Consider the following 57,671-nt stretch of genomic DNA (forward strand, 5'->3'; position numbering starts at 1 on the left):
AGCATGCCCATGACCCGCGCTTTCCGGTGGATGACAACTGGCTGAATCTGGTCGATGAGCTGATCCATCATTTGCGTGAGCAGGCGGGGCCTGTGTGGGGCGTGGGACATTCGCTGGGCGGGGTGTTGCATTTGCACGCGGCGCTGCGCTGTCCGCAACTCTATCGCGGCGTGGTGATGCTGGACTCGCCGGTGCTGGGGCTGGCCGACCAGTTGTTCATTCGTGCCGCCAAGCGACTGGGTTTCATCGATCGCATCACGCCTGCCGGCCGCACCTTGGGGCGTCGCGAAGCCTTCGCCGATCTGGAATCGGCCCGCGCCTATTTCGCCAGTAAAACCCTGTTTCGTCGTTTCGACCCCGAGTGCCTGGATGCCTATCTGCAGCACGGCCTGCAGGCGGACGGCGAACAGTTGCGCCTGCGCTTCGATCCGGCGACCGAGATCAGTATCTATCGCAGCATTCCGCACACCAGCCCTCTGCCGTCGCGTCGGCTCAAAGTGCCTCTGGCGATGGTGCGCGGCAGGCACAGCCGTGTGATCATGCCGCATCATGGCTATCTGGCCAGACGCATGCGCGAAGGCGAATACCTGTCGATGCCGGGAGGGCACATGTTTCCACTGGAGCGGCCGGATGAGACGGCACAGTTGCTCAGATCGCTATTCGTTCGCTGGGAGGCGCGCAGCGCGCAACGTAACGTGTCGAAAACGATTGTATGAAGTGCCCTGTCGAAGAGGTGCGCCTGAGCCTTGGTCATATCGAACTGGCTGCCCATCTGTTCGGCCCCGAGGACGGCATACCGGTCATCGCGCTGCATGGCTGGCTCGACAATGCCAACAGTTTTGCCCGTCTTGCGCCGCAGCTTGAAGGCTTGCGCATCGTGGCTCTGGACATGGCAGGGCACGGGCATTCCGATCATCGTCCGCCCGGTGCGGCCTACACCCTGGCCGATTATGCATTCGACGTGCTGCAGGTGGCCGAACAACTGGGCTGGGCGCGTTTCGCTCTGCTCGGGCATTCATTGGGTGCCATCGTATCGGTCATGCTGGCGGGCGCGCTTCCCGAGCGAGTCACGCACCTGGCGTTGATCGACGGACTGATTCCGCTGACCGGCGAAGCCGACGCTGCCGCCGAGCGAATGGGCTCGGCCTTGCAGGCGCAGTTGTCGTTGCCCGGCAAGAAAAAACCTGTGTACCGCGATCAGGATCGTGCCATTGAGGCCCGCATGAAAGGCGTTGTGGCCGTTAGTCGCGAGGCGGCGGAGTTACTGGCGCAACGTGGCTTGATGCCGGTGCCGGGGGGTTATACCTGGCGCAGCGACAGTCGACTGACCTTGCCGTCGGCAACGCGTCTGACCCACCTGCAGGCGATGGCATTCGTCGACAACGTACGCTGCCCGACCCAACTGATCGTTGCCCGCGACGGCATGCTGGCGAAAAAACGGGACCTGTTTTCCAGCCTGCCGTTCGGCATCGAAAGCCTGCCGGGCGGACACCATCTGCATCTGGATGACGAGGAGGGCGCGCGCTCTGTTGCACGCTGTTTCAATCGCTTCTTCGCTGCTTCTTGACTTGCAGTCGGCAACTGCCGAGGCTGAGCGGGTTGAAACAGGAGTCAACCGTTATGGATCAACCTGCTACCGCTCATGATTGCCTGCGTGGCAATCCCGTTCATTTTCCATTCCCGTCTGTCTGCCGATGAGAACACTCATGCGCGTAACAAGTGTTCCTGTGGTTGCACTGTGTGTGTCGCTCTTCAGCACGATGGTCGCCGCCGCCGATGTGTCGGGCAGTCAGGACCTGCAGATTCTGCCACGCCTGGCCAACACGGAAATCGTCGATTACCGCCCCCGCGCCGAACTCGAGCGCATTTACCCGATGGGTTCGATCCGCAAGATCAGTGGCCAACTGCGCTTCGATGGTCAGGTCAGTGCGCGAGGCAACCTGACGTCCGTCACTTATCAGTTGCCGCCCGAACATACATCGGATGACGCCTTCACTGCCGCACGCGAAGCGCTGCAGAAAAAGAGCGCCGAATTGCTGTTCTGGTGCCAGGCTCGGGATTGTGGCGAAAGCAGCCTGTGGGCCAACGAGGTGTTCGGTAATGCCAAGCTCTATGGTGCCGATGACCGGCAGGCTTACCTGTTGTTGCGGCTGGCCGAGCCCGACAGCGAAACACTTGTCGCGCTCTACAGCATCCCCCGTGGCAACCGCCGTGCCTACCTGCATGTCGAGCAATTCGAAGCCGTTGCGCCGCTGGGCGATCTGCTGCCGACCTCGGCCACTTTGCTGAAACAACTCAAGAGCACCGGCAAGCTGGATCTGCCAAGGCTCGGCGGCGATCCGCAGGATGCCTGGGTGATGCTGATTTCCCGTGGCCTTAACCTCGACAGCACGCTGCGTGCGACGCTCTCGGGTGCCAACGCGGCGGCCTGGCGTGATGCGTTGGTCGGCAAAGGCGTACGTGCTGCGCGGCTCGAGACCGGCAGTGACGATAACAAGGGATTGTCCATCGAGGTCATTCGCTAGACGCTTTTTCGGGATGACGACGAATACGGCTGACGCCAGTCGTGTTCGTCTTTATGCTCGCCACTTCAGATTCCTTTTCATAGGCACCGCATGTTCAACAATGATCGTTTGCTGGTTCAGATCCTGCTGCTGGCGCTGTTCGGTGCCTGTCTGTGGGTGATGGCACCGTTCTGGTCGGCCTTGGTCTGGGGCGCGGTGCTGGCGTTCGCCAGCTGGCCGTTGATGCGTTTGCTGACGCGCTGGTTCAATGGCCGGGAGTCACTGGCCGCGCTGGTCATGAGTCTGGGCTGGCTGGTGCTGGTGGCAGCGCCTCTGGTGTGGTTTGGGTTCAATCTGGCAGATCATGTGCGCGATGCGACGGCCTTCGTCAAAGACGTGCAGGTCGATGGCCTGCCCGATCCTCCGGCATGGCTGGCGGGTATCCCGATCGTAGGAGAGCGTCTGGTCGGGTTCTGGACCACTATCGATCAGCAGGGCGCGGCGTTCATGACCACCGTCAAGCCGTATCTGGGCGAGGTAGGCAACTGGTTGCTGGCGCGCAGTGCGCAGATCGGCGGCGGGATTCTCGAACTCACCCTGAGCATCGTTTTCGCGTTTTTCTTCTATCGTGATGGTCCGCGTCTGGCGGCGTTCGTGCTCAGCCTGCTGGAGCGCCTGATCGGTGAACGCGCCCAGTATTATCTGGATCTGGTCGCGGGCACGGTGCAGCGGGTGGTCAACGGTGTGATCGGCACCGCAGCGGCGCAGGCGGTTCTGGCATTGATCGGCTTTCTAATCGCAGGCATTCCCGGCGCGCTGGTGCTGGGTATCCTGACGTTCCTGTTCAGCCTGATCCCCATGGGCCCGCCACTGGTCTGGCTGCCGGCCACCGCCTGGCTGGTGTGGCAGGGCGAGTACGGCATGGCGGTCTTTCTGGGCATTTGGGGCATGTTCATCATCAGCGGTGTGGACAACGTGCTCAAGCCGTATCTGATCAGCCGGGGTGGTAATTTGCCGCTGGTGATCGTCTTGCTCGGGGTGTTTGGCGGACTGCTGGCGTTCGGGTTCATCGGCCTGTTCATCGGTCCGACATTGCTGGCGGTGGCGTACAGCCTGTTGACGGACTGGGTGGGTAGCGAACGGGCGCGTACGCCACGCTGAAGCCGCGGGCAGAAACCGTCGCCGGGCAAGAACCGGCGAGGGTCGGGTTTTCAAGCGGCGGTGTCGAGGTCTCGGCCGACCGGCTTGCTGCCTTGGGTGTGGTAGCGCTCGGTCAGCGCGGCAATCATCTTTGTCGAGCGAGTGTGGGGCCTGGAACGATGGCGATACGCGCTGATTCAATGCCGCGGCAGATCGAGCACCGCCGTCAGGCCGCCGCCGGGCGTTTCTTCGAGGGTAAGTTCGCCGCCGATTCGCCGCGCAGCCTCACGGGCGATGGTCATGCCCATGCCGACGCCGCCGGAATTGCGGTTGCGCGAACTCTCCAGCCGGTAAAAGGGCTCGAACACGCTCTCGCGAAGTTCAGGCTCGATTCCGGGGCCATGGTCTATCACCGAGACCCTGACCCGATCAACATCGTCCTCGATAAGGATCCGCGCATTGCCAGCGTAGCGCAGCGCATTGTCGACCAGATTCTGCAGGCACGAACGCAACGCCATGGGCTGGGTCTTGAGCGGTCTGCACTGACCCTGGGACTCAACGTCGTCGCCGTTGTCCTGGGCATTTTCGGCCTGAGATTCGATCAAGGCCTGCAGGTCGAGCTGCTGCAGCACTTCGCTGCGGCGGTGTTCGTTGAGGTAGGCCAGGGTCGCGTCGAGCATGTTGATCATGTCGTTCAGGTCCTGGGTCATCTGCCCGTGCAACCGGGGCTCTTCAATCTGTTCGACGCGCAGCTTGAGGCGGGAAAGAGGCGTGCGCAGGTCATGTGACACGGCGGCGAGCATTCGGCCACGCTGCTGCATCTGGTCACGCAGCTTGTGCTGCATCAGGTTGAAGGTCTGTGCGGCCTGGCGTGCTTCACGCGGACCGGAGATTTCCAGCGGTGGGCTGTCGAGGTTTTCACTCAGACGCTCTGCCGCTTCGCTCAGGCGCTGTACCGGCCGGCTCAGTGCCTTGGCACCGTACCAGGCAGCGATGATCAGCGTGATGAATTGAAAGAACAGTGGAACCACCGGACCGCCCAGCAATGGCGGTCGCGGCGGGCGGCGCATGGCTTGTGCGTCGCTCTGATCGAGCTGGCCCGTGGATTCCTGCATCGGTGGCGGCGGTGGCATCGGGTGCATGCCGTAATGCATGAACCACATGAACGCCAGCAGATGCGCAAGCAGGATTGCCACCAGCGCACCGCCGAACAGCCGGGCAAAGAGCGTATCGAACTTGCGGATCACAGGAGGTTCCTCAACCCGGCTCCCTGGCGTCGAACAGATAGCCTTCGCCGCGAACGGTCTTGATCAACTGCGGGTTCTTGGGGTCGTCACCCAGTTTCTGGCGCAGACGCGATACCAGCAGATCGATGCTGCGATCAAAGGCTTCGATCGAACGCCCGCGCGCCGCATCAAGCAGTTGTTCACGGCTCAGCACGCGATGCGGGCGCTCGAGAAAGACCCGCAGCAAACGAAACTCGGCGTTGGACAGTGGTACGACAAGCCCGTCGGGCGCGATCAACTGGCGCAGAACGCTGTTCAACCGCCAGGTATTGAAGCGGATCGTGCTGCGCTGATCGCTGCGTTCATCACGCACCCGGCGTAAAACGGTCTGGATGCGCGCCACCAGTTCGCGAGGTTCGAACGGTTTGGCCATATAGTCATCGGCACCCAGCTCCAGACCAATGATGCGGTCGGTCGGCTCGCAACGCGCCGTGAGCATCAGGATCGGGATGTCCGAGGTGCTGCGCAGCCAGCGGCACAGCGCCAGACCATCTTCACCCGGCAGCATCAGGTCCAGCACCACCACGTCGAAGGTCTGCTCACTCAAGGCTTGACGCATCCGTGCTCCATCGGTCACGCCCTGAGCCTGGATGTTGAAACGCGTCAGGTAATCGCACAGCAGCTCGCGAATCGCCACGTCGTCGTCGACGATCAAGGCCCGCACGGCCCAGCGTTGTTCGGCCGAGTTGCTTTCGGAGGGAGTGTCGGGAAATGCCTGCATAGTGCTTCTGCTGCCTGGTGACGCTGCCATCACTGGCCGCGGTTGAAAATCAAGGCTCCGGGCATGCTACTTCGCCAGGAGGCGCGGCGAAAGGGTGGCGTGGCCAGATGTCTGCGGCATGTCGTGAATGTATCCGGGTCGATACACGGCGCTGAACACCCCCCCGCGTCCCCGCGATGTGAGTTGCCTAGCAGTTTTGACAGTACCGATGACATCGGCAAGAACGTTAAATGGAGTTTGCATGCAAACGCTGCTCCTGTGGTGGCTGTCTGTCAGTGATCGTCTGACCGTTCGAGTGTCGACCCAGGTCCGGCATGCTATCGCCCATTCGCGGATGATCCATTGTCAAGGAGACGAATCGATGACTAAGTCTGATCCAATCGCAGCCGAGCAGACTCGGCAGAATGTCCTGAAAAAGCGCAGTAACCGTTTAAGGAATGCCGCCAGACTGGGCCTGCCTCCACCCGAACTCAATGGGGTGTTGGGTGCCATCCCGGGCGATGAGAGGTACCTGTGGCCCAAAAGCCTGTCGGGCTCCGATATGACTGTCAAAGTCCCCAATAGTGTGAATTTGTCTGCGAGTGAAATATTGACCTTCTATTTGAACAACGAACTTCTGGAAGAGCGTACCTTGGTCGACCCAACGAATGATCCCAATGAGAGGAGTTATTTGATCGAGGCCGATAAATTCTCTGTAGAGGGGAAGTACGATGTCTACTACCGCCACCAAACAATTTTTGGGAATCCGCAAGACTCAGAGGTCCAGGCGTTCCATGTCGATCACACCAACCCCAACGGTAACCAAGGAGGCACGGCCCCGGTTTTTCCGACGGACATCATTGAAAACGGCTTGACGGCCGCTTATTTCGATACTGAACCACCTGTTTCATATGTTGAGATCACTATTCCTCGGTCCAGCGACATCACGGCGGGTGACACGATTCTGCTTTATTGGGGGACAGGTCCGAAGCAGGCGGAGGAAGACATCGTTCCTATATTTGTGCATGACGTCACGGAGCAAGAGGCGGCTGACGCCCAGCAGCATCAAAAGGATCCTGTCGTGCAACTTGGGCGCGACATCATCGACACGCTGGATGCAGGAAAAATTGGCGTACTTTACCGCTATCTTGATCGCAGCGGTAATCTCGGCCAGCCCTCGATGTGGCAGGAGATATACGTTGATCTGCGACCTCTGCCGACAAACCTGCCAGCTCCCGTTGTGGATCTGGCAGCTGACGGATTGATTGACAGAGCCGATGCCCGCCTGGGTGTGTGCGTGGAAATTCCTTCGGCTTATGGCAATTCAGAAACGGATGACCTAATTCAGGTCAGATGGCATGAGACTGATGTTTCCCCGGTGCCGCTATCCGGTTTTCCCATGTTGATTCCCATTGACTGGCCGACGCTCTCGGCAGGAGGGCAAACCATTGAGGATGAGGTCGATGTCGGCTATAGCGTGATCCGCGGATTGGCCGGAACGCAGTCACCAAAAATCAAAGTGCAGGTAAATTTCACGGTGGCGGGTGAGGAGCCTGACCCGGATCCGAATCCTGGAGGACCCGATCCGATCAATGACAAATTGCCGAATGTGGTGGTGACAGGTGAGAGCGGCGGGCCTGACAATGAATTGGTCGATGCCGACAAAGGAAAGCCCGCTACGGTCTCCCTGACGCCTATTCCCGTAAAGACGGGAGAGAACTTGAGTTTTTACTGGGGCACCTTGAAACCGGCTGTTTGTGTAATGACAGTAGACGATACTACGGCGGATCCAGTTAAAGTTACCGTGCCGTGGGACACGATTCAGGAAGGTGGTTATAACGAAAAGCTCCCGGTCTATTACACCACGTCTAACGGTATCAATGAGCAGGAATCTGCCCGCACTGAGGTGAAAGTGCAAGTGGTCGATTTAATAGGGCTTAAGCCTGTAGCGTTTCCAGATCAGTGGCCCGAAAGTACGGTCGGGCCTGTCATCAATTGCTGTTCATTGCCCTGGAATGGCATAAGAATAAAAGTGTTCGATACGGACAACTTCGAAGCGGGTGACAGTATTGGCGTCAGTTGGGAGGCATACAGTGATATCGACGGCAATCAGTTGATTACGGGGACTGAAAAGAGTTTTGGGCCTGAAGAGCTGACGGATGACATGGTCCGGGATGGATTTAATATGACGATACCCTACGACCCCTGTGTAGAGCCTATTCATACTAATGGTAGCGGGTTCGTGACGTATACACTGACCAAAAAAAGTGGGCAAACCGGTTCTCAGGTTACGCGGGTCTTAGTCTCGCGAAATTTGGGCAGTGGCGATTTGTGCTCCCCGGAAAATCCGGGCAATTGTGGACCGGCACGCGGCGCGGAAATGCCAATACCAAACGATAAGTGAGGAAATGGCACAGGCTGACGCTCAGGCTACCTTACAAGGTAGAACCCTATCTCTATCGGGAAAAACCTTGGTTCTCATTAAAGCGAAGCGGGTACGAACGATGGGATCAATGGTAGCGGTTGCCCGCGGCTTATTATCTATAGAAGCAGGGCGGTTGCTAAACAGGAGGTTCTAGCGCAATTCGATCTGTAGAGCTGCAGGAACGGCTATACACTTAATGCCAGCCGGCCTTATGTGGGAATAGTCCTACAAGAATATCGGATCAGTCTTGCATGAGTTTGAGGTGCAATTCTGTAGTCTGCGCGGCCGCTTATCAATCAGGGGCATGGCCGGAGGAATAACACGAACTTCCGGTCTGCTCCTCGGCCCCAGGATATTTGTCTATGTCGACTGCCGGTTGTTCTTTTCTTCGTCCTTTATCTGCCGCCCTCAGATGGACGCCTTTGCTTCCTGTGATTTTTCTGGGTGACGCAGCTCTTGGAGTGCCCGGCCGACCTGTACCGGTAGACGGCGTGGTCAGAGAACTCGATCAGTTCAGTGCCGCGAACAACTATAGGTTGACCAATCAGGGCACATTGAACGTTAACGGCGGCGCCCAGCACGGATCCGTAAATTCCATACATTCAACGCTCACGATGGCAGCCGGGACGGCCATTGAGTCCGCCGACCTGACGCTCGGTTCCTCCATCTCGATGACGGGCTCGACGATTACGAATGGTTTGACGGTCAACGAGAGTCAGGGAACGGTGACCGACAGCACGCTGCTCAGCACCAATGGCAATGGCCTGTCGGTCGTGCGCCAGCAATCCGATACCGCAGGTTCGACGGTTCTTTTGACCGGCAGCAGTAGCACCGGTGGCCGTGCTGGCGCGCTGGTGACGCATTTCAGTACGCTCAACCTGGTGGACTCGCAATTGGCCGGGACCGGTCAGAACGGTGTCGGCCTGCAGCTCAATGCGGGCGTAGTCGAGGCCAGTGACGCCAGCAGCCTGTCAGGCACTGTGAACGGCGTCATCATCAGCGCCGAGACGCTGTATAAGGACGCCTCTCTGACACTGGATGGCAGTCAGGTGACCGGTGGAACCGGCGCTGCCATACGGCTTGCTCCGCTCGCTGCCTCGCTCCCTGCGCCAGATGCCATCATCAACGTCAATAACGGCTCTACATTGACCGGTGGCAACGGCAATATCATCGAGTCCGCTGGCGGGTCGATCGCGACGGTCAATGTCAATGCCAGCGACTTGAACGGTAATGTGCAGGTCGATGCCAACAGCACCGTCAGTTTCAACCTGAACCAGGGCCGTCTTGTCGGAGATGTCGTTGCCGAGTCTGGCGGCACAGCCGATGTGCAGCTGGACAACGGCGCCCTGCTGACCGGTCGTCTCGAGAACACCCGACGTGTGTCCATCGACAACGGCTCGCAATGGACGATGGTCGACAACAGCAGTGTCGAGAACCTTTCAATGAATAATGGCTCCGTCCAGCTTGGCGAGGCGGCGGCGTTTTACACCTTGTCGGTGGCCAATCTGTCGGGCAATGGCACCTTCAGGATGGATGTGGACTTTGGCGGCGCGCAGACCGATTTCATCGACATTACCGGCAGCGCCACGGGCAACCATCAGTTGCTGGTCAGCAGTACCGGCAGCGATCCGACTACCGACACCAGTCTGCATGTGGTGCATGCGCAAAGCGGCGATGCCGGTTTTTCGCTGGTGGGCGGGCGAGTGGATCTGGGCACCTGGTCCTATGACCTGATCAAGCAGGGTGACAACGACTGGTATCTGGATGCCACGACCCGTACGATCGGCCCTGCGCCGCAGACGGTGCTGGCCCTGTTCAATGCCGCGCCGACCGTCTGGTATGGCGAATTAAGCAACCTGCGTTCGCGCATGGGGGAGCTGCGCTTCAATGGTGGCCGTTCTGGCGTCTGGATGCGTGGTTACGGCAATAAATTTAACGTAGCCAACGCCTCGGGTTTTGGCTACAAACAAGCCCAGCAGGGGATCTCTGTCGGTGTGGATGGCAATATCCCCACTGACAACGGGCAGTGGGTGGCTGGCGTGTTGGCAGGTCAGAGCACCTCTGATCTGAGCCTTGATCTCGGTGCCACCGGCAAGGTCGACAGTTATTACGTGGGTGCCTACACCTCCTGGCTGGACAAACAGAGCGGCTATTACCTGGATGGCGTGATAAAGGTCAACCGCTTTCAGAACGAGGCCCGGGTCAACCTCAGTGATGGTACGCGTACCAAAGGTGATTACAACAATTCGGGCATCGGTGCCTCGCTGGAGTTCGGACGCCACATCAAGCTCGATGACGGCTACTACATGGAGCCTTACGCACAATTGATTGGCGCGGCCATCGGGGGCAAGGATTACTCGCTGGACAACGGCATGCGTGCCGAGGGTGAACTGACCCGTTCGTTGTTGAGCAAGGTCGGTGTCACCGCAGGGCGCAACTTCAACCTCGGTCAGGACCGGGTTGTGCAACCCTACGTTCGAGCCGCGCTGGCACATGAGTTCGTCAAGCGTAACCAGGTGCAGATCAACGACAACCGGTTCGACAACGATCTGTCCGGTTCGCGCGGCGAATTGGGTGCCGGTGTCGCAATTGCCTTTTCCGGCCAACTGGAGGCCCACGTAGATGTCGAGTACAGCAACGGTAGCCGGATCGAGCAGCCGTGGGGTGCCAACGTAGGGCTCAGGTATAACTGGTAGAAATATCGAAAACCTCAGTCACCGCCAAAGGGAAGGCCATTCGGTCTTCCCTTTTTCATGGGTACCGCCAACAGTCTTGGGCCTAGCAGACTTGCCAGTTTTCATTGGCAGCGTTCAGGCATTCAATCAAGGTCTCCAATGGACTGGTTCTGGTTTGCGTCGCTGAACCGGACGAGGAGGGTGCAGATGACTCTTTTCACATCAAGCAAAGGCCTTCCGCCACCTGTCGTTGACGGTCTGCTTGACGACGATCCCCGGTGGGATGAGACCGGTTTGTTAAAGGTAACTGACCCCCCCTCGGACTTGAACTTCACCGTGCCTGCCTGGGATTACCAGCCACTTCCCAGCCTGAAGACAGTATTGGAAATAGACTGGGATGGTGAGACTAATTATCGTAAGGAGTGGGATGACAGCGTAACCTCATTACCTGAAGACGACCTGTCATTTGTCGTGCCATCAAGTCGACTCGAGCACGGCCCACACACGCTGTGTTACACCGTGACTACGGCATTGGGCAACAGGCAGCACTCGGCGACGCAGACGATCACGGTGGATCAGGTTGCGCCCACATTTGGTGCCGATCATGGGCGTCTGGATTTCGACACCTCAGTGATTACCGCGGCGTATCTGGGAACACACAACGATCAGGTCGAAGGCAGGATTGTGTCCTATAACGGCGGCAAGCCCGGGGATGTCGTGACGTGGTACTGGAGTAGTGATCCTTTTTCTTTTGGTGATGCCCAGCGGGTGTCAACCAGAACCCTCGAACGTGGTGATTTTCAGAGCCCGTCCAGGTCTGTCATGCCCCGTTCTTTGTGGAGCCTGGCTCGCAGGTTTTTGAGAAACGTGATTCATAGGCTTCAAGGAAGGAAGGTCAGCGAGTGCGTTGATTTCATGGCGCTGCCAAAGCCCATCACGTTGATCTTTCCGGGAACGGTGATCCGTGACAGTAAGGATGGCAAGCGCTATGCGTTTTGCAACATCTGCGACCGCGCCGGCAATCCCGGGCCATATTCGCAGCCCGTGGAGTTCGAGGTGACAGTCGAACCTGCCCCTCGTGATCTGCCGCCGCCCGAGCTTATGGAAACATCCGGGTCGAATTCCAGCACACTCGACCCCATGAGAGCCACCGGCGGCGTTCGGGTGCAAATCCCCGAAGATGCCGTCATAAACCCCGGTGAAACTGTCTGGGTTCAGTGGGGCGATCCTGGCAGTGTGGGTTGCTGGCGAACGGATGAGACAGAGTCCGGCCTGTTCAGGATTCCGTCCACGCGGATTGCCCAGCATTTTGGCAAACAGATTCCCGTTTATTACGAAGTGTTCGAGCCGGGCGTCGACCTGCCTCATGTGTCACAAAACCACTGGTTGACGGTCTCGGAAATCAGTGGTTTTCCGACGGTGCAATGCGACAAGGCCGCCAATGGCTCGCCGCTCAGGCTGGGCTCCATCGAGGAGGGCGGAAGGGCTTCGTTCACGCTCGAACGCTGGACGTTCATGCACACCGATCAACTCATCGACATCAGGGTAGAAGGCGTAGACGCCTACGATGCTGGCGCACTGGTGGTAGTGACGGTTCTGGAAAACTATCAGGTGCCTGTGGTCGCCCAGAAGATCGATGCCGGGTATATCACCAAGACGGATTTGCGACGTTTCAAGGTCGATCAGACGTTGAGCGTCAAGGTCAAGGTCAGTTTTGATGAGGGATTCACCTGGCAGCCTTTTCCGATGCTGAGACCGTTGCTGTCCCAATGATGGGACAGCACTGCATCCCGGAAGCTATTTGTAGGTCATCGTGAAACTCAGTGCGCCTTTGGCAAGACCGGGTCGAATCGCACTACTGGCATCGGTCTGATAAAAGCGGGCGTGAAAGTTCAACACTGTGTTGCCCGGGCTGATCGCGATCAAAGGCACCTCGGTCTGCAACTCCATTGGCGTGATCCCGTCTGCCTTGAGTACCTGAATACCCACGCCCTGCGCGTCGGAATCGCTGGTCAGACTGAACACGCCGCTGTTGACCGGCCCTACGGGTGCCGAGCCTTTGACGCCATCGAGCTGGATGTGAGCCGTAGCGACGAAGCTCGAGCCCGGGTTCGGATCCGTTTCGCAGTCGCTCAAGGTGATGCTGAAAGGCACCGCAGCTGTAGTGAAACCAGGGCCGGTAAAATCTGCGCTGTCCCATTCACCGAGTGGCACGGGGTCTGCACTCACCGCATTTGCGCCTACGCTGCACTGGGCTTGAGTGACGGTGCCGACCAGTTTGAAACTCATGATTTTGCCCAGCGTGGTGACCCTGCCAGTCCACAGGTCACTGCTGAGCACCTGAGGACCAGGTGGAATAGGCCCGGTTTTCACCAGTGTGACTTGGGTCGTCAACGATTTGATCTGGATGGAAGTGAGCATCGATAGATGATCGTTGACGGCAAGGTAAGGCACGGCAGCAGAGCCGTCCACGGGATGAAAGCATGTGGCGCATGGACGTGAGCCTGGGGAGGAGAAAGGGAATTCCAGTTTGATTCGCGCGCCTACGCCTGGAATATTGGTCTGCAATATTTTGCCGGTCACGTCCTCGCCGTTGATCGGGTCCACTACACCGGGGAAAATCGGGGCGGTCGCAGTGGCTTCAAATTCGAGCAGAGCGGTACCGTCATTCTTGCATGCGGCTTCCAGCCCCGCCGGATCGTAGACTGTCGCACTCACGTCAACGGCACCGATCACCGAACCTATTCGTGAGTCTCTGGGAATGAACAGCGCGCCAATTTCACGCTGGAAGTATTTCACCCCGGGGTTGGTCACCCAATAGCAATCGTTTTTCGGTGTCTCCCGCGGGGGAGCAGCCAGGGCAATGGTGGCGTGGCTTGCAGACAGGACAATCAGGCTGCAAGCCAGATAATACAGCGCGGTGTTCATGAGGGTTTTCCTGATAGGGCGGCGGTGTGCACGAGGGATGGGCGCAGTCATGGCGTGCACGTTACTTCCTGTAATCGGTAGCCTTTTGCCAGAGGCATGCTGGACGGATCGATGCGTAGACGGCATTGCGGTTCGGGTCGATTGCCCCAGCGCACATCAAGCGTTTGTGGCTGCATGCCTGTGGACAGCAGGATCTGCCCGCCCTGACCGGCAACGCCCATGAGGTTTCCCTGTACATCGCTGATCTGTGCGCCGAATGGCAATGGCTGACCATCGGCGGCGCGGGCTGTGATGACCAGTCGGGTGACGCTACGTGCTGCAAAGGTGGTTTTGACCACCGCGCCTCGGGTCGGCACCACTTGAGCGCTGCCGTTGTCGATTTCCACTTCCGGGCCTAGCTGGTCGGTCTGAAGTACGATCTGGTTGTAGCGATAGGGACGCAAGTACGGCACCAGTGCATAGCCGTGGCTATCGGTCTTGACGCCGGTCGCATTGTGGATTCCGACGCCGGGTGTATCCGGGACTTCGACCAGCGCAATGGTGTCGCCCAGACTGGGTCCCAGTTCGATGCCGTCGGCGTGGAGCAGGACGGCACCGCTGGCGTTCATCGAGGTGCTGCGGTAGTGATTGCCTTGGGTCACACCTGCGCCAATGCTGCCGAATGGGGCCTGATAGCCCAGCCCGATCCCTGCGCTTTGCTGGCGGCCGTCATCATTGCTCAGGCTGGCGAGGTAGCTGAGACGGTTTTCGTCGAGACTGCCGCTGAGGCTGGCACGCTGGCTTTGGCGGTCACCGCTTTTCTGCACATCGAACGTCGCGTTGCTCAGGTGTCCCAGGTCCAGCGGCATCGACAGGCTGAGTCCCATTTGCATGTCGTTGCCACGACTTCGTGCATTGCTCAGTGACTGCGACGCGTAAAAATTGTAAGTGACGCCGGCGTATTGGGTGTTGGCGTTGAACTGGAATTGGCGCTGCTCATGGTCAATGCCCCAGTAGTCCTGCCGGGACAGCGTGAGGCTGACGCTGCTGCGGTTACCGACTCTCTGATGAAGGGATACTTCCAGACGGCTGCGACGGCTGCCTTTGAACAGGCTGTTGTCGTTGCGCTGATGCAGGGTTTCGTCGAAATCCCGATAGCCCTGAGTGGAGTAGCGATAACCGGCAAAGCGCAGGTGCGTACGGGTCGCGAATGCCTTGCCATACTTGAAGGCATAACTGATGCCTTGCACACTGGGTTGGCCAGGTTTGTCGATGTTGGCATTCGAATGCGTTACATCGAATGCCAGCGCACCCAGGCCACCCATGTCCCTGGATATCCCCAGCGCAGTGGCACGGTAGACAGCGCTGGTCAGCAGACCTCCGTAGAGGGTTGAATTCCAGCCTGTACCGACGGCCAGTGTGCCTTGCCATAACCAGGGGTGTTCGATCGCGTCGAAACCATTGTAGCGACCCATCGCTGCGCTGTATTTCCAGTTGCCTTCACGCAACAGATTGCCAATCGTGGCGTAGGGCTGGGTAAAGCGCCTTGTCTGTCCATCGGCCTCCGTCAGCACCACCTCCAGTTCGCCGCTGCCTGCGGTGATCAGGTCGTCGATTTCATAAGGACCGGCGCTGACGTAGGTTGAGTAGACAGGAAAGCCGTTCTGCAGCACCTCCAGCTTTGCCCTGGTTTGCGCCACGCCACGAATGACCGGCGCATAGCCCTGCAGCCCATCGGGGAGCATCTCCTGATCGGTCTTGATCAGGGCACCCTTGATCGGCAGGCTCAGGAACACGTCCCCACCGGTGTAGGTCTCGCCGACCGTCAGGTTGGCGCGGGTGCCGGGCAGGTCACGCTGGGCGTAGGCATAGGCCCTTGTCCATTCACGGTTTCCCTCTTCGTCGTGACGCATGCTGTGATTGCTGCGCAGCCGCCATGCGCCCAGGTTGACGCCGCTGTTGAGGTACAGGTCGGCGCTGTTGCGCCTGCCGGTTTCAGCACCGGTACTCTGTTGGGCTGATGCCTGATAGCTGAAAAACGCCGCACTGATGCCGTGGTCCCAAAGTGTCGGGTCGACCTGACCGAGTGTGTCACGGCGCATGGCGATTTGCGGGATGGATACCGACAGTTGCAGCTTGCCACCGTCGAGACTGATCTGTGCTCCAGGGACCAGTTGAAACAGGTCGACACACGAGGTCTCCAGAAGCGCCGGGTTGGCGAGACTGTCAAGCCGCAGGCCCATTTGTTCCAGCAGTTCCCTGGAGAGGCAAGGCAGCAGACGTTCACCTTGCGGGTCGGTGTCGAAGCGCAATTCCCGCTGGCCGAAATAGCGACTGTTGACCTGAATCTCTACCCAATGCTTGCCAGGGGCAAGGTCCTGCATGGTCACCAGCGTATCGAGCGCCCGGCTAGCGGCGTCGCCATAGCCCGGCCCCTGACGCAGGAAGCCGGACTGGAAGGACAGATCTGCCAGTGCGGGACTGGCGTCGAGAAGGAGGGCGCTGCTGCCGTACACCAACAGCGAGCGCATGAAACGCAGGCGCACCGGTATGAGCCCGGATCCGGATAATAGGGTCATGAAGAATGTCCTGGGATGAATCGACGCGGTGTTACGGGACCAGGCTGACCGGGAGGGTCACGGGTGTGCTGTAGCCGCCGTAGTCGTTAATCGCGGAAAACACCACCTGAAGGCCTGGTGATGCTTGTAGCTCGTGAAGCTCAAAGGTCTGAGATGTCATCGGAGCCAGCATCGCGGCCTGTTTGATCTTTTCCGTCTTGTCGCCGGCGTTGACTTCCAGGCGGATGAACGAGATATGAAAGGGGGTCGGGTTGGTCGCTGTCAGTTGCGTCTTGCCTGCCAATCGTCTGGCCGACCACTGCACATCCTTGAGACGTGTCATGGGGTTATCGGTCAGCAGAGCGGGGCGATAGAACAGCTTGATACGGGTACGCAGAGCGATATTCAGTACATTGCCCTGAGTGTCGTCCTTCTGAGGAATCTCTTGCACGTTGAAATAGAACAGTGATTCGCGATCAGCAGGCAGGTTATTGGGCAAGCCGTTGATCTGTACCTGCTGTTCCTTGCCGGGGTTCAGGCGAAACAGCGGTGGTGAGGACGCGAACGGCACTACCGTGGTCGTGTCGTCTGCCGTTGTATTGACCCAGGTCTGCACCGCGAAGGGGCGGTTGCTGGGGTTGGAGACGATTACCGATGTGCTGCGTTTGTCGCTGACAAACACCACGCGAGTCGCGTTGACGGTCAAGGCAGCCTGAGCCGCAGGCAGGCAGCCGGCCAGCATGAGCACAGTCATGCAGATACCGCGTGCAGGCCTGACAAGGGCCTGCTGGCAGATGATGCCGATCATGAGAATTTTACCTTGTGCATCCAGCCCCCCGTAGGGACTGGATGCATTGACGATGCTTGCGGTGAACGGCGCGCGGGCCGTCACGTCAAGCGGAAGGGTGGGGATCAGTTGAAGGAGACGAGAAAGCTCACATCTGCCGAAGCGGTACCGGGTTGGACGGTCGCTGCAGTGGACACGTAGTAGGCATAGAACCTCATGTCGGTGACTCCGTCGATCAACGGGTAATCTGCAGATTCGTCGCCGGGCGCGATCGCGTTATTGGATTTGTCCTTGATCATGATCGCAACGCCTGCAGCGTCATCGGCAGCCGTTCCCACAGCGAAATAGTCAGGGTTGGTAGCGTCGGCTGTGCCATCGAACCTCACTTTCGCAATCGGATCGGGAGTGCTGATGCATTTGCCGCCTGTGTTGTCGACACGCAACGCGAAGTCCTTGCCTCGCAGGGCCTGACCGACGGCAGTAAAGCGGCTGGCCTCAACCGAGCCCATTTTCACCAGGTTACCGATGGCGCCGTCGCCCGGATTGACCACTTCAATGGGGCAAGTGCTGCTGGTAATCTTGCCTTCGAAGTTGATGGTGCCGGTGTTTGCAGACACCGAGGTGTTGACCAGCGCAGCAGCCAGGGCGAGGCCCAGTGCAGGGAAAGTTGTTTTCATGATGGATACCTGAAGATATTAAGTTACGAAGTCTGTAAGTAACTATTTATGTCGTTCAATTGCTTGATTTGGATTAGCTGTCATGACGGGGCGAGAGTCTAGTAGGGAAGCGTGGGCGATCACAGTAGGGGTGCCCACTTGCGTAATGACTAAGCTTGTAGGAAAAGTCCTATATTCCTAGTTATGTATTCATACGGTTATCGTGCCTGTTAATGAAGGCTTTTTTGGATGCTCAGAACTGATCTGAAAAATGCCTTGGTGGAACGTGCACCTACGTCTTCTGGACAGCCAGGCGAGGATGTGCAGACATCTTCGCCTGGCTAAAGAGAGAGGTCATGTTCTTATGCTTGAGATGACGTTGTTGGCCAAGCCAGATCTTTCAGCGAAATGTTCTGTCCTGACAATTCTGATAGCCTCGGACACATTAGCGCCTACGCCCCGAAGCTGGTTAATTCGAAGCAGCTCGGCGGAGTTTTGAGTTGTTGTAATGGCAACGGGCTTGAGCGCTCCGCGAGCTGGCTCGAAGAGACTCAGATCTATACTGCCCAAGCTACTTCGACTTCGGATAGTTCCACCGCTCAGCGTACTCATGGCTGACGCCGAAGCCGATGAAGCCGATGAAGCCGACGAGGCAGGAGATGCAGATGAAGCCGATGAAACGCTGCTGACGGATCCACTCCGGGATGTCTGTGTTCCTATCGCGGAACGAGAGCCACCCGAAACGCCATCCACAGTCGTATCCACGGCCTTGGAAGCAAGCTTCGCGGGCTGGAATAACCTTGAGGCGCTCCTTATAAGTCCCGTTCCCATACTTGCAAAACCTGCTGCATAGGCGATGTAACTGGCAGTCTGGTCTCCACTAACGGCGGCTACAGCCCCGGCTGCGGCCGCCGTTGCGGTAAGTGCCGTGGTTGCAACCAGCGCAACGGTTGCCGCTGTCCCTTCTGCTACGCCCAAACCGATCATCGGTACCGAAATCGGTGCCGAAAGGCCGGCAGTCATTATCAGTGACATGACCCCCGTTACCGCAAAAAACGCGCTGACTGCCACGCCGATCCAGGACATCCACCCGGCACCACCCGACCCGGATGACCGCTTCTCTTCATAAGGGCGCGGCAACGGACCGCCCTGAGTACTGGCATCGTGTCCGGTAGGATCGCGCAGCGCAATCGGGTTGCCCAGGCAATACATATAAGGGTTGACGCCGCCCGACGCGAAAGGGCTCAGCGAGTCGGGGCTTTGAAAGCGCATCAGGGTCGGGTTGTAGGCCCGATAGCCCTTGCCTAGCAAATACCAGCCGCTGGATGTATCGCGTACCTCACCGTTAAAGCCCAACGTGGTGAGCAACAGCTCGTCGCTGTGACGGCCACCGTAGGCGTTGTACACCGCCGCTCTGAGCGTGTCTTGCTGGCATTCTCCCAGCACGCTGTTGTTCTGATCGGTAAGCAGCAGCAGGGTCTCTTCATCCTTGCCTGCGCTCTGCTGCCCCAATGGTTGCTCATCCAGATGCAGGTAGTGAGTGCGCCGGTCGTCCTGAACGCTACTGCTTAACTGCTGGTCCTGATAAAAGCGCAATATCTGACTTTCGTGACCGTGGCGAACGCTGATCAGATCATCGTGGCTGTCATAGCGGTACTGGCTGATGGGTTGACCATCAGGGCTGTGGACAGCCACCAGGCGACCCTGCGAGTCGTAGCTCAGCGTTTGACCGTGCTCGTCGTTGAGCTGGTTGCCGTTTTCGTCATAACGCAGGTTTGCCGTAGTCCCGGAGAGTGAATACGTCACGCTCGACAGCTGGCAGGGATCGTCGATGGCGTAGTTGAAAATTGCCAGCTCCGATTTTGGTTCTGTCTCCTCTGCTGCGTCCTCATAGAAGGTAGTCTGGAGGTACTTGATGTTGTCCAGTGCATCGAATGAGAAGACCTGACTGACAATTTTCCGTCCCTGTGCATCTCTGGGCAGACTGCTGCCCGAACAGTCATACACAGTAAGGCGTCCGCGAACATCGTACTTGAACTGTTCGCAAAGCAGGCTGCTATCACCCTCCTTCAAGTGCCTGCTTTTCAGCAATCCGTCGGAGTTCCAGACCTGCTCGAGTGTGCGCTCGGTCTGTTGGTTCAGCCTCTGCCGTCGGAGAACTTCCCGTCCCTGGTGGTCGTATTCGAGCCGGGTAGTGAGGGCCGTGCCTGCGCTCAGGTCATGGGTCACCAGGCAACCGGGGCGACTGAGGGGGTCGTACTCTACGCAAACCTTCAGGTTACCCTGCACGATACTTTCGACTCTGCCGAGATCATCGTAACCGAAGACCGTATCGAGGCCTGGGTCATCGCCTTGCTGGAGTTCGGTGCGCTTGATCGGAAGCCCCTGGAAGGACGTCTCGTACTGCGTTTTCCAGGTTCGCTTCTGCTCGTCGAGCCAACTCTCTTCTTTAAGACGGTTGAGTACGTCGTAAGCGTAAGTGCGTTTGCCCTGAACATTCTCGGCGCCGGTCAATCGGCCGCTCTTGGGATTGTAGGTAAATGTCGATTGCTCATCCTTTGCGCTGCTGGTAAGCGGCTGGCTGGTGAGCGCCGGGTTGTAAGTGAAGCTGATCTCGTCGCCTTTGGCTGTGGTCCGGGTCTTGACCTGTTTCTGGTCGTCCTCGTAGGCGTAGCATTCGATCCGTGGTCCTGTCCTGGTTTGCGTCAGACGCTGCAACCCGTCGAAACCCTGCGTACCTGCGAGTGTTTTCGTCGTGCTGTCCTCATGAATGACCTCGAGCGCGATCGGTAACTCAGCGCTGCTGTGCGCCGCGTAATCACGTGTGATCACGCTGTTGTCTGGCAGCAAGGTGGTGGCCATGCGGGACCAGGCGTCATAACCGAATTGGGTGTTGACCCCGAGTTCGTCGGTTTGGGAGGTGCAACGGCCCAGGCCGTCGTACAGGAAATGCTGGGTACCCACGACCTCCTTTAGTGCCCCCAGCGTTTTGAGCCTGATCGGTTTGCCAAACAGGTTCAGCCAGGCCTCACTGTGATTGCTGATGTCTGGCGTCGAGCCGCTGCTCTGTATCCAGTTTTCCTGGATCGCGCCGTCATACTCATCATTGCCGATGGGGTTGAAATGCTGGTGGGACTGGACACCGTCATCGCCGGTGATGGTGCATTGCTGGTTCCAGTCGTCGTAGGCGAAGTAGCGGGTCAGGGGCTTCTGCTGACCGTTGCGGTAGTCATAAGCCGTCTCCTGCTGCACATTGTTCCAGGGGCTGTACAGAGCTGCGTAGGTCTGGCACATGACCTTCGGATCAACGGTATCGATGTTGTCCTGTTCTTCATAGATAGCTCGACCGATCCCGTCCATGCAGGAGCGGGTTTTTACCCCGTGCGCGTTGGTCAGCACCTGCTCTGCATGTTCCCCGACGGTTGCACAGAGGATGTATTGATAGTCGCGAGTGGCCTCGAAATCCGTGTCCTTGGCCGTGGTTTCCCGAGTCAGCCGGTTGAGTGCGTCGTACTCATAGCGGTTTTCCACGCCTTCGGCCAGCGTCAGCCATTCATGCCCGGTCAGGGGTGAAAGCTGCCGCACACTGGTGCTGCTGACGTTGTCAAAATCGGTGCTGAGGGTTTTGGTGATCTGTTGCACCGGTACGTGCAACTGAGCGCTGTCGATCAGGCTGTATACGTAGTCGGTATGAGTCGATTTGCCATTCAGGCTCAGGGTCTGGCGCTGGAGGCGCCCATGTAGAAACGGCTGGTCCGGCAGGTTTGAATAGGTGTTGACCGTCTGCTGCAGTTCAACGTCCTTGCCTGGGCCGTCGGCATCGAGGTGTACCAGTGTTTCGGTCTGGGGCACAATCCATTCGGGCAGTTCGCTGCCACTGGTTGTCGGGAAGGCAGCGTACCTAAAGCGAGTCGTCAGGGTGGGTGCGCCGTCCTGATCCGATAGGGCGGGGGTAACCGTTCTTTCTTTCAACTGGCAGACAAACCCTTCGGCATTGGGAGGGCATTCACCTTCGACCCCTTCAGCGGGATACCACGTCTGGGTCTCGACGATACCGTCGGCACGGGTTTTCATCAGCAGATTTCCGTGGCTGTCATAGGTGTTGCTGATGGTTTCACTGCGGCTGCGCTCAGGTTGGTTCAGTACGGTCCAGGTCGTTTTTACATCCTTGGGCATCTGACAGTAAGCGGGCTGCTCGGAGTAGCGTTTGCCTTCCTCGATGTAGTAAGTGGTCTCTACGGTCTGCCGATGCTGGTTCTGGGTCGTGACTTCCCTGGCCACGAGATGAAAGCGGTTGAATGTTCGTTCGATACTGCGTACGGCCACGTCGTCGACCCATAGGCTTTCGGTGCAGGCATAGTCATAGGTGCCCAGGTATTTGAAGAGGTTGTCCAGGCCGTTGTCTTCCCAAGCGACGTTCAGGCCTGCCCCTAGAAAATTGTGTGATTGCTTGTAGGTGTAACGCACATCGATCTGCGGCTGTTCAAAGCCAGGATCGACGACATGCCGGGTCACTCTCGGCAGTGGCGGACGGTGGGCGCTGACTGGAAATTCATGACCGCGGTCCTGGTAATGGACGAACTCCTGACTGCCCGTCGGCGTTTCCACGTGCTTGATACATACCTGACCATCGTTCTCGATCCCGTATTCGAACCGCCACGAGGCCTGATTCTCGGTCGGCAGCGTGATACGCGAGACGTACCGGCTGCTGCTCGTCAGGTACATGATGAACTGCGCAAGTGCCTCTCCTTTTGGCCCTGCTTCTGGATACAGCGAGATCTTGACGCTCGAGTCTCCTTCGCGCTGGATATTCAGTAGCGTGCGATCCAGATCGTCCCGGATCGATTCAAGCAGTTGGGTATTACCGAAGGGCTTGTGCGTCAGCCAGACCCTGTGACCGGAGGCTGCGATGATCTGCTCCGGCCAGGCCATGCGTTTGTTGCCGCTGCTGTGCACTTTGAGAATTTCGATCAAGCCGGATTTGTGAGCCACCCGGAAGTGGTAATCGTCCACTTTATAAAAATGAAAAGTGTCGAGTTTCTTTTCCGACATGGTCAGTTTGCCGATACGGGTATGCACGACGCGGCGTGTGCGTTTGCTGACGCGAGTCTGCTTGCTGTAGGTCTTGCGTTTGGCGCTGTCAGTCTTGCTGGCGGCTGCAGCGGGTCTGGTGGACCGGGTCCTCTTTGTGTAGCGGGTGCGCAGGGTACGCTTGATGAATCTGCTGTTGCTGGTTCCATCAACGCAGAACGTCTCGCCCGTACCCAGTGACAGGATGTGAGAATCGGGATCGTAGTGGGACAGTTGCAGGCTCCAGCCCAGGCCATAGCCGATGTCCTGCGTCAGGAGCGGGCTGTAGGACAGCGTGGGGGTGATTCCCGGCCCGCGCAGATCATTGGCCTGCAGTTCGGGCAGATTGATCGACACGTTGTACAGCCCGGTACGCGAATCGACACCGCTTTTCAGACAGCTCATGAAGTTGAGCGCATTGGAGTGCACGGAGGTGGACGCGGTCATGAGAATAGGCCTCGCTGAATGTTGGCTGGACGAGCGCACTGGTTGACCGTTGTGCAATCCATGCGCATGAGTCATTGGCGACCCTTCAGCCAGTTCTGTCTGAGAGATCCGCGTGACTGAAGGTCTTTTTCAACCCTACCAGTACTGAGCGGGTCAGGAACCTAGCAGTTGTACGAGTAGGCAGCCCGCTCGCCTGGGCGTAAAAAAACTCTACTCGCAGCTTTATGGCTGAACGCACGAGCTCTCACTGCCGAGCGTATACACGAAAGGAGCTTTACTTCATGGCCGCCGATCTTCCCGCCCCCAAGGTTCCCGACCTGCAGCAGCCAGGTAACTACATTGATCTGGTGCAGTTGGGTACTGCGGATTTGCTGACCTATGTCGACTATCCCGGCATTGCCGACGGCCAGTACTTCTTCATCAACTGGCGCGGATGCGGGGCCCATGGCGAAGTGGTGGATCAGTTTGAAGATATATTCAAGGTCGAGAATCCGGGCACGGAAGGCATGCCGGTAACGCTCGAAAATAAAGTGCTTAAAAACCTGGATCAAGGGTGGGTTTTCTACTCCTATAAACCGTTCGATTCCAGTCAGCCGGATTTGGAAATCGAATCACTCCGACTGTTTTTCTATGTCGGAGAGCGTCCCGTTAGCATCGCGCCATTGGCCGTGCCGCAATGCAAGCAATCCCATGACCTCAAGCTGGATCCGGCGCTACTCGGCTCCGGGGCGGTTCGTGAGGTTTTGATGGTGACCCCGCCGTACCGGGCGATGCGAGCGGGTGACAAGGTGGTGCTTACGTTGAGGCTCTATCATCCGGACAACGGTTTTCTGATTGACCTGGTCCAGTCTCACACGGTGGTCGATCATGAAGTGGGGCAGCCGCTGGTGTGGAAAGTTGCTTCAAACGAGCTGCTCATGATCGAAAACGGTTACGCCCTCATGAGTTACAAAATCAGTTATGTAGACTCCGGTTTGAGCACCATGAGCCCTGTTCAAACGCTGGATATCGTTGCTCCGGTCGAGGCGCGGTTGCCCGCACTGGAAATCGTCGGGTTCAACGGTGGCTCACTGGATCCCGGGGCCTATCCCTATGGCATCACGCTGAAAGTCACGCCCTACTCAGGCATGCGGGTTGACGACGAGGTGGTTGTCTATGTCAGTAGCGACAGCCAGTGGGTGAAGACCCTGCGCACCGATGTCTCGACCCTCGACAGCCAGGTGCTCGAGTTCAGCCTGGCGCAGCAATGGCTGCTCGACAATAACGGCAAGGACGCGGAGTTCATGTACCAATACGCACGGGAGGGTGTCGCGGGCAGCTCGGTACTGCGCACCGTTACGCTGCGCCGCCCGCTCGACCTGCCGCCGCCGGAGATCGAGCTCGCGATTGTCGACGGCGACATTGGATGGGGTGTCGAAGGGCATATCTTTGCGGTGAGGCTGACCGATGGGGTGACGATCCGTATTCCCGAAGCAGCAGTCATTGGAGACGACGATACGGTGCAGATGCACTGGAACGGCTATGGCAGCACCGGGAGTTTCATTGCCGACCCGTCGGCAGAGGATCCTCGACTGTTTTTCATTCCTGCAGCGGCGGTGCCTGCCAATATGGGCAAGCGTCTGGACGTTTACTACAAGGTGAAGCCTGCGGGAGAGCCGGCCGGTACATCGAAGGTCTTCAATCTTGAGATCAGGGGCATCGACGAGGGCTGGCCGGCCATTCAGTACATTGAGCCACCCCTTGTCGATGGCTCGCTCTGGCTTGGCGAGGTGAGCGCCGAAGGCGCGGGTGTCGAGTTGGGTTCCTGGATCTACATGGCCGAGGGACAGCGTGTTCGCGCCAGGCTTGAAGGGCTCTCTCTGATTGGCGATACGTCGCTGACCTTCGATCTAAGGACCGGCGCCGATGAACCACTCACAGCTGATGAACATGAGGCTCAAAAAGTTTCGATGCGCATACCGAAGCGCTATCTGGAAATGCTGGCACGTGACAAGCCAACCACCAGGGTAAGAGTTGACGTCAGCTTCGACGACGGCGCCAGCTATGTGTTGTTCTCCAACGGCGCGTTCATCCTGAGAGACAATGTGCACACCCGTCGCTCAAATATCCCGTCAGGAAATTCGGTTCTGACGGATCATTCGCTGAACAGTCTGATCGCCTGGATGCAGGCCCCTGAAAACACGGTGATGCATGGATGGGGTGCCATCGCGATTCTCGCACGCAGCAAGGCCAATGAACTGTTGGCTCAGCGCTACATTGCCAGTTTCGAGACCGGCGCCTGGTTGCCGCCGGTCAATGGTGTCGTCGAGACGATCCCGGGCAAACGGCTGGATTCCCTTCGCGACTTCAAGCTGGATGCGCCAGGATTCTCCTTCGAAAACCCCGGCCTGGCCCGCGATCATGCGACGCTGAGTTGCCCGGTGACGTCCGGCATCTGGTTGTCGATGAGCCTCAGGGACAAGCAGTGGCAGGTTCAAAGGATCGTGGAAACAGGTCCACTGCTCGGGCCTCGCGTGCTGCTTGATCTGGCCCTGACCCAGACTGCCGGTCGCGTGGATGAAGACAATCGCATCCTGCTTGATCTGAACAACGGTAATGATTTCAGACTGACGGGGGCTGGCACTGATGACGAACAACGCATGCTCGGGACTGTCTTCCGCGATCTGATCAGTCAGTTGCCGGACAATGAGCGCGTATTCGAGCTGGGCCGGATCGAGGCCGGAGAAGAGACCGTCGAGCGGATGAGACCGCAGAGGTTCAGATTGCAGGCGCAGGCAGATCCTGAGGCGGCGCAGCGGGCAGATACTGCAACGCAGGGCGAGGGCGCCATTCTGGTGTGCATTGCAATGGTTGGCGAGGAAGAGGGCGCTACGCTACCGGTCGACTATCCGTATTTCATTCCCAATGACGCCGACGCGAATTATTCAGCCGGCCTGCTAATGGACGGTCGGGCCGCGCCGCTGGCATTGCTGGCGAAGATCGCCAATGCGTTCGACGGTGCCGAGCTCGTATTTGGCAAGGGCCCGGACGGTACGTTGTCGCAGGCTCAGTTGGTATCCGGAAACATGTCCCTGCCAGAGACGGACATTCCTCAGGAAGACCCGAGTTCCCCTGTTGTGCTGCATGAAATGGCGTTTCAGGTCACGACCGATAAGCCATTCACGATTCATTTCGATTCACGCACGATTCAGGTCGAGTGGTCGTCAAGAGCGATGACGGGCATCACGTTCGGCGGCGATTCTCCAGATACGTTGGCGTTCGTGGTCGATCTTTCACTTCAGGCCACTTACCAATTGGTGGACATGCAGTGGCAGAAAACCACCTACGTACTGGATAAGCAAATCACCTACGTGCCTTCCGACAACAGTGGCAGAGACTTCTGGGACATCATCGAGGGCATTTTCGGCGCGATCATAGCCGTTGCTCACGCAGTCATACACGTCCTGTTGAGCGACCGAATCGATCCCTTGTTCGAGCAGGCGCTGGCGGTCGAATCGAGTGTTGAAGACTTTCTCGATGAACATATCAGACTCGGCTTCGGTCAGCTCCTGCAAGGGGAGGTCCTGCGCATACCTGCGGATATCGCGGTCTTCGGCCAGGTCAACCCGACCCTGACCTCGTTTGTCGTCAACCCGTCACAGCCGTTGCTCGCGGCTGGAGGCCGCCAACAGTTCACCACCGACCCAGGCGTTCAAGGTGTCGTATGGTCATTGCCACCCGGTCCCGGTCAGGGCAGCATCACCACGGACGGCATGTTCACGGCCCCGCCGGTCAGCGAGTCCGGTGATGTTGTGCGTGTTCGGGTGATCGCTACAGACACGGTAACCGGTTATTCCAATGCTGCGTGCGTTACCGTGCTGGATCGCGGGCTGACCGTCAGCCCATTGCTCCAGGTCTGCAATGCCGGTGAAACTGTGGAACTGACTGCCTTGGGCCTCAGCGACGGGCCGTTGCAGTGGTCGATAGATCACCCCGTAGCGGGCGAGAGCGGCATGATCAGGCCCAGCACGCTGCCCGATGGCGATCACACGTATGTTGCAGCGCCCAAGGTGAGCGAAAAGACCTACGTACTGGATGAAATCACAGTCACCAGTGATTGCGGAGTCTGTTCGGCATGGATCCTGGTGCTGCAAACACAGCCTGCTCTGACCCTCACGCCATCGAGCCCCACTGTGTCCGCAGGCCAGGTGAGTCTGCGGGCGCGCTGGGGCAGTCATGATGTCGAGCCAGAATGGACGCTACCTGTAGCTCAAACCGGTTCGATCGACCGTGACGGTAATTATCAGGCCCCGGAAAGCAAGAGCCCGCGATTTGCACTGATCTTCGCCAGATTCCATGACGATTTTCTCGGCGACATGTATGGGCATCTCGTCCTGCCGCTTCCGCTGTCAGACTTCGAGGATGAGTTGATGCTGATGGGCGAGTACGCGGAGTCCGTGACTCGATTGTCTGTGGGCAAACCCAAGGCCAGGACCAGGCTGGCAACGGTTGTCGACGACAGCTCGGTGGACGGCATCGCCGAGTGGATGGCCAACCCTGCCAACAATGTGATGCTGGGCTGGGATGCAATTGCCGCCCTGCACCGCAGCAAGATCAATAGGCTGTTGCTGCAGGAGTACATTCAGCGCTTTTCCTTCGATACCTATCTGCCACCGATCAGTGGTGAAGTGCCCACGGTCGTCAATGAATGGGTGGAACGAATTCACGATTTTATACTGGATGCGCCACGTCTCGCGTTCGCGAACGATGACCTGGGGCACTCCCACGCCACGCTGGCCTGCGCCATTCTTGGCGGAACGCAGCTGACTCTGCGCAAGAACGTCGATAACTGGACGGTGACCCGACTGGCGAGAATCGACCCGCTGCAGGGGCCGCGACTGACCCTGGATTTGCGTCTTGACCAGGTTCCCGGTGAGGTTGAAAACGATGGCCGCATCCGCCTGGATTTAAAACACAGTGACAATTTCAGTCTGACATTTGCCGAGTCGGCGTATGAACGAAAGCTGGGCGGGGATTTTTTCAAGGATCTGTTCAATCAGTTGCCGGACGAGAAACGCATCTGGACGATGGGCCTCATCCAGGCCGGTTCCGATGCACTCATGCGCGCGCATTCATTCAAGTTGCGGACACAGACGCGTCCTCAGGCAGAAAGCGATGGTGATGGTGATGGTGATGGTGCGATTCTGACCTTCATTTGCATGGAAGACGGCTCGCCGGGTGGAGATATTCCCGTCGAATACCCTTACCTGATCCCGGATCGCGGCCTCTCCACGGATTGCTCTGCCACAGTCTTGTTCAGCGATGAGCGCATAACCAGAGCGGCGAATGTCGTCGAGCTGGTGGCGCAGGCCGTGGCCACCGCGATTGACGGCGTTGAGTTCGATTACGTCCAAGACACTGATGGTCGGGTGATCAAAGCGACGGCGAAGGGCGGGGCATTGCATATCCCCTCGTCTTCGCAGGATCTTGTCCCGGTGACGGTAGGGTCAACGGTTCTGCGCCCCAGGATCAACAGAGGCGGCGTGGATTATCAGACCAGCCATACGACGTCACCTTTGACGATATCGCTTGATGGTGATCGAAACGCGGTCCTGAGCTGGCAGGCCGAAGCAGAAGAAGGCCTCACCCTACATTTCGTGGACTCGGCATATCCGGTCTTTGCCGCGCTCAACAGTACGACATTCGATGTGACGTGCCGTTATCTGTTTTCGGAACACGACAACGCTCTGGTTCTCAAACCTGATCTAAACAGCGTTGTAAAAAGTGCAGAGGTCACGTTCACAGTTGTCGGAGACGGCGACGTAACGGATCCGGTGCTATGGGCGGCGACCGGGGTCGGGGCCGTATTCATCAGCAACAGTGATGCAAGTCTGCAGGCGGATATTCAGGCACGGCTGGGCAAGGTGCTTGAGCTGAAGGTGGCAGCCAGTCGTTTTATCGAAGAAAGCATCAAGCTCAACTTCAGTCAGGCCATCATCGGCGATGTGTTTCGTGCGCCCCGTGATATCGCCGCATTTGGCCGTGTCGCTCCGGCGACCACAAGTTTTGTGGTCAGCCCGCAGGAACACGTGATGACGGTCGACAGCTCCATGAAGTTCGTTACCGATCCTCCCGGCATGACTGTCGACTGGCGTGTAGACGCGCTGCATGGCGGTTCAGGAGATACGGGTGCTATCAGCGAAGCGGGCAAATATTACGCCCCCGAGGCCGAGTCCCTGATCGAGCCCTTCATCCGGCTGAAAGTCACTGCAACCGATGGCGCAACGGGCAATCACAGCTCGGCACTGGTGACGGTGATTGCCGCGCCGCTGCTGCTCAACCCCTTGATCCAGATCTGTGACGGTGTACAAAGCGTCGAGTTGTCAGGCGGCGCGCTGGGCGTCGGTGAGGTGACCTGGTCGATCAAGAATCCGGTCGAGGGTGAGAGCGGTACGTTGTCTCCCAGTACGCAGCCCGACGGTGATTACACCTATCACCCCAGCTCGGCCGAGCTTGAAAAAAACTACGTGCTGGATGAAATCGTCATGGCCGGCCAGGGCTTCAGTGCTTCGGCCTGGGTATTGGTGCAAAAGAGCATTCCGGTTTTTTCCGTTCGTGCGACGGCAATAGAGCAAACCGCAGCGCAAGTCGAACAGGTCAAACTGGAGGCGTATGTCGGCGACAAGGTGCTTGGTGTTGACTGGGCCATGCCACTGGGCGGCCCCGGGTCTATAACCGATGGCATTTATAACGCGGATTTGGAGGCGCACGAGCATTTCGTGCTGATTATCGCCTCTCTCCTGCACCCCGCCTTGGGCACTCTGGAAGGGCACATCATCCTGCCTCTGCCATTGACCACCTGCTTCTCGCCATAACCTCAAGGAGCGTTGCGGTAACTCAGCTGCTGGAAAAACAGAGTCACACCCACACTGGTATCACAGGAGGTGATGTCATGACCGGTCATTCAACAGAGAGTCTGTTGGCATGGATGCAGGATATAACCCGGTTGAGAGGCTGGGATGCGGTAATCGCTCTCGACGGCAAAGCGGTCAACGGACTGCTCGCACAAACCTGGCAGCTCGGCGTGGGGGAGGGGCTGGTGCAACCGGTTCCCGACGCCAGCGTTGAGATTCCCGATACGAACATTACGCATGTGTTTTCGGATTTCATCCTTGGCCCACCGGCATTGTCGTTCAATGACGGCTCGCTTGAAAGTGCGCCACTGGCGTGGCGAATGTCGACGGTCAGCGGTGTTCATACCGTGTTGGAGAGCGATTCCGGGCACATCGGTATCCTGAAAGTGTTCGCTTACGACCCTTGCGTTTCGCCAAGTCTGCGCCTGGACCTGGAATTGACCAGTCAAGGCCCGGCATTGCAAGTGGACCTGGGCCTGAGTGAAAACGCGCTGCTGGATTTCACCGGCAGCAGCGCGGCAGAACAGCGCGAAACCGGCAGGTTTTTGCAAGACTGGTTGCGTAATCCGCAGAATCCGCAAAGGGTCGTTGAGCTGGGCGTCTTCGGTGACCAAAGCAATCCACTGCTGAAAGTACGCAGGATTGATGCACGCACGCAGCTTGAAAGCCCCGAAATTGAAGGGCAGGGGGTGGACGACTCTGCTGAGGGCAGAGGTGCCTTGCTGCTTTTCACCACGCTGGAATATGGCGCTACAGGCGGCATTCCCGATGCCGACGCCGATTTTCGCTACCTGATCCCCAATGATGCCGGGGAGGATTATTCGGCAACGGCGGTTATTTCCTCGCATGCGCTGCACCGCGCGGCGTTAGGTCATGCGGTGATGCAGGTGCTGGAGAATCCGAGCTTCGAATTTATCGTTCCCGCCGAGAAACCGCTGGCGCAAATGATCGCTACCGAAGGCAAACTTGGCGTAGAACAACAAAATTACAAGAGCGAGGAATTCGAGTTCCAGTCCGACGCGCTCAGCGTTCCAGTCATCCATAGTGGAAAATCCCTGACGCTCGATTTCCAGTACACCGAAGCCGCGCACATCTGGAACCTCCCCGTGCACTTTGACTTCAAGTACAAAGCGTCAGGCGCCAGTGAGTGGCAGTCCCGAAGCGAAGACTTCGACGTCAATCTCAAATATGTATTTGGCCTGGTTCCTTCCGAGTCCGACGATCAAGGCGTGGAAAGTAGCCTGTATTTTCCGTATGAGCCGGGTCCGGAGGTCAGCCTGGTACAGGGAAAGAACGATGATGTCGACGAGTCAGAGCGCTCACAGATCAATGGTTTCGTGGCGCACACCCTCAAACAGGCCTTGATGAAGGCATTTGGCGAAACGTTGCAGAGTCGGGGCTATGAGCGTTTTCTCAACCAGTTCAATCTAGGCGACAGGCAGGCTTTGCAATCTGTGAAAACCCGTCTGCCTCATGACCTGGCGGTGTTTGGCAAGCTCGAAGCCGCTTCATCGGGGTTCAGAGTCGTCGAGCAACAATCGGTGGTCACAGCGGGTGAAGAGCTGCAACTGACCACCCGGCCGGTCCGTACAGGCCTGGTCTGGAGTGTCGATCATGTAGCTGGTGAAAGCGGCGCAGGCAGTCCGGGCACGATAGGCAGTACATCAGGCGTTTACCGTGCACCCGGCGTGCAAGACATGACACAGGTCATTCAGCATGTGCTGGTCACTGTGACAGAACCGGTAAGCGGGCAATTCAGCACCGCAGTGGTGACCCTGCAGCGCCATGCCATCAGCCTCAATCCGCTGATTCAGGTGTGCGACTACGGCGCTCGCGTCGGCCTGTCGGCAGGGAGTCTGAGCGAAAATGATCTTGATTGGTTGATCGTCAATGAAGTGCCCGGCGAAAGCGGCACCCTGGAGCCGGACGACAATGCTGCGCACGCTCAGAGTTACGTTGCCGGTCCTAAGGTGCCGAACAGGACCTACGTTCTGGACAAGGTCGAAGTCAGTGATGGTAAAAACAGCAGCTCGGCCTGGGTGTTGGTCCGCCAGCAGCAGCCGATGTTGACCATCGAGATCGTCCCGGACGGCTCCCTTGCTGAAGACGAGGTTCGCCTGGAGGCCAGGTACGGCGGAAATGTCTACAGCGGTGTTGAGTGGTACATGCCGGAAGGCCTGCCTGGCACCCTTTCCAAGGACGGTGTCTACAAGGGCGACCCCGCAGCGCCTGACCGCTTCGTGATCATCTTTGTGCGGGTCGACGATATTCTGTTCGATCGGCTCGAAGGGCATCTGATCCTGCCATTGCCTTTGAGCCGGCACGGTCAACTGCTGCAGAAACTGTCAGCCCCTCGATTGGAGGGCAGCACCCTGAATCGCCTTCTCGACCGTTCCAATGCGGGCACGCTCACTCAGGGCTGGGGCGCGATCATGGCCATCGGTCGCGACGCGCTCAACCGGCAACTGGAGCAGCAATATGTAGAGCGGCATCGGAACCTCTCTTTTTTTCCGCTGTTCACAGGATCGATAGTGATCGACTTGTCGACACATGACACCGTCTTTCTGAGGCAGATCGAGCTGGGTGTGCCAACCCTGGCTCTCGGGGCCGCAGGCCGTATCGAAGGCCGGGTGACGATGAACGTACTGGCTGGGAGCTACCTCAGGCAACGCCGTTCTCAGGCGGGCGAAACGACAGTAACCGAAAACTTCAAAGTTACCGAAGACATGCATTTTCATGTCGAAATGACTGCGCCCCTGGTGGTGGACGGAGACTGTGATATCAACCTGGACCTGTCCGGCGCTCGTGACTTCACTTGCAACCTGGCCCGCGACGACGAAACCGCCAACAGCAAGCTGGCCGGCTTTCTAAAAGAAAAATTCCCGGAAATCCCGTCGCACCGGTCGGTGTTTTTTCTGCTGGGCATCGACGTGAATCAATATCAGGCCCAGTCGCCAGCGAACGTACGACTGCTCACCCGTGCTGCACCGGGTGCGCAGTTCAGAGGCGCGAAGAACTTTGGGGATGGTGCGCTTGTCCTCCTCATCCAGATGCGTGGCAACAAAAGCGAAGGACGATTCCCGCTGACCAGCGATTTTCCGTATCCGATCCCTGCCAGTCCCGAGGCGAAGGCTGGAAACTCATACGACGCTGCGTTGATAGTCTCCAATGAAATGCTGCGCGGTTCAGAACACAATCGTCAGCCTCTGCTGGACAGTCTGCGTTCAGGGGCCAAGGATCTGTTTGCGCAGGCGGACACACGTGCTGCGGGTGATCTGCTGATGTTCGGCGTGCGTCAGGCAACGCAAGCCAGCATCACGCCATTGTTCTCGACGATCGTGGCCGCAGAGACGCAGAGCTTTATGCTCCACAATGAGCAGGGTCAGACAATCACGGCGCAGAGCTGGAAGGTCTTCAGCCTTCAAGGTCATCGCGACGTACAACACGGCTTTATCACTTCCAATGGCGTGTACACCGCAGCGAATGCAGCGCAGATGGGCTACGACTCGTTACGTGTCGTTGTCAACGCCACCTATGACGATGGCGGGATGACCAGGACAGCCACCGCGCTGCTGAGCGTGGTATCGCAAGCCATGGAGTTGGCACCGCGAGCGGTTGTAGTGGCCGGTAGTGATCAGGTCAGGCCAGTCTTGCTTAAAGCGTCGACGGTGGACGGTGAGGCAGTCGACTGGACGCTGCAAGGCCCACAGATCGGCAGCCTGAGCGAGGTCGAGAACGGGGTGCTGTTTACCCCGGTAGCAAAACTCTGCAAGCGAGCACTGAATGTGCAGCGGATCGTCGCGCAATCGGGGCAGAAAAAAATGGACGCTACGGTATTGATCGCCAATGGTCAGCAGGTACTGCGTATTGAGCCGTCATCTGTTCCGGGATCGCGCAAAGGCGTGGCTGTGCAGTTGCGTGAAGATGCTGCGCTACTGGCCGGTAATCAGCGGCGCTGGAAAATGGCGGGCGGTGCGGGCAGCGTTGATGCCCAAGGTGTATTTACCCCCCCCGAAGACTATGTCGGCACCAGTGTCGTGAGCTGTGAAATCGTTAGCAAATACAATGTAATACTGGCAAGCGGCTACTCCGTGATAAATGTCTCCGAGGTGGAAGAAGCGCCGACATGGTCGGAACTGACGCTGTTCACTATCAAAGTGCCTAACAACAGCGCTAATGCCGCTGAGGGCCATCTTTATGCCAATGGTTATCAGCAACTGGAAGTGGCGGTCGAGGTAGAGACCATGCCGGTCGACGGCCAGCACTGCCCGTTGAGTCCGATGGAGGCCGCGTCCTTACGTCTGACTGACGTCAAAACCAGGCAGGCAATCGGCTCGTTGGTCAAAAGATGCGATTTGCGGCACGGCATTGCCGAGGGTGATCAGCGTAGATACGCGACGAGTAACGTCCCGAACAGATTCGTACGCTCCGCTGGGCTCGCAAACGCTTTTGCGCAGCCTGAGGCCTATCACGTTGCTGAGAGCCGCAGTGATTCTTCCACCTATCAAGACTTCTACCTGCATGCCCGGACGGAGCCTAACAGCACGATGAGGTTATGTGCCGAATTCCAGAAGGACAACGGCCAGTGGTTTGCTTCAGACAACAGAGGCGAGACAAACAGTGAGGTTATTATTATCTCGCGACCTATTCCCGGGTTCGGTGACGATCACTACAGTTTTAAGGTCGTCCGGGTCCAGGGTGATCAAATTCCGACCCCCACGCCTCCCCCTGAAGGCGAGAGTGACTATCCGTTTACGCTCGTGTATCGCTCCACGGATTACTGGCTGTTAGGCTTAAGGTACAACAATACTTCAGAGTATGTGCGCTTCGAAGTGCTGAAATTTATGCCGTGGCGTGTAGGTGAAGATGTTGAAGAACTCAATATCTCCACGATCCTCTGGGAGAGCGAGCAAAGCGCCGAAGAGGTGTTCAGTTGCACGGGGTCTATTTTTCTTGATAAATGTGCAGTCATAGATCCAAATCAAAGTCCAGATCCTTGCGTTGCCCATGCACCTGGGAAAGTGCTGTTCGACGAGGGGCTCAAGCGTGTTATTAATGACATAGAATCTCTGGATATCGACGTGGTGATGACGGCTTTTGAGGCGGGCAAACTGGTGATCAGTCTGCATCGATTCGATAATATACCGTTTATCAAAGCAGGCGATCCGAATCGGGACAGGTTGTACAGACCGCTCGGGGTCTGGCTGCACGATGAGCAAGGAAATATTCATAAGCGTTCCATCCACTATCTGCCGGACGGCGTTGGCAGGCGTAACCGTCTGACGACAACAAACTGGTCAGACTTCAAAAAGAATGATGGAAGAAAGGATTCATAATCCTTGAATGACAGGAGTCATCATCATGCAGAGTTTAGTTAAATACTTAGCCTGTGTAGTGCTCGCCGGACTGGCGGGTTGTACCTTTCAGACGCCGCCTGCCTCTGCGCCAGACGCGGTTTCCCGCTCTATAACGCTTCAGGAGAAAGATGACAACCCCGTGTCGGGCGACGCATGCACCATCGAGATACTTAATGACGAATCCGTTTATTTGAACAGGAATGAGCACGACTGCAGAAATGACCAGATGAGTTTTTACAGGCTGACGGATGTACGGTCAGCGACGTATATTACATTAAAGGGTAACGATTGTGATGAGGGCGGTGGCTGGTGGTTTCTTCTGAAAACCATGATTGACCCGATGACGACCGAGTTGTTATCAATCAAGAACCTTGAGGTGTTGCCTGTGGGGTCTATGGTCGCGCCTGGCGTGAGGCTGGAAAGCAAGAAATATGCGGATGAAGATACGACCGGGAAGTTGTCGTGTGTCATCATTAATGTTTCTGAGTAACGCCGTTTATAACGGGCTCGTCCGTCGGGTGCGCGCAATGCGCACCCCCTTTTAATTATTTGATGTTTGATCAATCAAGCCTTTAACAGGGAGCGTTTCTATAATGACGATTTCAACGTCCGTGCATTCCAATGCTTTTAATTTCATGAGTTTCCTGCAGAACGGCGTCGATCCCCGTACCGGGCAATACACCGTCTCCATCACCTTGCCGGATGTAAAGTGCAATGGATTAAGAGGGCCGGGTTTGCCACTGGCGCTGAACTACAATCCGCTCAATGAACAGGACAGCGGTTTCGGGCTGGGCTGGAGCCTGCAACTGTCGCAATACGTTCCGGGTACCCAGATCCTCTCGTTGAGCAGCGGCGAAACATATAAGGTGGACGGTACTCAGGGTGATCAACTGACCATGTCGGAGAAAAAGCTCGACAGTTTTCATTTCTATAAGCAGGACGCCACCCATTACCGGCTGATGCACAAGTCCGGTCTGATGGAGATCCTTGAGGAAGTGGGTGCAACGGGTCACAAAGTGGCCCTGCCCAAACGCGTGCTGGCGCCTGAAGGGCATGGCTTGACGTTGAGTTACGCGCCCTTCGACAGCACGCACATGATGCTCAGCGAGGTAAAAGACGATGCGGGGCAGGTCTTGCTCAGCATCGAGCGCGACGGTGACACGGCGGTGCGTATTGCTTTGCACGCCCCACAGGTTGAACCGGTGAGATTCGTGATGATCCTGAGCGGAGCTGACCGCCATGTGACGCGCATCGAGTTGCCAACCGACAATGCCGCCTCATGGCGTTTCGGGTATGAGCGTTTTCTTGAGCATCTGTGCATGAAGACGGTGGACACTCCGGTCGGTGGGCATGAAGAGATTTTCTACAACGATGGGGGCCATGCGTTTCCTGACAATGCCGGGCGCCAGCCATTGCCCCGCGTCACCCGACACCTTATTGTTCCAGGCTTCGGCCAGGCCGATGTCGATGTCCACTACGGCTACGCGGACAGCCAGGGGCGCGAGCACAACTTTCTCGGCGCCGGCCTGGACATCGCGTGGCAGGACAATGGTCTGGACAACCTTTACCGCTATCGGGGTGCTGGCGGATATGACTACGTGTCCACCGAAACCCTGCGGGTCGAGGGGGAGGATGTGCGCAGCGTGGAGCGCATCTTCAACCAGTTTCATCTGCTGACAAGCGAGATCACCACGCAGAATGAGGCGGCCCACGAGGTAAAGACGACCTATCACCTGTTACCGGACCGACCCTTTGCCGAGCAGCCCAATTATTGCCAGTTGCCCAAGGAGGTCACGACCACCTGGCGCTGGCTGAAAGACGCACGGGTGCCGCGTAATGAAACCGTCAGCACCACCTATGACATCCATGGAAATCTGCTGGTCCAGACCCAGGCCAATGGCGTCGAGGAAACCAGCGTGTGGTATCCGGCCAGTGGAGAGGAGGGATGCCCCGCCGACCCTGAGGGTTTCGTGCGGTCGATCAAAAGCAAGACGGTCACCCCGGCACGTTCCGAGCATGGGCAGGCGCCCACGCTCGCGACCCGTTATCGCTACACCTCTCTGGCAGCGCTGGACGGCAGCGGGCGAGAAGACTGGCTTGCCATGCAAAGCGAAACCCTGGTGCAGCTGGATTCCGGTCTCAGGCAGCGGCTGCGCAGCACCGCCTATGGGCTTATCGATGAATTGACGACCGGCAAAGCGGACAGAAAACGGAGCTTGCGGCGGTCGGCTCATGCCTTTATCGACAGTCTGGTGAGGTTGGCCGGCGGCGAACAGCAGAATCTGCGACGTCAGGCTTACGACCTTGTCGGCCTCGTCGTGAAACTGGCCCCAGGTATCGGAAATGCGTTGCACAATGCCGTGCGTCAGGTGATCGACAGTTTGCTGGAGCAGGTCCCCGAGGCCGAACAGGAGTTGCAGTGCACGACCTATGACTACATTGATGATGTTCACGACGCCTTTCAACATGGCCGTGTCGGTGTGGAAACGTTGACTATGAACGGGCAGGCCACTGCCACGGCATTTGTCTACAGCACCCTCGATAGTCCTGCGCTCAAGGAAAGTGTGCAGCGCACCGTGCAGACAGTGACCGGCTTCGACGGGGCGACAAAGACCGTCACGCTCGAGCATTCGTTGTTCACCGGTGAACCGCTGCTCAACCGGGACGACAACGATGTGGAAATCCGTTACACCTACGACTCGCTGCGCCGTGTACTGAGCGAGACCGTAGCGCCGGATACCCCGTATACGGCGACCCGCAACTATAAATATCAGCTCTGTGCCAGCACTGCGGACCAGGCTGGGCAGGAGCTGTCCGACGTCAAGAATGTGAAGACCTGCAGCCGTTTTGACGGGTTGCACCGGGTGGTCTACGAGGAGCGCGATGATGCCGACAACCTGGCAAAGCTGGAACTGGAAAAGACCGTTGTTGTACAGCTGAAACTCAAAGACACCGCACCTGCAACGGCCCCTGCAACCGAGAAATCGGTAAAGGCCGTTCTTGAAAACCTGAAAACCCAACAGTCTGGCGAGCCGCGCCAGACGTACGCTGCCGTGTATGACGCGTGGGGTCATTTGATCGAGGAAACCGAATACGACTGGCTTGAGGCGTATGCTCTGGCGTTGACCAGCGCGGTCGAGTATGACGACTGGGGCGAGCAACGCTGTGTCACCGGGCCCGATGGCGTCAGGACCGTCGAGGAAACCGATCCTGTCGGGACACCGGAGTCTCAGGGGCCGATTCAGCGCAGCTGGACCGAAAGCAGCGGTGAGTCGGCGGTCAAAAGCGGCGTCAGTGAAACCTGGCTCAATCTGTTCGAAAAGCCGACCCGCAGCGTACGCCTGGACCTTGCCGACAAGCAGATCAGCCTGAGCGTCTATCACTATGATGGACTGGGCCGCAGCGCCGAAGAGATCGTCGGCTCTGGCGACCTCGCGCGCTCCACGCTCTACACCTACGATGCGTTCGACCGGGTTGTCGAAACCACGCTGCCCGACGGAAGCCTCGTACGACACACCTTTGCCACGCATAGCAGCGAAGATCTGCCGACGTGTGTCAGTGTCGAGCACAACGCCACGCTTTCAGTGCTCGGCGAACAGGTGTACGACGGCCTGGACCGAATGGTCAAATCCATTACTGGCGGACGCGAGCGTTCATTCGTCTATGACCCGGGGCAGATGCAGCCCGCACAGGTCACGACGCCAAGTGGGCAGCTCATCAAGTATGAGTATGAACCGCAGTTAGGCAGCGAACCGAAGTCGAGAGCCATCCCCGGCGCAGATGCTGTTTATACCTACGATAACAAAAATGCACGCCTGGTCAGTTCCAGTGAACAGGGCGAAGCGCTGAACCGCGAGTATTACAGCACCGGGGAGTTGAAGAACGAAACGCGTGTTTCCGCGGGCGATGCGAAAGACATGTTCTATGTGTATAGCCGACTCGGTCGACTGAGGCTGTATGCCGATGTACTGGAGCAGAATCAGGGGTACACATACGACGCTCATGGAAGGTTGACACAGACTTCGCTGGACACGCTGTGTTCCGATTTCACCTACGACGCCTTGGGCCGCACCGCCAGTATCCACACCGAGGATAGCGCCAGCGGGCAATATGTAACGGTCGATCTGGAATATGACGATCTGGGCCGGGAGATTCTGCGCACGTTCAATTTGAACGGCACTGAGCAGAAACTTGTGCAGGTTTATGACGATGTCGATGACATGGTCAAACGCACGCTTAGTGAAGGCGGTACAGTTCTGCGTGACGAAGATTATGGTTACGATGCACGTGGACGTCTGGTCAACTACACCTGTTCAGGCACGCTGAAACCGGTTGGCCCCGAAGGCGATCCCATTCATGCGCAGACCTTCATATTTGATGGCATGGATAACCTGACGCTGGTCAATACGACCACCGAAAAAGGGATCATTCTTGCCCAATACCGCTATGAAGGTGACGACCCTGTGCAGTTAAGCCGAATCGTGAAATCAGGTTATTTGCCGAGGGAGGAGATCTTGCTGGACTATGATCCGGACGGCAATCTGACCTTCGACGAGGCGGGGCGCACGCTCCTGTACGACGCGCTGGGGCGATTGATTGAAGTGGGCACGTTGCCCCATACCACCCGCCACAACTTCGGCCCTGATGATCAGCGCAGTGGTACGACCCGCAACGGTAACACCGACCGTCTTTTTTACCGCGATGGCACCTTGGCCAATCAAGTGAGTGGTAATCAGGGCAGCACCTTCATGCGGGGCGATGGCGAAGTCATTGCTCAAGTTCAGAACGGCAAGGCTGTGCTATTGGCCACCGACGACAACCGCAGCGTGCTGACCGAAGTCCAGGTCGAGGGTGTCAATCAGGGGGCGTACACCGCCTATGGCCACCGCAGCAGTCAACCGCCTCCGGTCAGCCGGTTGGCGTTCAACGGCGAATACACCGAATCCGATACTGGCTGGCAACTGCTCGGTAACGGCTATCGGGCCTACAACCCGACGCTGATGCGTTTTCACAGCCCCGACAGCCTGAGCCCGTTTGGCAAGGCAGGCTTGAACGCGTATGCGTATTGCAATGGGGATCCGGTGAATGCGGTAGACCCGGATGGGCATGCAGGGTGGTTTAGTCGGCTCTTCAGTTCTAGAAATGTCCTGACAACTCAGTCCATGGAGGCGCGGTCTATTCCGAGTGCTCTCAAACAAACGGCAAAATACTCCGGAGCTAAGAAACTGCACAAGATAACAGATAAAGATGTGAAAAATTATGAGACGATAAAAGAAGCACTGCAAGAGCGCTACGACAGTGCCGTAAAGAGGTTGAACTCTAAGACGTCTGGCTACGAGAGATCTGGTTACGCTAAAAACAAGGAGGCGGTGAGTCGCGAGCTTGAGTCCTATCGGAGTGAAGCGGCTCAAATGGAAGCCAGGTTGGAGACCTCGAAAAAAACCTATCTATATTTGCGTAGTCATAAGGGCAAGCCCGGAATTACTGGCATGTCCAGAGATTTAATCAGGAAGGAGAAGGAAGGTCTCGGTCAAGAAGAAATGAACCAGAGACTGGGAGCTAACAAGCAAATAATAGCTGGGCTGTCTGCGCAAGATAAACGCGGCCGCAACAGGTATGCTCAGAAATAGGGCATTTGATCCTGAAGCGTGACAATGATCGAAACGTAAGCATCAGTGAGCGGTGTTTGCAGTCCCGCTCACTCTTACAGTGCACCATTGCACGACTATCCGCCCCACACTTCTCATCCCAAAGAAATAATCCCCTCCCTGATCGCTATCACCAGTGCCGTTCTTAATGAGTGCACGCCGAACTTGCGGCGAATATTGCTGGTATGAAAGTACACAGTCGCTTCGGAACATCCCTGGATGCGCGAGATTTCCCAAGCGGATTTGCCTATCGCTACCCACTCCAGCACCTGCAATTCCTTGACCGTCAGTTTGACGAACGTTGGCCCGGCGGGAGGCCGCGATCCGGTACTCAACGCTGTTTCCTTGTCGCGACGCATGGCGGAGTCCTTTCCCTGAAGATCGCCAGGCCACGATACCTCCACCCGTTCCATCACGAACCTGACATAACTGACAGCGCTGCCAACGCTGAATGCCCTGTCCAGCGCGCGTCTTGACGCTTCTTTACAGCTTCTTTACGCCTCGCCCGGGTTGTCGATCTCGTGTCTTTACGCGTTGATTCCCGACAATGCTCGCACACGGCCATCACCGCATCCGATGTGGCCTGATCATGGGGAAATTGCAATGAGCGTTATGGATGGTATCTCTCTGTTGATGGGAGTCGGGCTGTTCATCTATCTGTTGGTGGCGCTGTTGCGCGCCGACCAGAACTAGGAGCGGCCATGCACAGTTATGACTACCTGTTGATCCTGGCCTTTCTGGTGTTGCTGCTGTTGCCTGCACCCTGGCTGGGACGTTTCTATTATCGGGTCATGGAAGGCGAACGAACCTGGTTGAGTCCGGTATTGGGGCCAGTCGAGCGAGCGTGCTACCGCATTTCCGGGGTCGATCCACGGCTGGAGCAGTCCTGGAAGCAGTACGCCTGGGCGCTGATGGCCTTCAATCTGGCCGGTTTCGTTTTATTGTTTGCGATCCTGCTGCTGCAAGGCGTGCTGCCGCTCAACCCGCAACAATTGCCGGGCATGGAATGGTCGTTGGCGTTCAACACCACCATGAGTTTCGTCACCAATACCAATTGGCAGGCCTACAGCGGTGAAGCGTCGCTCAGCTACCTGAGCCAGATGGTCGGCCTGACCGTGCAGAACTTCGTCAGCGCCGCCACTGGCCTGGCGGTACTGGTTGCGCTGTGCCGAGGCATCAGCCGACGCTCCTCCAGCAGCCTGGGCAACTTCTGGGCCGACATGACCCGCGCCACGCTTTACGGGTTGTTGCCGATCAGCATCGTGCTGGCCGTGTTTCTGGTCTGGCAGGGTGTGCCGCAGAACTTCGCGCATTACATCGACGCGCTGACGCTGCAAGGCACCGATCAAAGCCTGCCGATGGGCCCGGCCGCCAGCCAGATTTCGATCAAGCAACTGGGCACCAACGGCGGCGGTTTCTTTGGCGTGAACTCGGCGCATCCGTTCGAGAATCCGACGGCCTGGAGCAACCTGTTCGAGCTGGTATCGATCCTGCTGATCCCGGCCGCGCTGGTCTTCACCTTCGGCCACTACGTCAAGGACATGCGTCAGAGCCGGGCGATTCTCGGCTGCATGCTGGCGCTGCTGCTGATCGGTGGCGCGGTGTCGCTGTGGGCCGAATACCAGCCCAACCCGACGCTGAACCTGGCGGGCGTCGAACAGACCGCGCCGATGGAAGGCAAGGAGACCCGCTTCGGTACGACCGGCACCGTGTTGTGGTCGGTGGCGACCACGGCGGCCTCCAACGGCTCGGTCAACGGCATGCATGACAGCCTCAATCCGCTGGCCGGCATGGTTGCGCTGGTCAACATGATGGTCGGCGAAGTGATCTTCGGCGGCGTCGGGGTCGGCCTCAACGGCATGCTGCTCAACGTACTGATCGCGGTGTTTCTCGCCGGGTTGATGATTGGCCGCACGCCGGAATACCTGGGCAAGAAGCTGCAGGCCCGGGAGGTTCAATTGCTGGTCGCGACCTTGCTGGTGATGCCGGTCGGTGTGTTGGTGCTCGGCGCCATTGCCGCCAGCCTGCCAGGCCCGGCGGGTGCGGTCAGCAACCCTGGACCGCATGGCTTCAGTCAGTTGCTTTATGCCTACACCTCGGCCACGGCCAATAACGGCTCGGCGTTTGGCGGCTTCAGTGCCAACACGCTGTTCCACAACCTGATGCTCAGCGCAGGACTTTTCATTGGCCGCTTCGGCTACATCCTGCCGGTCCTGGCCCTGGCGGGCAGCCTGGCAATGAAGAAAAGCGTGCCACAGGGCCAGAACAGCTTTCCCACGCATGGCCTGTTGTTTGTCACCTTGCTGACCGTGACCATTCTGCTGGTCGGTGGCCTGACGTTCCTGCCCACCCTGGCACTAGGTCCGATTGCCGAACATTTGAGCCTGGGTTTCTGAGGAGCCGACCATGAATATGCCTATTTCTTCTGTCAAACAGGCCGACCCACAGGCCTCGCCCGCTTCTGCCAAAACCGGCCTGTCGGCGCTCTGGCGTCCGGCACTGCTGCAGGCTTTCGTCAAGCTGGATCCGCGTCTGCTCAAACGTTCCCCGGTGATGCTGGTGGTGGAACTGACCGCCATTCTGACCACGGTGCTGTGTGTCATTCCCGACCCGCAGGTCCCAACTTCGATCTGCGTACAGATCGCCTTGTGGCTGTGGTTCACCGTGCTGTTCGCCAACTTCGCCGAGGCGCTGGCCGAAGGCCGTGGCAAGGCGCGGGCCGACAGCCTCAAGGCGGGTAGCGAGGGTCTGAAAGCGCGCATCCGTGACGAGAGCGGCAGCCTGCACACGATCAACGCCAGCGAGCTGCGCAAAGGCGATGTGGTGCGCGTCGAGGCCGGTGAGATGATTCCCGGCGATGGCGAAGTCATCGAAGGCATTGCCGCCGTCAACGAAGCGGCGATCACCGGCGAGTCCGCGCCGGTGATACGCGAATCCGGTGGTGACCGCTCGGCGGTTACCGGCAATACGCGCCTGGTGTCCGACTGGTTGCTGGTGCGCATCAGCGCCAACCCCGGCGAGTCGACCCTGGACCGCATGATTGCATTGGTGGAAGGCGCGAAACGTCAGAAGACGCCGAATGAAGTGGCGCTGGACATTCTGCTGATCGGCCTGACCCTGATCTTCCTGCTGGTGGTGATCACCCTGCAGCCGTTCGCGCATTTTGCCGGTGGCAGCCTGCCGCTGGTGTTTCTGGTGGCGCTGCTGGTGACGCTGATCCCGACCACCATTGGCGGCCTGCTGTCGGCGATCGGTATTGCCGGGATGGACCGCCTGGTGCGCTTGAACGTGATCGCCAAATCCGGTCGTGCCGTCGAGGCGGCCGGTGACGTGCATGTGTTGCTGCTGGACAAGACCGGCACCATCACGTTCGGCAACCGTCGTTGCGCGGCGATCTATGCAGCGCCGGGCGTGACGCCCAAGGAACTGGCCGAAGGTGCATTGCTCGCGTCGTTGGCCGACGATACCGCCGAAGGCAAATCCATCGTCGAATTCCTGCGCAACCTGCACCCGATGAACGAGCCGACACTGGGTTCGGTGACCGCTGTGCCGTTCAGCGCCGACACCCGGCTGTCCGGTGTGGATTATCAGGGCCATGTTTACCGCAAGGGCGCGGTGGATTCGTTGTTGGCGTTCATCGAACTGCAACGCATCGATCTGCCTGCACCGCTGGCGCGTGAAGTCGACAAAATCGCCAAAACCGGTGGCACGCCGTTGCTGGTGTGCGCCAACGGCCGTCTGTTGGGCGCGATTCACCTCAAGGACGTGGTGAAGCCGGGCATCCGCGAGCGCTTCGAAGAACTGCGCAAGCTGGGCATCCGTACCGTCATGGTCACCGGTGACAACCCGCTGACCGCAGCGGCCATTGCTGCCGAGGCCGGGGTCGATGACGTGCTGGCCGAAGCCACTCCAGAGAAAAAGCTCGAGCGGATTCGTCAGGAGCAGGGCGAAGGGCGGCTGGTCGCCATGTGCGGCGACGGTGCCAACGATGCCCCGGCGCTGGCCCAGGCTGACGTCGGCATGGCCATGAACGACGGCACTCAGGCGGCACGCGAAGCGGCCAACATGGTCGATCTGGACAGCGACCCGACCAAACTGCTGGACGTGGTGCAGATCGGCAAGCAATTGCTGGTGACTCGCGGCGCGCTGACCACATTTTCGGTGGCCAACGACGTGGCCAAATACTTTGCGGTTCTGCCTGCTTTGTTCGCGGCGATCTACCCGCAACTGGCGGTGCTCAATGTGATGCAACTGGCCAGCCCGCAGAGCGCGATTCTGTCGGCGATCATCTTCAATGCGCTGATCATCGTGGTGCTGATCCCGCTGGCATTGCGCGGCGTGCGCGTGCAGGCCGCCAGCGCAGCGCATCTGCTGCGACGCAACCTGCTGATCTACGGCGTGGGCGGCATTGTCGTGCCGTTTCTGGGGATCAAGCTGATCGACATGTTGCTGGTTGCCGTGGGCCTTGTCTGAACCGTTGACCAGGCTGCATGCCGGTCGGCTTGCAGCTTCACCTGATTGAGGATGTACACGATGTCCAATGTATTGCGTCCGGCCCTGAGCCTGATCGTGTTGATGAGCCTGATCACGGGCGTGGCTTACCCGCTGCTGGTGACGGGCGTCGCGCAAGTGGCGTTCCCGGCGCAGGCCAACGGCAGCCTGCTGTACGACCAGGACGGCAAGGTGCGTGGTTCGGAATGGATCGCCCAGGCGTTCACCGGCGATGAGTGGTTTCAGCCTCGCCCTTCGGCGGGTGCTTTCGCGACCGTTGCCAGTGGTGCCAGCAACTTTGCGCCGAGCAATCCGGCGCTGGCGACTCGCGTCACCGAAGACGCGGCCAGGCTGGCGGTTGCCGGTCAGGGCCCGGTGCCGCTGGCCTTGCTGACCACGTCCGGCAGCGGCCTCGATCCGCATCTGTCACCCGAAGCGGCGGCCTGGCAAGCCTCGCGGGTGGCCGCGGCGCGTCAACTGCCGCTGGAGCAGGTTCAGGCATTGATCGAGGCCAACATCCGGCGTCCGCTGGTCGGTCCGCCCGTGGTCAATGTATTGACCTTGAATATGAGCCTGAATCAGTTACCGTCTGCACAACGCAACGCGCAGTTGTAACATCCGCTGAAACAATGAAAAGAGAGTGATACCCAACGTGAGTGATTCCGGTCGAGCAGACGCATTACTGGCTCAATTGCCCCGCGACGGCCGGGGGAGGCTCAAGGTCTTTCTGGGTGCCGCGCCGGGCGTGGGCAAGACCTACGCCATGTTGCAGGCCGCTCACAAACAGATGCGTCAGGGCGTGAACGTCATGGCCGGTGTGGTGGAAACCCACGGTCGCGCCGAAACCGAGGCGTTGCTCAACGGTCTGCCGCAGCAGCCGCTGTTGCGCAGCGAGTATCGCGGCATGACGCTGGAAGAAATGGACCTGGACGCCTTGCTCAAGGCGGCACCGAGCCTGGTGCTGGTCGACGAACTGGCGCACAGCAATGCGCCCGGCAGTCGCCATGCCAAACGCTGGCAGGATGTTCAGGAACTGCTGGCTGCGGGTATCGATGTCTACACCACGGTCAATGTTCAGCATCTGGAAAGTCTCAATGATCAGGTGCGTGGCATCACCGGCGTGCAGGTGCGCGAAACGCTGCCGGACTGGGTGTTGCAGGAAGCGTTCGACCTGATCCTGATCGACTTGCCGCCCCGTGAACTGCTTGAGCGTCTGCGCGAAGGCAAGGTCTACGTCCCGGAGCAGGCGCGCGCCGCGATTGATGCGTTCTTCACGCCGACCAACCTCAGCGCACTGCGCGAACTGGCAATGCAGACCGCCGCGACTCAGGTCGATAACGATCTGGCGCAGAGCTATCGGCAGTTGGGCCAGGCCGCCCCGGCGGTGCGCGGGCGTCTGCTGGTGGGCATCGACGGCGACATGCAGGCCGAAAGCCTGGTGCGTCATGCCAGCCGCGTCGCTCAGCGCCGCCATTTGCCGTGGAGCGCGGTGCATGTGGATGACGGGCAGACGCTGGACGAACAGTCCCGGGCCCGTCTGCAAGGTGCCCAGCAACTGGCCGAGCGGCTGGGCGGCGAAGTGGTTTCGCTGCGCGCCGGAGAAGTGGCCCGGACCCTGATCCAGCACGCGGTGGAACGGCGTGCCAACGTGGTGCTGGTCGGTCAGTCCCACAGGCACTGGCATCGTCGCCTGTTTGGCGGCGGTGTCGCGGCGCGGCTGCTGCGCGAGGGGCACGGTCTGGAAGTCTGCGTGCTCGATGACAGCGAGCAACTGACCGATCAGCCGCCCCGTGCCCGCCCGCTGCGTGACGTGGTGTGGTTCGATTACGGCCTGGCGCTGGCGGCCACGCTTTTGGCCAGTCTGGTGGCGTGGGGCGTGTCTGGGGTGCTGGCGTTGCCCAACATCTCGCTGATCTTTCTCGCTGCTGTACTGCTGGTGGCGGTGCGCAGCAGCATGGGGCCGGCGCTGGCCTGTGCCGGTCTGTCGTTTCTGGCCTATGACTTTCTGTTCATTCCGCCCAGCTTTTCATTGAGCATCCAGCGCGACGAAGACGTACTGACCCTGCTGTTTTTCCTGCTGATGTCGGCGCTGACCGGCAAACTGGCAGCGCGGCAGCGTCGGCAACTGCAGGCGCTGCGCGACACGCAGGAACAGACCAGCGAGTTGCTCGACCTGTCGCGCAAGATGACTGCCGCAACCGACAGCAAGGCGGTCTTTCATGCGGCAGAGCAGCATTTCAGTGGCTGGAAAGAGCTCAAGCTGTGCCTGCTGGATCGCGACAGGCAGGGCGGCTGGACGGTGGAAGCCGGCGGGCCGCTGACCTTTTCCGAAGCCGAACGCGCCGCGGCCGACTGGGCCTGGCAGCACGAGCAACCGGCGGGCAGCGGCACCGGCACGTTGCCGTCGGGGCAATGGTGGTGGTGGCCGATCACCGCTGAAGAAGGCCCCTTGGCGCTGCTCGGCGTCAGCGCCAGAAAAGGCCAGTCGTTCACTGCGCAGCACCGGCGTCTGCTGGCTGCGCTCACCCAGCCTTTGGCCCAGGCTCTGGCGCGTGCGCAATTGGCCGAAGAGCTGGAAGCTGCTCGTCTGCACGGCGAAACCGAACAACTGCGCAGCGCCTTGCTGGCCTCGGTGTCCCATGACCTGCGCACGCCATTGACCTCCATGCGCGGCAGCATCGACAGTCTGCTGGCGCTGGGTGAGGCCATCCCGCTGGAGGACCGGCGCGAACTGCTCGAAGGTACCCGCGATGAGGCCGAACGTCTGGATCGCTATATCCAGAACCTGCTGGACATGACTCGACTGGGCCACGGCGCGCTGAAGCTGGCGCGTGACTGGGTGTCGCCGGCCGACATCGTCGGCAGCGCGCTCAATCGGCTGCGCGCGGTGATGGCGTCGTTGCAGGTCAGCACCCAGGTCGCCGACGCCTTGCCGTTGCTGTATGTGCACGCCGCGTTGATCGAACAGGCGCTGGTCAACGTGCTGGAAAACGCCGCCCGTTTTTCGCCAGCGGGCGGTCGCCTGCACGTGGCGGCGGGGGTGATCGACAGTGAGCTGTTTTTCTCGGTCAGTGACGAAGGGCCAGGCATTCCCGAAGATGAACGGGCGAAGATCTTCGACATGTTCTACACCGCCGCACGCGGTGATCGGGGCGGTCAGGGCACAGGTCTGGGGCTGGCGATCTGTCAGGGCATGGTCGGCGCGCACGGCGGACGCTTGAGTGTCGAGGACGGCATCGACGGGCTGGGCACGCGCATCACGCTGTTCCTGCCTTTGCAGGCTCAACCTGAAGCTGAGCAGGAGGAGCAGGCTTGAGTCGATCCCGGGTTACGCTAGCGCTTACTGACGGCAACGAAACGGCAGCGCGCTCATGAGTCAGACGGCAACCATCCTGGTGATCGACGACGAACCGCAGATTCGCAAATTCCTGCGCATCAGCCTGGTGTCCCAAGGCTACAAAGTGCTGGAGGCCGCCACCGGTGCCGATGGTCTGACTCAGGCGGCGTTGAACAAGCCCGATCTGGTGGTGCTCGACCTGGGGCTGCCGGACATGGACGGCCAGCAGGTGCTGAGCGATATCCGCGAATGGTCGGCGGTGCCGGTTCTGGTGCTCTCGGTACGCGCCAGCGAGGCTCAGAAGGTTCAGGCGCTGGATGCCGGTGCCAACGATTACGTGACCAAGCCGTTTGGCATTCAAGAGTTTCTCGCCAGGATCCGCTCGCTGCTGCGTCAGGTGCCGGGCAGCGAAAAGCCCGAGTCTGCGCTCGGCTTTGGTCCGCTGACTGTGGATCTTGCGTACCGGCGCGTGCTGCTGGACGGCAACGAAGTCGCGCTGACCCGCAAGGAGTACGCCGTGCTGGCGCAACTGGCACGCCATCCCGGACGGGTCATCACCCAGCAGCAACTGCTCAAGGACATCTGGGGACCGACCCACACCGAGGACAGTCACTACCTGCGCATTGTGGTCGGGCACCTGCGTCAGAAACTGGGCGATGACCCGACCGCGCCAAGGTTCATCATCACCGAGGCTGGCGTCGGCTATCGGCTGCTGGCCAGGGAACCGTGACGCTTTGCGCCGCTTGACGACTGACGCATGGCGTCCTGGAGGGGGCTGACTACACCGAGGCGCTGGAGTTGCCCGGAAAGCGTGATCAGGCGCACAGGTTCAACGCTGGTCACGTTCATACCTGTCCAGCGTGTCACTGGCGATTTCCCGGCCCAGGGCGATCAGTTCCGGGGCCTTGTAGAACTCGAAGAACCGGCAGACACGTTTGGGTACGTTGATCAGAATGTCCGGCGGGTAACCGGCAATCTTGTACTGCGCCAGTGATGTCTGCATCACTTCGAAACTCTGGTTGATCAGGTCCAGCAGCGATGCAGGCCCCACGTTGTCGATGATGACCGAGCCGCTCGCCGATTTCGGCGCGCCTTCGGCTTGTGGCCCGGCGGCGGGTTGCTGGCCCTGCGGGTCTGCACTGGCTTCGCCGAGCCACGGGCTGGGGACGCGGGCGGCGGCCGTTTTCAGGCTGCTCGCATCGGCGGTGATCGCCGTTACGCCGGTGGTATCGGGTTTGCGCCGGAACGGCAGACGCGAGCCGAGCGAATTGATCAGCAGATCAAAGCGTTTCTTTACCGCAGGCGGCCGCTCGATGACCGGCAATTGATAATGTTGCTGATGGGTGGCGTTGAGGTTGACCGCCACGATTAAATCGCAGTGGCTGGACACCACCGGCACGATGGGCAGAGGGTTCAGCAGACCGCCATCGACCAGCATCCGGCCGCCCTGCATGACCGGTGTGAACAGGCTGGGAATGGCGGCAGACGCACGCATTGCCTGGTGCAGACAGCCTTCCTGAAACCAGATTTCCTGCTGGTTGGTCAGGTCCGTGGCCACCGCCGTGTAGGGAATGCGCAGGTCTTCGATGTCGATTTCGCCCACGATGTCGCGAATCTGACCGAAGACTTTTTCACCGCGTATCGCGCCAAGCCGGAAACTGACGTCCACCAGCCGCAGGACATCCAGATAATCCAGGCTTTCAATCCACTCGCGGTACTGTCCAAGCTTGCCCGCCGCGTAGATCCCGCCGACCACCGCACCCATTGAGCAACCCGCGATGCAGGCGATCTCGTAGTCGCGTTTTTCCAGTTCCTCGATCACGCCAATGTGGGCGTAACCCCGTGCTCCGCCCGACCCCAGTACCAGCGCTATGCGTTTTTTCATCCGTACGCTCCTGAGCAGTGGCTTACCTTACCTGTAACACCCGCCGTCACGCGACGAAAAGAGTTACCCTTGGGGCCGCGCGTGATGGCACTTTTACCGGGTAACGCCGTCAAAGCCGCACATTCCATTTCTACTCTTTGAGGTAACACCCATGAAAGCCTGGATCTGTCTGCCATTGTTCATCGTGGTTCTTGCAGGTTGTGCTGGCAAGACCGGGTATCGGGACAGCTGCGCCACTCAGCTCGACGCTGCCTGGCATGAGCTCGATCTGGCCAAGGCCGAAGGCTTTGCCGGCACCGTGAGTTACTCCAAGGCGCTTTCGCTGCTGACCGGTGCCAAGACCCAGCAACAGTTCGAAGCGTTCGAAGGCTGCACCGAGAAATCCGAAAAAGCCCGTTTCTACATTCGTGAGTCGCGCGCCGGTCGTTGATTGATCCCTGCGGGCAAGCGCTGTTCTGGCGCTTGCCCACTGCCGTTTTACCTCTGCTTCAGCAAATCCCCACTTCCTTTTGCGAAACGGCCTACGCTAACCGTAAAGGGTTCGGACGTTTGGCATCTTTTCACGTCTGACCAGACATCAAGCAGTCGCCGGGGAGGCGTTTCGATGGGCAACAGACTTGATGCATGCCTGAGCGCCATTAACGAAGTGGTGCTGGGCAAGGAAGCACAGGTACGTCTGGCGATGACCTGTCTGATCGGTGGCGGGCATTTGCTGATCGAAGACTTGCCCGGCATGGGCAAAACCACGCTCAGCCATGCGCTGGCGAAGATTCTGGGGCTGAGCTATCAGCGTATCCAGTTCACCTCCGATCTGCTGCCAGGCGACATTCTCGGCACGTCGGTGTTCGACCGCGACACCGGACAATTCACCTTTCATCCGGGGCCGATCTTCGCCGAACTGGTATTAGCCGATGAAATCAACCGGGCCACGCCCAAAAGTCAGAGCGCTTTGCTGGAAGCCATGGAAGAAGGGCAGGTGTCGATCGAAGGCGCTACCCGTCTTTTGCCCGATCCATTCTTCGTGATCGCAACCCAGAACCCTTTCAGTTCCGGCGGCACCTTCGCGTTGCCAGAGTCTCAGCTGGATCGCTTCCTGATGCGTATTTCCATGGGCTATCCGGCCAGGGCCGCCGAAAAGGCACTGTTGCTGGGCGAGTCGAGGCGTGAACTGCTACCGCGTCTGCAGCCGATGCTCGACCACACGCTGCTCGGTCAGTTACAGGCCGAGGCTCGGCAGGTGAGGGCCAGCGATGCGCTGGTCGATTACGTGCTGCGCCTGGTGGATGCGACTCGCAGTCAGCCGCAGTTCGCTTATGGGTTATCGCCACGTGCCAGTCTGGCGATTCTGGCCGCGTCGCGGGCCTGGGCCATGTTGACGGGGCGCGATTATGTGATTCCGGAAGACGTGCAGGCGGTGCTGCCTTCGGTGGTCGGGCACCGGCTGCGTGAGCGGACCGACCCGACCGGCCATGGCGGCGGGGCGCTGGTGCAATGGCTGCTGCGTGAGGTGCCAGTGCTTTGATCCCGCCGCTCAAACCGTTCTGGCAACGCTGGCTGGCAAAGCGCATTCCCGCAGCGTCGCGTATCGTGCTCGATCATCGGCGCATTTTCATTCTACCGACCCGCACCGGCGCGACCTTCGCCGTAGTGTTGGTTCTGATGCTGTTGGTCGCGATCAACTATCAGAACAGCCTGGCGTACGGCCTGACCTTCCTGTTGCTGTCGGTCGGGGTGCTGGCGATTTTGCACACCTACCGAAACCTGAGTGGGCTGATCCTCAGTGCCGGGCCGGCACGTTCGGTGTTCGTTGGCGAACCGGTGCAGTTGCGTCTGCGCCTGGAAAGCTCAAGCCAGGCGCATCAGGCACTCGGGTTTGGATGGGACGCCGTGAACCTGCAACACGGCGACGTCAGCGCTCAAGGAATGAGCGAAGTCGAGTTGACGCTGCCGGCAGAGCAGCGTGGCTGGCTGCGTGCGCCCCGGCTGCGGGTGGAAAGCCTGTTCCCACTGGGCATCTTTCGCGCCTGGACCTGGCTGGATCTGGAGCAGACGGCGCTCATCTACCCCAGACCGCTGGCTGGCACCATGCCGTTGCTCACGGGTGTGCAGCCTCATGCCGAGGATGACGGTCACGCGACTCAAGGTGCGGGCGTGGATGACTATCAGGGATTGCGCGGCTACCAGCCGGGCGATAACCGTGGGCGTTTGCACTGGAAAGCCTATTCTCGAGGGCAGGGGCTGCTGGTCAAGGATTTCACCGATTTGAGCGGCCACGAGCTTTGCCTGGATTTTCTCGCATTGGGCGGCGACATCGAAGAGCGCCTGTCGCGCCTGTGTTATTGGGTGCTGGAGTTGTCGGAGCGTCGCCAACCCTTTGCACTGCGCCTGCCGGGCTTTCTGTCCAGCGTGGACAGCGGCGACGCGCACCGGGAAACCTGTCTGCGTGCGCTGGCGCTGTACGGACAGCGACCATGATCGGCAAAGCGGCGGTGAGTCAGCCCATTCCGCGTGTCAGCCTGACCTGGCTGTTACTGGCGCAGGCGTTGGTGGTGGTGCCGTTCGCGTGGCATGTACCGGTGTCGATCATGGTCTTGTGGCTGGGCTGCGCGATCTGGCGGGTTCAGGCGTTTCGCATGCGCGTGCGACTGCCCGGCACTTGGGTCAAGTCCGGGTTGCTGGTCGGCACGACGGGTGGCGTCTATCTGGCCCGTGGCAGCCTGGTCGGGCTGGACGCCGGGGCGGCGCTGCTGGTGGCGGCTTTTGTCCTGAAAATGCTGGAGATGAACACCCGCCGGGATGCCCGGGTGCTGATCTTCCTCGGCTTTTTCTGTGTGGTGGTGGGCTACCTGTTCGAAGACAGTCTGCTATGGGCGCTGTTCAGCCTGTTGCCGATCGGTGCTCTGCTGGCGGCGTTGATCGGTCTGCAGCAACCGAGTCTGGCCGGTCGGCCAGCCGCAACCCTGAAGCTGGCGTTCAAGCTGATGGCTCAGGCCGTACCGTTGATGCTCTTGCTGTTCCTGTTCTTTCCGCGTCTGGATCCCCTTTGGTCACTGCCACAGCCCAGCAATAGAGGGTTAACCGGCCTGTCGGACAACATGGCGCCGGGCGACATGGCCGAGTTGAGCCGATCCCCCGCGCTGGTTTTTCGCGCCAGTTTCGAAGGGCCGATCCCTGCGCGCAGCCAATTGTACTGGCGCGGTCTGACGCTCGAGCAGTTCGACGGTCGTCGCTGGTCACAGTCGGCGCGGGCCCAGACCGTGCAAATCCCGCAGTGGCAGAAGCGCGGCGAGGCGCTCAGCTACAGCGTCGTCATGGAAGCCAGTGGGCGGCCCTGGTTGCCGAGCCTCGATGTGGGCGAAACCCCGCTGCCCGACGTGCGCCAGATGAGCGACTTCCGCCTGCAACACCGCCGTCCGGTCGAGCAGTCGCTGATGTACAGCGTCAAGTCCTGGCCTGATAGCCTGCGTGACGCGCAGATCAGCGAGCAGATCCAGCGTCAGGGTCTGCAACTGCCTGCCAAGGGCAATCCACAGGCCAGGCAATGGGCCGACGAGTTGCGGCGTCGCTATGCCGGTCCTGATGCGCTGGTGCAGGCGATATTTGGCTACTTCGCCGACCAGCCTTTTCACTACACGCTCAAACCAGCGCTGCTCGGCACCGACAGCATTGATGATTTCCTGTTTGCCAGCCGCCGTGGCTTTTGCGCGCATTACGCTGGCGCCATGACCTTCGTGCTGCGCTCGGCGGGCATTCCGGCGCGCGTCGTGGCCGGCTATCAAGGCGGCGAACTCAACCCGGACGGCCAGTACCTGACGGTGCGCCAGTTCGATGCACACGCCTGGGTGGAATACTGGCAGCCGGATGTAGGCTGGCGCAGTGTCGACCCGACCGCCGCAGTCGCGCCTCAGCGCATCGAACAGGGGCTGGAACAGGCACTGGCCGCCGACGAAGATTTTCTTCAGGATTCACCGATGTCCGCTTTGCGCTATCGCCATGTGCCGTGGATCAACGCATTGCGCCTGAGCTGGGACAACCTCAACTACGGTTGGCAGCGCTGGGTACTGGGTTATCAGGGGCAACAACAGTTACAGGTACTCAGCCGCTGGTTTTCGGATTTTCAGGCGCCGGTGTTCGTGGCGGGCATCGTACTTTCTCTGGGTTTGGCAGCTTTGTGGCTGTTCAAACCCTGGCAGCGGGAAAGTGATTCACAGTTGCGAGCGTTCATCGTGTTTGAACGCTTGCTGGCCCGCCATGGTCTGCGTCGTATGCCGGGCGAAGGTGCCGAGGCGTTTTGCGAGCGTGCGGTGCGCTACTTTCCTTTGCAGGCCGAAGCGATCGAGGCCTTTGTCGTTGAGTTTCAGACGCAGCGCTATGCGGGACATCCTGCCTCGGCAAGCCGCTTGCGCAGCCGCCTGAAGCAGTTGCGTCGGCAATTGCCCTGGCGCTTGTCGGCGGCCCGTAAGCATCATTAACAGGATCTTTTGTAAGAGGAAATTGCATGTCTTCCATGGTGGATCATCTAGTCGCCGAAGTCCTCGCGCTGGATGTCAAATTACTCGCCTGCCAGGCGCGTCTGGCTGTCTCGACCGACAGTGAAGCGCTGCATGACCTGCGCACCACCGTGCGCCGCCTGCGCAGTGTGTTGCGGCCCTTGCGCGAATTCTCCGGTGTCACTCAATTGGAGGATGCAGCGAAAGCCGTCGGCCAGTTGACCACCCCGTTGCGCGACATGCAGGTGCTGGCGGCGTTTCTCGAAGAGCAGGGCCTGAGCGAGGCCGCTCGCAAGCGCAATGACCACCTGAGCAGCGCCTGCCCCAGCGTGGCGAAGTCCGCTGAACTTGGCCAGTTGCTGACCCTCATCGATCAGTTCCCGACCCTGCTGCGCATGCAGCAGCGTCAAGGCCTGTTGCGCGGGCTGCGCAAGACCATCGAAAAGCGAATGGACAAGCAGTGGCGCAAACTGCGCACGGCAATGGCCGAGCCCGACCATGATCGCCACGACCTGCGTTTGCTGATCAAGCGCGTGCGCTACGCCGCCGAGGCTTATCCGGAACTGAGTCATCAGCCGAAGAATATGCAGGCGCGTCTGAAGGCGGCGCAAAGTGCACTGGGCGACTGGCACGATCATCTGCAGTGGTTGGCGCAGGCAGGTGAACAGCCTGACCTGGCACCCTGCATTGCAGGCTGGCAGATCGGAATCCTTCGCGCCGAGCGCAAGGGCGAAGCGTCGCTGAAGCGTCTGGCCAAGGCCTGTTTTTAAAGTCTGAGACGGGGAAAGGAGTTTTCCTACGACGAGCAGGTCATTCAGGCCGCAATTATGGCTGATACGTGGCATGTCAGTGGGGCATAGGATGAGTACCATCATGCTTATTCGCCTCGAACCCCGCAGGGACGCCTCATGACTTTTTCCGAACTGATCGACGCTGTACGTGATAATCCCGGCGCTGTGACGATTCCTGCCGAATGGTCTCAAGGCCGGGCCTGTTTCGGCGGCCTGATGGCGGCACTGACCTATGAAGCCATGCGCAGCCAGGTCCCGGAAGGCAGACCGGTTCGTTCGCTGGGGATCACGTTCGTCGGGCCTGCCGAGCCGGGTGTGCCAATCTCGTTCGAGGTCGAGATTCTGCGCCATGGCAAGGCTGTCAGCCAGGTGCTGGGGCGTGCGCTGCAGAACGGTCAGGTCATGACGCTGATGCAGGGCAGTTTCGGTGCATCGCGCGAGTCGATGATTTCGGTCATGGCCGAATCCGCACCGTCGCTCAAATCAGTGGAGCAGTGTCCCGAGTTGCCTTTCGTCAGCGGTCTGATGCCCGACTACCTGCGCTTCATGGAAATCCGCTGGGCGCTGGGCGGCTTGCCTTTCAGCAACACCCCTTCACCTGCCATTGGCGGCTATGCCCGGTTTCGCGACACCACGCAGTCGCAGCCGATGACCGAAGCGCACATTCTGGCGTTGGTCGACACCTGGCCGCCTGCGGTATTGCCACACCTGAACCGGCCTGCACCCGGCAGCTCGCTGACCTGGACCATCGAGTTCGTGCAGCCGCAACCGCAGCTCGACACGTTGCAATGGTGCAGTTATCGCGCAGTGATCGAACACGCTCAGGATGGGTATGGGCACACGGCTGCAATGATGTGGTCGCCCGACGGTGCGCTGATCGCAATCAGCCGTCAGGCGGTAACGGTATTTGGTTAGCACTGGGTTAGCGGTGGGCTGAACGGCACACCTTATCTGCAAGAGCCGTCATGGAAACTATCGCCGGTGCCGCTGTTTCCAGGCGCGCCACCAGGCGCCGCTCAACACGAAGCGCGGGAAGGTCACGAACTGCTCGACCAGCAAGCGTTTGACCGCATCGCCGCGGTCACTGAACGGCTCGGGCGACTGCGTTTCCAGCGTGTGACCATGGCGTTGAAAAGCCAGTGCCGCGATCAGGCCGATGACGCCGATGGCTATCGAGGAAATGCTCAGCGAAAACAGCCCGTCAACGATCAGCAGGGCGGCCAGAATGAACAACGGAACGGCGATCAGGTGCAGCACCAGATTGGCCGGATGTTGATGATTGTCGGCATAGCCACGCCACTGCCATGTGTGGAGATTGGGAAGTCGCTTGCCCATACTGCTGTCCTCTTCAATGCTTGATGCATCCGTTGTGATGCAGGCAGTGCGTCACGCATTCAACGCACTGCTCGATGCTTGAAGAATAGGCCCGACCTCGTCGTGCCGCGAGTCAACGCTGACTATCGGCTCGATAGGTGGTTACAGCTTGAGCTGCCCGATAGCGGTGTTCAGCTCGCCCGCCAGTACCGCGAGTTCGCCGCTGGTGGTGGCGGATTCCACAGTCTGTGACACGGTGCGCTCGGTCACATCGCGAATGCTCACCACCGCACGGTTCATCTCTTCGGCA

General features: G+C 59.0%; 34 protein-coding genes (1 of these 34 running past the window's edge). 23 read left to right on the forward strand and 11 right to left on the reverse strand.

The features are described from left to right. The 4 genes from BZK31_RS06395 to BZK31_RS06410 all read left to right on the forward strand — a co-directional run. A partial coding sequence (locus tag BZK31_RS06395; RefSeq protein WP_083181953.1) for an alpha/beta fold hydrolase occupies positions 1–716 on the forward strand: 716 nt, incomplete at its 5' end. Continuing rightward, positions 713–1,567 carry an alpha/beta hydrolase gene (locus BZK31_RS06400; RefSeq protein WP_083181954.1) on the forward strand — a complete coding sequence of 285 codons (855 nt, stop codon included), beginning with the start codon at positions 713–715 and terminating at the stop codon, positions 1,565–1,567. The genes BZK31_RS06395 and BZK31_RS06400, both read left to right, overlap by 4 nt. Before the next feature lie 139 nt (positions 1,568–1,706). Beyond that, the gene (locus tag BZK31_RS06405; RefSeq protein ID WP_167377869.1) at positions 1,707–2,525 is read left to right on the forward strand and encodes a DUF4892 domain-containing protein; all 819 of its coding nucleotides are present in this window, start codon (positions 1,707–1,709) and stop codon (positions 2,523–2,525) included. 90 nt (positions 2,526–2,615) lie between these two features. Further along, entirely contained in the window at positions 2,616–3,665 is a 1,050-nt protein-coding gene (locus tag BZK31_RS06410) for an AI-2E family transporter (RefSeq protein WP_083181956.1), read from the forward strand. A gap of 176 nt (positions 3,666–3,841) precedes the next feature. Here the strand turns inward: BZK31_RS06410 and BZK31_RS06415 are convergent, their stop codons facing one another. Both BZK31_RS06415 and BZK31_RS06420 read right to left on the reverse strand, forming a co-directional pair. After that, entirely contained in the window at positions 3,842–4,891 is a 1,050-nt protein-coding gene (locus BZK31_RS06415) for a sensor histidine kinase (protein ID WP_083181957.1), read from the reverse strand. A gap of 10 nt (positions 4,892–4,901) precedes the next feature. After that, on the reverse strand, positions 4,902–5,651 hold the full coding sequence (locus tag BZK31_RS06420; RefSeq protein ID WP_102136505.1) for a response regulator: 750 nt from the start codon (positions 5,649–5,651) through the stop codon (positions 4,902–4,904). A 361-nt stretch (positions 5,652–6,012) separates the two neighbouring features. Between BZK31_RS06420 and BZK31_RS06425 the strand changes: the two genes are divergently transcribed. From BZK31_RS06425 to BZK31_RS29400, 3 genes are all read left to right on the forward strand, one after another. Next, entirely contained in the window at positions 6,013–8,034 is a 2,022-nt protein-coding gene (locus BZK31_RS06425; RefSeq protein WP_157900707.1) for a hypothetical protein, read from the forward strand. A 383-nt stretch (positions 8,035–8,417) separates the two neighbouring features. Then, positions 8,418–10,751 (forward strand): autotransporter outer membrane beta-barrel domain-containing protein, encoded by a 2,334-nt coding sequence (locus BZK31_RS06430; RefSeq protein WP_083181959.1) that lies wholly within the window; start codon positions 8,418–8,420, stop codon positions 10,749–10,751. Positions 10,752–10,937: 186 nt separating this feature from the next. Beyond that, on the forward strand, positions 10,938–12,503 hold the full coding sequence (locus BZK31_RS29400; RefSeq protein WP_157900708.1) for a hypothetical protein: 1,566 nt from the start codon (positions 10,938–10,940) through the stop codon (positions 12,501–12,503). Between the two features lie 24 nt (positions 12,504–12,527). Here BZK31_RS29400 and BZK31_RS06440 read toward each other — a convergent pair whose 3' ends face one another. The 5 genes from BZK31_RS06440 to BZK31_RS06460 all read right to left on the reverse strand — a co-directional run bounded on the left by BZK31_RS06440 (position 12,528) and on the right by BZK31_RS06460 (position 23,155). After that, the gene (locus BZK31_RS06440; protein WP_083181961.1) at positions 12,528–13,658 is read right to left on the reverse strand and encodes a fimbrial protein; all 1,131 of its coding nucleotides are present in this window, start codon (positions 13,656–13,658) and stop codon (positions 12,528–12,530) included. 47 nt (positions 13,659–13,705) lie between these two features. Then, entirely contained in the window at positions 13,706–16,216 is a 2,511-nt protein-coding gene (locus tag BZK31_RS06445; protein WP_083181962.1) for a fimbria/pilus outer membrane usher protein, read from the reverse strand. A 31-nt stretch (positions 16,217–16,247) separates the two neighbouring features. Further along, entirely contained in the window at positions 16,248–17,003 is a 756-nt protein-coding gene (locus BZK31_RS06450) for a fimbrial biogenesis chaperone (RefSeq protein WP_083181963.1), read from the reverse strand. A 104-nt stretch (positions 17,004–17,107) separates the two neighbouring features. Then, complete coding sequence (locus BZK31_RS06455) at positions 17,108–17,659, reverse strand: fimbrial protein (protein ID WP_083181964.1); 552 nt, start codon at positions 17,657–17,659, stop codon at positions 17,108–17,110. Between the two features lie 333 nt (positions 17,660–17,992). Beyond that, positions 17,993–23,155, reverse strand: coding sequence for an RHS repeat domain-containing protein (locus BZK31_RS06460; RefSeq protein WP_244182639.1), 5,163 nt, complete (start codon positions 23,153–23,155; stop codon positions 17,993–17,995). A 281-nt stretch (positions 23,156–23,436) separates the two neighbouring features. Here BZK31_RS06460 and BZK31_RS30020 point away from each other — a divergent pair, with 281 nt between their 5' ends. The 4 genes from BZK31_RS30020 to BZK31_RS30025 all read left to right on the forward strand — a co-directional run bounded on the left by BZK31_RS30020 (position 23,437) and on the right by BZK31_RS30025 (position 41,035). Further along, positions 23,437–30,009: a hypothetical protein gene (locus BZK31_RS30020; RefSeq protein ID WP_244182640.1), complete on the forward strand. Its 6,573-nt coding sequence runs from the start codon at positions 23,437–23,439 to the stop codon at positions 30,007–30,009. Positions 30,010–30,086: 77 nt separating this feature from the next. Continuing rightward, positions 30,087–35,384: a hypothetical protein gene (locus tag BZK31_RS06475; RefSeq protein WP_083181965.1), complete on the forward strand. Its 5,298-nt coding sequence runs from the start codon at positions 30,087–30,089 to the stop codon at positions 35,382–35,384. A gap of 25 nt (positions 35,385–35,409) precedes the next feature. Next, positions 35,410–35,895, forward strand: a complete 486-nt coding sequence (locus BZK31_RS06480) for a hypothetical protein (protein WP_083181966.1) — start codon at positions 35,410–35,412, stop codon at positions 35,893–35,895. A 103-nt stretch (positions 35,896–35,998) separates the two neighbouring features. After that, the gene (locus BZK31_RS30025; RefSeq protein WP_244182641.1) at positions 35,999–41,035 is read left to right on the forward strand and encodes an RHS repeat-associated core domain-containing protein; all 5,037 of its coding nucleotides are present in this window, start codon (positions 35,999–36,001) and stop codon (positions 41,033–41,035) included. 113 nt (positions 41,036–41,148) lie between these two features. Here the strand turns inward: BZK31_RS30025 and BZK31_RS06490 are convergent, their stop codons facing one another. After that, positions 41,149–41,412 (reverse strand): helix-turn-helix domain-containing protein, encoded by a 264-nt coding sequence (locus BZK31_RS06490; protein ID WP_083181967.1) that lies wholly within the window; start codon positions 41,410–41,412, stop codon positions 41,149–41,151. A 244-nt stretch (positions 41,413–41,656) separates the two neighbouring features. Here BZK31_RS06490 and kdpF point away from each other — a divergent pair, with 244 nt between their 5' ends. The 6 genes from kdpF to BZK31_RS06520 are packed head-to-tail and all read left to right on the forward strand — an operon-like array spanning position 41,657 to position 49,611. Then, complete coding sequence (gene kdpF, locus BZK31_RS06495; protein WP_004882540.1) at positions 41,657–41,746, forward strand: K(+)-transporting ATPase subunit F; 90 nt, start codon at positions 41,657–41,659, stop codon at positions 41,744–41,746. An 8-nt stretch (positions 41,747–41,754) separates the two neighbouring features. Next, complete coding sequence (kdpA, locus tag BZK31_RS06500) at positions 41,755–43,449, forward strand: potassium-transporting ATPase subunit KdpA (protein ID WP_083181968.1); 1,695 nt, start codon at positions 41,755–41,757, stop codon at positions 43,447–43,449. 10 nt (positions 43,450–43,459) lie between these two features. Further along, positions 43,460–45,526 carry a potassium-transporting ATPase subunit KdpB gene (kdpB, locus tag BZK31_RS06505; RefSeq protein ID WP_083181969.1) on the forward strand — a complete coding sequence of 689 codons (2,067 nt, stop codon included), beginning with the start codon at positions 43,460–43,462 and terminating at the stop codon, positions 45,524–45,526. Positions 45,527–45,586: 60 nt separating this feature from the next. Continuing rightward, entirely contained in the window at positions 45,587–46,159 is a 573-nt protein-coding gene (kdpC, locus tag BZK31_RS06510) for a potassium-transporting ATPase subunit KdpC (protein WP_083181970.1), read from the forward strand. A gap of 37 nt (positions 46,160–46,196) precedes the next feature. Then, the gene (locus BZK31_RS06515; protein WP_083182053.1) at positions 46,197–48,860 is read left to right on the forward strand and encodes a sensor histidine kinase; all 2,664 of its coding nucleotides are present in this window, start codon (positions 46,197–46,199) and stop codon (positions 48,858–48,860) included. Between the two features lie 55 nt (positions 48,861–48,915). Next, a complete protein-coding gene (locus BZK31_RS06520) occupies positions 48,916–49,611 on the forward strand; it encodes a response regulator (RefSeq protein ID WP_083181971.1) in 696 nt (231 codons plus the stop codon). Between the two features lie 99 nt (positions 49,612–49,710). Here the strand turns inward: BZK31_RS06520 and BZK31_RS06525 are convergent, their stop codons facing one another. Beyond that, a complete protein-coding gene (locus BZK31_RS06525; protein ID WP_083181972.1) occupies positions 49,711–50,766 on the reverse strand; it encodes a patatin-like phospholipase family protein in 1,056 nt (351 codons plus the stop codon). Between the two features lie 151 nt (positions 50,767–50,917). Between BZK31_RS06525 and BZK31_RS06530 the strand changes: the two genes are divergently transcribed. The 6 genes from BZK31_RS06530 (at position 50,918) to BZK31_RS06555 (ending at position 56,962) form a co-directional block, all read left to right on the forward strand. Beyond that, complete coding sequence (locus tag BZK31_RS06530; RefSeq protein ID WP_024687857.1) at positions 50,918–51,196, forward strand: hypothetical protein; 279 nt, start codon at positions 50,918–50,920, stop codon at positions 51,194–51,196. A gap of 174 nt (positions 51,197–51,370) precedes the next feature. Next, positions 51,371–52,288, forward strand: a complete 918-nt coding sequence (locus tag BZK31_RS06535) for an AAA family ATPase (protein WP_083181973.1) — start codon at positions 51,371–51,373, stop codon at positions 52,286–52,288. After that, positions 52,285–53,241, forward strand: a complete 957-nt coding sequence (locus BZK31_RS06540; RefSeq protein ID WP_083181974.1) for a DUF58 domain-containing protein — start codon at positions 52,285–52,287, stop codon at positions 53,239–53,241. Before BZK31_RS06535 ends, BZK31_RS06540 begins: the two co-directional genes overlap by 4 nt. Beyond that, on the forward strand, positions 53,238–55,238 hold the full coding sequence (locus BZK31_RS06545) for a transglutaminase TgpA family protein (protein ID WP_083181975.1): 2,001 nt from the start codon (positions 53,238–53,240) through the stop codon (positions 55,236–55,238). Before BZK31_RS06540 ends, BZK31_RS06545 begins: the two co-directional genes overlap by 4 nt. Positions 55,239–55,273: 35 nt before the next feature. Next, positions 55,274–56,026 carry a CHAD domain-containing protein gene (locus BZK31_RS06550; RefSeq protein ID WP_167377872.1) on the forward strand — a complete coding sequence of 251 codons (753 nt, stop codon included), beginning with the start codon at positions 55,274–55,276 and terminating at the stop codon, positions 56,024–56,026. A 138-nt stretch (positions 56,027–56,164) separates the two neighbouring features. Beyond that, the gene (locus BZK31_RS06555) at positions 56,165–56,962 is read left to right on the forward strand and encodes an acyl-CoA thioesterase (protein WP_083181977.1); all 798 of its coding nucleotides are present in this window, start codon (positions 56,165–56,167) and stop codon (positions 56,960–56,962) included. Positions 56,963–57,019: 57 nt separating this feature from the next. Here BZK31_RS06555 and BZK31_RS06560 read toward each other — a convergent pair whose 3' ends face one another. Together BZK31_RS06560 and BZK31_RS30555 are read right to left on the reverse strand one after the other, a co-directional pair. Beyond that, a complete protein-coding gene (locus tag BZK31_RS06560) occupies positions 57,020–57,382 on the reverse strand; it encodes an Mpo1-like protein (RefSeq protein ID WP_083181978.1) in 363 nt (120 codons plus the stop codon). Between the two features lie 141 nt (positions 57,383–57,523). Beyond that, positions 57,524–57,671: the 3' portion of a methyl-accepting chemotaxis protein gene (locus BZK31_RS30555; protein ID WP_415639587.1), read on the reverse strand. The gene runs 389 nt beyond the window's last position; the window shows 148 of its 537 coding nt (coding positions 390–537); the start codon falls outside the window, past its right edge; the stop codon is at positions 57,524–57,526.

Origin of the sequence: Pseudomonas floridensis, from assembly GCF_002087235.1 — a bacterium.
In the GTDB taxonomy this organism is placed as follows: Bacteria; Pseudomonadota; Gammaproteobacteria; order Pseudomonadales; family Pseudomonadaceae; genus Aquipseudomonas; species Aquipseudomonas floridensis.

Bases quoted from the DNA above. Each gene is read 5' to 3' on its own strand.
- kdpB (WP_083181969.1), top strand. From the start codon at position 43,460: ATGAATATGCCTATTTCTTCTGTCAAACAGGCCGACCCACAGGCCTCG.
- BZK31_RS30025 (WP_244182641.1), top strand. From the start codon at position 35,999: ATGACGATTTCAACGTCCGTGCATTCCAATGCTTTTAATTTCATGAGT.
- BZK31_RS06430 (WP_083181959.1), top strand. From the start codon at position 8,418: ATGTCGACTGCCGGTTGTTCTTTTCTTCGTCCTTTATCTGCCGCCCTC.
- BZK31_RS06420 (WP_102136505.1), bottom strand. From the start codon at position 5,651: ATGCAGGCATTTCCCGACACTCCCTCCGAAAGCAACTCGGCCGAACAA.
- BZK31_RS06450 (WP_083181963.1), bottom strand. From the start codon at position 17,003: ATGATCGGCATCATCTGCCAGCAGGCCCTTGTCAGGCCTGCACGCGGT.
- BZK31_RS29400 (WP_157900708.1), top strand. From the start codon at position 10,938: ATGACTCTTTTCACATCAAGCAAAGGCCTTCCGCCACCTGTCGTTGAC.
- BZK31_RS06405 (WP_167377869.1), top strand. From the start codon at position 1,707: ATGCGCGTAACAAGTGTTCCTGTGGTTGCACTGTGTGTGTCGCTCTTC.
- BZK31_RS06440 (WP_083181961.1), bottom strand. From the start codon at position 13,658: ATGAACACCGCGCTGTATTATCTGGCTTGCAGCCTGATTGTCCTGTCT.
- BZK31_RS06425 (WP_157900707.1), top strand. From the start codon at position 6,013: ATGACTAAGTCTGATCCAATCGCAGCCGAGCAGACTCGGCAGAATGTC.
- BZK31_RS30020 (WP_244182640.1), top strand. From the start codon at position 23,437: ATGGCCGCCGATCTTCCCGCCCCCAAGGTTCCCGACCTGCAGCAGCCA.
- BZK31_RS06520 (WP_083181971.1), top strand. From the start codon at position 48,916: ATGAGTCAGACGGCAACCATCCTGGTGATCGACGACGAACCGCAGATT.
- kdpA (WP_083181968.1), top strand. From the start codon at position 41,755: ATGCACAGTTATGACTACCTGTTGATCCTGGCCTTTCTGGTGTTGCTG.
- BZK31_RS06445 (WP_083181962.1), bottom strand. From the start codon at position 16,216: ATGACCCTATTATCCGGATCCGGGCTCATACCGGTGCGCCTGCGTTTC.
- BZK31_RS06475 (WP_083181965.1), top strand. From the start codon at position 30,087: ATGACCGGTCATTCAACAGAGAGTCTGTTGGCATGGATGCAGGATATA.
- BZK31_RS06545 (WP_083181975.1), top strand. From the start codon at position 53,238: ATGATCGGCAAAGCGGCGGTGAGTCAGCCCATTCCGCGTGTCAGCCTG.
- BZK31_RS06560 (WP_083181978.1), bottom strand. From the start codon at position 57,382: ATGGGCAAGCGACTTCCCAATCTCCACACATGGCAGTGGCGTGGCTAT.
- BZK31_RS06490 (WP_083181967.1), bottom strand. From the start codon at position 41,412: ATGCGTCGCGACAAGGAAACAGCGTTGAGTACCGGATCGCGGCCTCCC.
- BZK31_RS06535 (WP_083181973.1), top strand. From the start codon at position 51,371: ATGGGCAACAGACTTGATGCATGCCTGAGCGCCATTAACGAAGTGGTG.
- BZK31_RS06400 (WP_083181954.1), top strand. From the start codon at position 713: ATGAAGTGCCCTGTCGAAGAGGTGCGCCTGAGCCTTGGTCATATCGAA.
- BZK31_RS06455 (WP_083181964.1), bottom strand. From the start codon at position 17,659: ATGAAAACAACTTTCCCTGCACTGGGCCTCGCCCTGGCTGCTGCGCTG.
- BZK31_RS06550 (WP_167377872.1), top strand. From the start codon at position 55,274: ATGGTGGATCATCTAGTCGCCGAAGTCCTCGCGCTGGATGTCAAATTA.
- BZK31_RS06555 (WP_083181977.1), top strand. From the start codon at position 56,165: ATGACTTTTTCCGAACTGATCGACGCTGTACGTGATAATCCCGGCGCT.
- kdpC (WP_083181970.1), top strand. From the start codon at position 45,587: ATGTCCAATGTATTGCGTCCGGCCCTGAGCCTGATCGTGTTGATGAGC.
- BZK31_RS06530 (WP_024687857.1), top strand. From the start codon at position 50,918: ATGAAAGCCTGGATCTGTCTGCCATTGTTCATCGTGGTTCTTGCAGGT.
- kdpF (WP_004882540.1), top strand. From the start codon at position 41,657: ATGAGCGTTATGGATGGTATCTCTCTGTTGATGGGAGTCGGGCTGTTC.
- BZK31_RS06525 (WP_083181972.1), bottom strand. From the start codon at position 50,766: ATGAAAAAACGCATAGCGCTGGTACTGGGGTCGGGCGGAGCACGGGGT.
- BZK31_RS06460 (WP_244182639.1), bottom strand. From the start codon at position 23,155: ATGACCGCGTCCACCTCCGTGCACTCCAATGCGCTCAACTTCATGAGC.
- BZK31_RS06410 (WP_083181956.1), top strand. From the start codon at position 2,616: ATGTTCAACAATGATCGTTTGCTGGTTCAGATCCTGCTGCTGGCGCTG.
- BZK31_RS06480 (WP_083181966.1), top strand. From the start codon at position 35,410: ATGCAGAGTTTAGTTAAATACTTAGCCTGTGTAGTGCTCGCCGGACTG.